The organism is Duncaniella sp. (genome assembly GCF_029056165.1).
GTDB lineage: Bacteria > Bacteroidota > Bacteroidia > Bacteroidales > Muribaculaceae > Duncaniella.
On record NZ_JAIDBW010000039.1, the window covers coordinates 1 to 57,671 of the forward strand.

Below are 57,671 nucleotides of genomic sequence, written 5' to 3' on the forward strand. Positions count from 1 at the left end.
ACTAGAATAATTATAAATTTTGATAAAAGTTTTTATTAAGAGTATAGAGCATGGAGAGGGTATAGGTAAAAAAGAAGGCAGCCCGGCTCTTGGAGCGGGCTGCCTTTTGTAATCTTCAAGTAATGAATCCGTTGTTTGGGCGGATTAGATTACTTTCTGATACCGAGTTCCTTCTGGGCGATGATGGCGCGGTAGCGGTTGATGTCCTTGCGGATCAGGTAGTCGAGAAGACGACGACGCTTACCTACCAAAGCCTTGAGAGCTCGTGCTGTCGTATAATCTTTGTGATTTGACTTGAGGTGTTCAGTCAAATGAGCGATACGGACTGAGAATAATGCAATCTGTGCTTCGGGTGAGCCAGTGTCAGTCTTGCCCTTACCGTACTTCTCAAAGATTTCTACTTTTTCATCAGAGTTCAAATGCATTGATACAGATGTTTAAAAGTGGTTAATGATGATATGAAAATGTATAGTTTGCTCAAAAGAGCGGTGCAAAGGTAGGGATTAAATTTAACAATTCCAAACTTTGGCCGCAAATTCGTGCGCTTAGTCCATGTTGAGATGATCCTTCGAGGGGTTGCGGAAGTGTATCTTATGATCGATATACTCCTGAGTTGCGATGAGAGTGGGTTTGGGCAGACGCTCGTAGAAACGGGAGATCTCGATCTGCTCGCGGTTCTCCGAGATTTCTTCGAGATTGTCGCTGAGCGATGCGAATTCCTGAAGTTTCTTTTCAAGATCGTGCTTCATCTCACCTGCGATCTGATTGGAACGCTTTGCGATGATGCAAACGGTTTCGTAAACGTTGCCGGTGTCCTCGCTCATTTTGATGAGGTCGCGGGTCTGGGTGTTGAGAGGGGCGTTGGTCTTTTTGTAGTCCATTATATCTCTGTGGTTAACGTTGTTTTTTTTGTTTTGAAAAGCTTGGCAAGCGGGATGGATCAGTCCTTGACGTAGCGTTGGGCGATCTTGAAAATATTGTCTGCTTCCTCGCGGTTGGGAGTGTCGGGATAGTTATTTATATAGGAGTAATACTCGTCGATCACTTCGCGGAAGCGGTCGGCCTTTTTCTCCTCGATACTCTCGCGCGCTTCCTGATAACGAGCTTTAAGGATGAGGAGCTCAAGATCCTCCTTGTATTTTGAATAAGGATAATCCTTGATAGCGTTTTTAGCGACAATTACGGCACTTTCGTAATTGTTGCCCATGTAAGTGCCGAGGTTGTAGTAAAGCTGCGCGTTTTCGAGCTGCTTGAGGGTGAGCTTGTCCTGAAGCTCGAATATGGCGTTCTGTGCGATTGACACCTTGTCGCTCTTAGGATAGTAGTCGAGAAACGACTGAAGCTCTTCGATCGCCTTTATCGTCCCGGACTGATCGAGCTGAGGTTCGGGCGAGTCAAGGTAGTAACCGTAACCGGTATAGAATCGGGCGAGCTCTGTATATTTACCTTTCGGGAATCGGGCATAGTAGGTCTTGAAGTATTCACCGGCTGTCTGGTAGTCCTTATTCTCGTAGTTCGAGAGGGCGAGGAGATAGAGCGAATCCTCGGCCTTTTCCGATCCTTTGAACTGAGTGATTATGTCTTCAAGGACGGTTGCGGCCTGTGTGTAACGTTTAGCCTCGAAAGCGCGTTTGGCGTAATCAAGACGATAATCCGGGTCATGGCTCTTCAGCGCACGCTGATATTCACCGCAGGATGTGAGGATGGCTGCGGCGGCGAGCATGACTAAGTACTTTCGCATTTTACTGATCACTGTTTGTTAGTGGTGGTCTATTGAGAGAATTGGTTTTCAACTTGCAAAATTAAACCTTTTTTGGTGATTATGCACAATGGCAAGCTAATAATTTCACGAAAAATAACATAAATAGGATCAAGAGAGGGAATATTTACAATTAATTCAGCTAATTTTGCAGTGAAAAATTACACAATTCGATTCATGAAAGCATTAATCAGGCATTTTTTACTTGCAGTTTCATTTTTAACCGTCCTTCTGCCGTGGTCACAGAAGCTTCACGGCGAATCACCCAAGCGTGAGATGCGCGGAGTGTGGCTGGCTACTGTCTGGGGGATCGACTGGCCGTCTGTGTCAGGCACGACTCCTGAAATCAGGAAAAAGCAGATGGCGCAACTGACGGATATTCTCGACCGGTGCGAGTCCATGAATCTTACTTCGGTTTTTTTTCAAGTGCGCGGCATGTCCGACGTAATGTATGAATCGTCGCTTGAACCGTGGTCATCGTTTGTCTCCGGGAAGAGGGGTGTGTCGCCCGGATGGGATCCGCTGAAATTTGTGGTGGAGGAGTGTCATCGGCGCGGGCTCGAATGCTATGCGTGGGTCAATCCGTTCAGATGGAGTGCGGGGACGGACTACAATAGCGAGCAGGACCGTGAGTGGAAACGCCGCGGGTGGCTGCTTACTCATGGAAAATACACGGTGTTGAATCCCGGCATCGAAGAGGTGAGACAGCATATAGTGGGAATATGCCGTGAAATCGTTACCGGCTATGATGTGGATGGACTGGTGTTTGACGATTATTTCTATCCGAACCGTATTCCGGAGGATGCTTCGGCTGCTGATCATGGACTGTGGCGTGAACAGGCACCTTGGATGGATTTCGGCGACTGGAGACGTGCCAATGTGCACAAAACCATAGCGGATGTCCACTGTATGCTGTTGGATTGCTGCCCCGAAGTCCGATTCGGAATATCGCCTGCCGGAGTGGCGGGAAAACCACACACTTCAGCTCCTAAATGGGGAATGGAATCATGTGGAGTCAAGGCAGACGACTGGCAGTACAAGGAGATCTATTCCGATCCTTTAGGCTGGCTGTTTCAAAACACGATCGATTTCATATCGCCTCAGATCTATTGGCCGACTACACATGCGACAGCTCCCTACGGACCACTGGCGCAATGGTGGAGTGAGGCTGCGAGTCTTTACGGTTGTCATTTCTATTCGAGCATGACTCTTGCTCCACTTGAAAAGACTGACACTCCGGAGCAGCGTCGGGAACTGCTCCGTCAGGTCGAGACCAACCGTCGCCATAGCCTTACAGGTGAGTTCGGATCAGTACTTTACAGTGCAAAGTTCCTTCCGAAACTTGCGTCCGAGCTTTCGTCGGGACATTTCGCCTCAAAGTCGTTGACCCCTGAATTGCGGAGAAGCTGGCACATACGCCCGGACACTCCGATTGATGCGGTTTGCAGAAACGGAGTGCTACGATGGTCTGACGACAGAAGAACGACCGGTGAAGGCAGGAGACGCTATGCCGTCTATGCTTTCCCGCGCCATCTTGAAGAGGATGAGATCATGGATGCAGGGGGCGACGGAATAAAGAGCGAGTATCTGCTACGAGTGGTCTATGACTGTCAGACGGCAGTGCCTGCGGGGTTGGCTTACGCTGTCACGACCCTTTCCGGCAACTCGCTGGAATCAGAACCGGTGTTCGTGAGATAGCTTCGGCATATAAAATACCCTCTTATAGAAATTAGATGTGGACGCTCTCTCGCAGAGTGCCCACATCTCTCTTTTTTACCGGTGGATGATGATAGGGAATACAAAGCAGATGGATCATCCACGCGCATGTTTAAACGAATCAAGAATCTTTAAAATGTCAGTTGTATTGCTTAATCGAATTTTTGGTGTGTGTCCGGTGATTAGGATAAGTTGTAAGTTTGGAGAAATGTAAGTTGTTTTTAATTAGGGCGTTGTTACGGCGTTCAGCTTGCGACGGTCTGGCGTTGGGAATCCTGCGTCACATAAAAGCGTACGACAGCGTAGATTATGCTTTGCATTGGAGTGAGCATTTTGTCAGGATTTTGTCCGAGTATGAACTCCATGCCCAATGCATTGGTGATCGAGGTCCGGTCAGACGGTTGCAGGGAGTTGATGGTGTCGATGACTCGCGGGCTGATGATAAGAGGAGTTTTCATTGCTGATTGGATTAGTTGAGAGGCGAGGGAGAATGGAGAATGAGTGGAGGAGAACGGTGCAAAGTTAATGTGAAAGATGGGCGATTTCGCGACACAGGTGTGTTAAAATATATTTCATGCCATATATTCAGCAATAAAAAAACTCCGTCAGGATTTCATGCGGGAATCCTGACGGAAGTTAACGTTATTTATGGGAATATGGTTGCTTAAAGCATTTTAACCGAGCGGGCGATGAAATCGCTGAGATCACGGCCACGGAGAAGTCCGTTGGCAAGGAGGGCGAGGTCAATTGCTTGTTTTACCACAGGCTGCTCGGCAGCGTAGGCGGCGATTATCTCTTCTTTTTCCTTGCGGTTTTTCTCAATGCCATCAGTGAGGGACTTTTCCTGCGTCTGCTGCTCGTCGGTAGGCTTATTATCCTTGATCTCCGAGCGGAGTACGGTGATCTTCTCATTGTCGGCATCTATAGCTGCGTTGATAGGCTGAAGCTTGTCGGCAAGGGCTTTTTCGGCTTCATCAAGAATCTTGACAACCACCGGCTGCGAAGTGTTGACGATAAGGTTATAGCTGTCAGGCAATTCGGCATAGAAACTCATACCGGGCTGGGTAGCAGCCATGTCTTTCATACGTCGCATGTACTCATTCTGAGTGATGAGGATGGGATTGGCGGCGGGATCAAGCGACTCGAACGATACGAGGAAGTCTGCCTTCTCCACTTTCGGCAACTGACTGCGGAAAAGAGGAGTTAGGAGCGAGATCTGATCAGGGTTGAGACCGCTGTCCTTCTGCTCTTCCTTGGGGATAAGCTTTTCAGCGACATCGCTATCGACGCGTACAAAGCGTGTCTTTTCGAGCTTGCTCTCAAGAAGCGAGATGAAGTGACCGTCAAGCTGACCGTCCATAAGGAGGACATTGTAGCCCTTCTCGTTGGCGGCATGAATATAGTTGTACTGGGCGGTTACGTCAGTGGCGTAGATATAGACCACGTCACCATCCTTGTCGGTCTGGGATGCCTCTACAAGAGTGCGGTATTCTTCGAGGGTGAAGTATTTGCCTTCGGTGTCACGAAGAAGGACGAACTTCATGGCTGAATCACAGAACTTCTCGTCAGTGAGCATGCCGTATTCAATGAAGATCTTGATGTCGTCCCACTTCGACTCGAAATCTGCACGGTTCTCCTTGAAAAGCTCGTCGAGACGCGAAGCCACTTTCTTGGTGATATAGCCGGAGATCTTCTTGACAGCAGTATCGCTCTGGAGATAAGAACGCGATACGTTGAGGGGGATATCGGGGGAATCAATCACACCCTGAAGCAGCATCATAAATTCAGGAACGACACCTTCTACTGAATCCGTGACATAGACCTGATTGCAATAGAGCTGGATGCGGTCCTTGCGGATGTCGAGGTTGCTCTTGATCTTCGGGAAGAAGAGAATACCGGTGAGAGTGAAGGGGTAATCTACGTTGAGGTGAATCCAGAATAGGGGATCTTCCTGACCGGGATAGAGTTCGTGGTAGAACTTGCGGTAATCCTCGTCGGTAAGTTCCGAGGGTTTCTTGGTCCACGTAGGTTCGGTGTCATTGACCACCTTATCCTTGTCGGTATCCACGTATTTTCCGTCTTTCCATTCCTGCTCCTTGCCTGAGATAACGGGGACGGGGAGGAAACGGCAATATTTTTTAAGAAGTGTATCAATACGGGCCTGTTCGAGGAATTCCTTATTGTCATCGTCAATATAGAGGATGATATCAGTGCCTCGTTCAGCCTTCTCGGTCGGTTCCATGGTGTATTCGGGGCTACCGTCACATTCCCAGCGGACTGCTTCAGCACCTTCCTTGTAACTGAGCGAGCGGATCTCGACTTTCTTTGCAACCATAAATGCTGAGTAGAATCCGAGTCCGAAGTGACCGATTATGGCATTGGCGGTGTCCTTGTATTTATTGACAAATTCCTCAGCACCTGAGAAGGCGATCTGATTGATGTATTTGTCAATATCCTCCGCAGTCATGCCGATACCGTGGTCACTGACGGTCAGTGTGCCGGCTTCCTTGTCGATGGTGACGCGCACGTTCATTTCGCCAAGCTCACCCTTGAATTCGCCGAAAGAGGCGAGGGTTTTCAGCTTCTGTGTTGCATCAATAGCATTCGATACGAGTTCACGGAGAAAGATTTCGTGGTCGGAATAGAGAAATTTTTTGATCACCGGGAAAATATTCTCGGTAGTTACTCCAATCTGTCCTTTTTGCATAATATATATGGTTTAAATTTTTATTAATCTATTTCTATAAACAACCCTGCAAAGAAAATGCCAGACACGTAAACTGACAAATTCTGTTAAAAATACTGCAAAAATGACAGATTTTGGGGTGGAATAGGAGTATGTCGGGATAAAACCGATTAATCAGACTTCCTAATCTCCCAAAAAGACGTATGAGAAAGGCTATGGCTTACATCCCTCCAAGGATAGGCCGAGGAGTCGGGCGGAGGATGGATGATGTGTCGCGGGGAACGTTGACGTTATGGCGGTTGAAGATATCGGTCGCATTTCGGATGAAGCCTTTGCGGTGAAGTTCCAAGGACGGATGGAGCTCTTTGCTTTCGGCAGGAAGCAGCCGGAAGTTGCTTCCCTGACCCGTGGATGGTTCGGTAAACACCAGACGGTAACTTGCATCGGCCACGTATGCCTTGCCGAAGATGTCGCGTGCGAGTTTTACGCGTGTCATCGCACCTCCGCGGGTGTCAGTGGTCCGCATGGCCGAGATGAAATTACCGAGTGAATAGACTGTGAAACATGGACGGCCTGTTGATTCATTGATCTTCAGTTCCATTGGCTGAATGACATGAGGATGTCCGCCGATGATGAGCTCCACGCCTGAGTCGGCAAGAAATTTAGCAAGGCTTTTCTGTGACGCATTCGGGAGCAGCTTGTATTCATCGCCCCAGTGCATACATGCAGCTATGATTTCAGCTCCGTTGGCTCGTGCATTGCGTATGTCGGAGGCAATACGGGTCTTGTCGATATAGTCAATCTCTATATCGGTCTTTTTGGTTATGCCGTTTGTCCCGTAGGTGTAGTTGAGGAATGCAACCTTGAATCCATTGATATCGTGTATCATCGGGAGGATGGAATCACGATGGGCTTTGTTGCGATATACCCCTATATAGGGCACTTTCTTTTGCTCCAGTGTGGCGATTGTACGGCGCACACCCTTATCGCGGCGGTCAAGTATATGGTTGTTGGCCGTGAGTATGAGGTCAAAACCGGATTCGGTCAGAGCATTGACGTAATTGTCATGAGCGCAGAACATCGGATAGCCCGAATATGGTGCGCCACCGAGAGGAGTCTCAAGGTTTACCACAGCAAAATCAGCCGATGAGATGTAGGGAGCGAGCGATGTGAAGTAGGGAGAGTAGTCGAGAGAGCCATCCGGACGTTTGGCTGCGTCGATCTGCCGTTGATGCTGCATGGCATCACCCGCAAATACTATCTCAGCACTGTCCTGTGGGATGAGCAGTGATAGAAGCGACAGAAAGACAGCAAGCATATCCACTTGATTTAATGGCTAAAAAAGAATTGCAGGGACAGCCTGACGTGAACCTGTCCCTGCAATTCGATATTTCTCATTAGTTATAGATCTCTTTCTTGGCAGCAAGAAGCGTGTTGCGCATGAGGGAGCAGATTGTCATAGGACCGACTCCACCGGGCACCGGGGTGATGAATGCACACTTTTCAGCCACATTTTCGAAATCGACATCGCCACGCAGGCGGAATCCGCTCTTGCGCGATGAGTCGGGCACACGGGTGGTTCCGACGTCGATCACGGTAGCACCGGGCTTCACCATGTCGGCTGTCACAAATCCGGGACTGCCGAGGGCGGCTATGATTATGTCAGCTTCCGCGCAGGCTTCCTTGATGTTGGTCGATGCGCTGTGGAGCACTGTCACTGTAGCGTTTCCGGGATCAGATTTCTGCATCATGAGTGATGCGACAGGCTTACCGACGATGTTGCTGCGTCCGAGAACCACGCATTTTGCACCGCGTGTCTTAACACCGTAGCGTTTGAGCAGTTCCATTATGCCGGAAGGGGTAGCTGATACGAAGCAGGGGAGGCCTATGGACATACGGCCTACGTTGACCGGGTGGAAACCGTCAACGTCCTTGCGGTAATCGATAGCCTCGATGATTTTCTGCTCGGAGATATGTTTGGGGAGGGGGAGCTGGACAATAAAGCCATCCACTTCAGGATCATTGTTAAGCTCGGCAATGGTTTCGAGGAGTTTTTCCTCCGTCACGTCATCCTCATAGCGGATAAGTGTAGATTTGAAACCGCATGCCTCGCATGCCTTGACTTTGTTGGCCACGTATGTCTCGCTGCCACCGTCGTGACCTACGAGTATAGCCACAAGGTGAGGGCGGCGTTTGCCCTGAGCCACCATTTCCTCTACTTCCGCCGCGATTTCGCGCTTGATATCGTCGGCTGTCTTTTTTCCGTCAATAAGTGTCATCTTCTCATTCCTTTCATGTTACGCATCATGGCCATAGGATTCTTTATTCCTGAAACGGCCTTCATCATCTTGCGGGCGTCGTCAAACTGTTTGATCAGGCGGTTGACCTCCTGAATGTCAGTACCCGAACCCTTGGCAATACGTTTGCGGCGACTTCCGTTGAGGATCTCAGGATGTTCGCGCTCCTCGGCTGTCATCGAGCGAATGATCGCTTCGATACCCTTGAATGCATTGTCATCAATATCTATATCCTTGATAGCCTTGCCGACACCGGGGATCATCGAAGCGAGCTCCTTCAGGTTGCCCATCTTCTGGATCTGTTGGATCTGCTGAAGGAAGTCGTTGAAATTAAACTGGTTCTTTGCTATCTTGCGCTGAAGTTCACGAGCCTGCTTTTCATCGTAGGCGTTCTGGGCTTTCTCGACGAGTGACACGATGTCGCCCATGCCGAGGATACGGTCGGCCATACGCGAAGGGTGGAAAAGGTCGAGCGCATCAAGCTTTTCGCCAGTACCGACGAACTTGATCGGTTTCGTGACGACGGTGCGGATCGAAAGGGCGGCACCGCCACGGGTATCGCCGTCAAGCTTGGTGAGGACTACGCCGTCAAAGTCAAGGCGATCATTGAATTCCTTAGCTGTATTTACGGCATCCTGACCTGTCATCGAATCGACAACGAAAAGTGTCTCCTGCGGTTTGACGGCTTTCTTGATGGCTGCAATCTCCTGCATCATCTGCTCATCTACGGCCAGACGGCCGGCGGTATCGATGATTACAAGATCATGGTGGTTAGCCTTGGCATAGCGGATGGCATTTTCAGCGATCTCGACAGGATTCTTGTTGCCATCCTCTGTATAGACGGGGACATTGATCTGCTCGGCAAGAACTTTGAGCTGATCGATCGCGGCGGGACGATAGACGTCGCAGGCCACGAGGAGCGGACGTTTTCCCTGTTCCGATTTGAGCTTCCGGGCGAGTTTGCCTGAGAATGTGGTCTTACCTGAACCTTGCAGACCTGACATGAGGATGACTGTGGGATTGCCCGACAGATTGACCTGTGCAGTCTCACCACCCATGAGGCGTGCGAGTTCGTCATGGACAATCTTGACCATGAGTTCGCCCGGCTTGATGGCATTGATCACATTCATGCCAAGGGCCTTTGCTTTTACTTCATCGGTAAACTGCTTGGCTACCTTGAAGTTGACATCGGCTTCAAGAAGTGCACGACGCACATCCTTGAGGGTTTCGGCTACATTTATTTCGGTGATTTTTCCTTCACCTTTCAGTATCTTGAAACTTCTTTCAAGTCTCTCGCTTAGATTCTCAAACACTTGGAATGGCGGGGGGATAGAGGGTTAAAAAACTTTGCTGAAAAATTATAGAAATAGTGTATGGATAGTCTTGACGGCTTTTATCTACCTGCTTTATTCGGGAAGCAGACGGTTGGTACGGGTGTCGGGGAAAAGCACCACAGGTTTGTGGGTTTTCGCCTCCTCCGGAGTCATCTGTGCATAGCACATGAGGATGACCACGTCGCCGACCTGAACCTTGCGTGCGGCAGCACCGTTGAGGCAGATGACGCCCGAACCGCGTTCGCCGGGGATGGCGTATGTGTCGAAGCGTTCGCCGTTGTTGTTATCCACTATATAGATGCGCTCACCGGGGAATATTCCGGCGGCATCGAGAAGGTCCTGATCAATGGTGATACTGCCGATGTAGTCCAGACGGGCTTCGGTGACAGTCACACGATGGATTTTGCACTTGAGAAGTTCGAGTGTCATTTCCTTTTGGAGTATTTGATGTTGTCAATCAGGCGGACATCGCCACAGAATACTGTCACACAGCCGACTGCACTCTCAGTCTGCTCCCAATCAGTGATGGGTTGCATGGTGAGCGCATCGACTATCTCGTAATATTCCACCTGCATGTGGGGGAAAGAGTTGATCTCGTCGATCACGTAGCGTTTCGTGGCCTCCACGCTGTGGTCAGCAGCCCAGTCGAGACTGCTTTCAAGAGTGCGGTGTATGGCGGGCGCGATAGCACGCTGCTCAGGAGTCAGGCGCACGTTACGCGAACTCATTGCCAGACCGTCGTCCTCGCGCTTGATGGGACAATCGACTATTTCAAGGTCAAATCCTTCAAGCTCGGCCATGCGGCGTATCACGGCTATCTGCTGGAAATCCTTTTCGCCGAAATAGGCGCGGGTAGGGCGGGTGAAATCGAAGAGTTTGCTGACAATCTGTGCCACACCATTGAAATGTCCCGGACGCATTACACCTTCCATTACTTCGGCTACAGGACCGAGGTCAAACTGTCGGGTGTCGGGTTCGGGATAGATCTCCTCGACGGAGGGTATGAAGGCATAATCGACACCGGCTTCACGGAGCATGGCGGTGTCGGCCTCCTCGGTGCGGGGATATGTGGCCAGATCGGTCGGATTGTTGAACTGTGTGGGGTTGACAAACACGCTGACAACCACTGTGTCATTCTCGCTGCGGGCACGCTGTATGAGCGAGAGATGTCCGGCATGGAGAGCTCCCATCGTAGGGACCAGACCTATGCTTCCATTCTTGCGGGCTGTGTCGAGCTTGGCTTTTAATTCAGCTACAGTGCGAATTATTTCCATTTCTTTAACTGATATGTCTGAAATTTCAGAGTGCAAAATTAATCATTATTTGAAAAACAAGCAAATAAAAAATATCAGACAGTGCGGATGAAAGATTGCGAAATATTCCGATACGGAGTGAGATTTTGCTCAATTAAAAGATGAAAATTATAAAAAAAGTAAAAGAATCGGAGGTTGAGGACGATAATTCGGGGAAATTTTCGTAAATTTGATGTAAGAAACACATATATTTATTAGAAGAAGCAGGAGACATATAAAATGCAACAGGAATTTGCCTCAAGATTGCTTGAAGGAGCGGTGACGGAATTGTCTCGGCTACCCGGCGTAGGTCGAAAGACAGCATTGAGGCTTGCTTTACATATACTTCGAATGGATGAGAACGTCGGGGTGTCACTCGGACAATCGATCATAAATATGCGCCGGGGCATCCGTTATTGTTCCGTCTGTCACAACATATCCGAAACAGAGATCTGCCCGATCTGTGCCGATTCGCGTCGTGATCGTTCCGTAGTCTGTGTGGTTGAGAGTGTCAAGGATGTTATGAGTTTTGAAAACACCGGTCAGTTCGGTGGTGTCTATCATGTGCTTGGAGGTGTGATTTCGCCTATGGACGGTATAGGTCCGGATCAGCTTGCCATTGATTCATTGGTTGAAAGGGTGGCTGAAGGTGAAGTTAAGGAAGTGATCCTTGCTTTGAGTGCTACGATGGAGGGTGATACTACGAATTTTTATCTTTTCCGTCGGTTGGCGGAATATTCTGACGTCCGTATTACACAACTTGCACGAGGGGTGTCGGTCGGAAACGAGATTGAATTCACGGATGAAGTCACTCTCGGTCGGTCGTTGCTTAACCGTACGCTCTTCGCTGATTCCATCCGCAGATAATACCGTTATAAATAAAAACCGTGGGTACAGAATTGATAAGAAAAACTGTCCCCACGGTTTTTATTTATAGCCTTACTCAGATAAATTTCTGATAGATATATGCATCGGAGTAGCATCCACCGGATTTAAGCCAAGATTTAAGCCGTCCGGCGATTTTATAGCCTGCTTTTTCAAACAGATTTCTCGACGGGTGATTGTCAGCTCCGATGGTGCAGTAAAGCTGATGAAGCGAATATGTTGTCCGGCAGTAGGAAGCTGTCAGTTCGAGAGCCATATATCCGTAACCGTGACGCTGAAAATCGGAAGCGATAAGGATTCCGACACCGCAGCGGGCGTTGGATGCATCGAACTCATAGAGATCGATGGTCCCGATGGTCTCATTGGTTTTGTTGAGGGTAACCATCAAGCGCAACTGTCTGGCCGCATAGATATCGGCATCGTAATTGTTGACGTAGTCCCACAACTGTTTGCGGGAGTAGGGAGCAAGAGAAACTCCCACACTCCATAAGGCAGGGTCGTTTTCCCAGCGGTATAACGTGTCAACGTCAATCGGTTCGAGAGCGCGCAGCGATATAGTGCCGTCGGTCAGCATATCAGCTTACAGATCAGTCATAATTTCTTGTTAGCCTACGAGACCTTCCTCGTTGAGGAAACGCTCTACGTCAAGAGCCGCCTTGCAACCCATGCCGGCTGCTGTGATGGCCTGACGATAGATAGGATCGGCAACGTCACCTGCGGCAAACACTCCGGGAACATTGGTCTGAGTGCCTGAACCCTTGACTTTGATATAGCCGGATGCGTCGAGATCAATGTACTGGCTGAATACACCTGTATTGGGAGTGTGGCCGATAGCGAGGAAGAATCCGTCGAGTGCGAGGTCATAGTGCTGCTCGTTGGAAGTGCCTACGTTCTCCACGAGGTGTGCGCCTTCGAGATACTCATCACCGTAAAGACCGGTAGTGTTGGTGTTGAAGAGCACCTTTATATTGCTCTTGTTGAGCACGCGTGACTGCATGACTTTCGATGCACGCAGATGGGGTTTACGGACAATCAGGAACACATCCGAAGCAAGGTTGCTGAGGTAGAGAGCTTCCTCGCATGCGGTGTCTCCGCCACCGACAACTGCTACGCGCTTCTTGCGGTAGAAGAAACCGTCGCATGTCGCACAAGCTGATACACCGAGACCGGAATACTTCTGTTCGTCGGGGAGGCCGAGGTAACGGGCGGATGCGCCTGTTGAGATGATCACACTGTCAGCCTCGATATCGAGACCTGTGTTTGTCTTTGCCTTGAAAGGACGTACCGAGAAATCAACCTCAGTTACAAGGCCGGTACGAATATCGGCTCCGAACTTGATGGCCTGTGAACGGATATCCTCCATGAGCTGAGGACCGGTTGTGCCATTGGGCTGACCGGGGAAGTTTTCTATTTCGGTAGTAGTTGTGAGCTGGCCTCCGGGCTGCATTCCTTCGATTACGAGAGGTGCGATATTTGCACGGGAGGTGTAGATGGCAGCAGTATAACCTGCAGGACCTGAGCCTATGATAAGGCAACGTGTTTTGATTTCAGCCATAATTTTAACCTTGATATTTGAATTGATGAATTAATAATTCTTGATTAAGTAGAGAAATAACGCTTGATCACCCCGTTGGGATGTGGGAATTTGGATAGATTAACATTCAATGGTCGCAGATAAGACCATTGAATGTGTCAGCGCAAATCAACAACGGGGATGCCGGGATATTTGTTCGGATTGAAGCGGAAATCCGAAACCGGGAGCTGCCCTCCGGCCTTTACTGATGTAACCTGAATTGTGACCGTGCGGCGATTACCCATTGTCAGATCGATCTTGGTAGGGTAGAGGGTAGTGGCGTTAAGAGTGAGTACCACGCTCTTTATGTCGTTCTTAGGATCAACAGAGGTCAGGCGGACAACTTTTTCCGAAGCCGGCGATTTTACAAGTGTGGCTTTGTATAGCTTTCGGAATGAGTTGATTATAGCAAATGGATTGACCTGCTGGAGTTCCTCAGGCGTAGGTTCGGTAATATTTACCTCACCTGTCTGTGTGGAATATGTCCACTGGGTCTTGCCGTCATACCATGAAGAGATCTGCGGTGATGTTATGGTGAAACGGTCGCCAGCTATGGTCAGTGTCCCGCTTTGTTTATGTCCTTCAGTCGTGATTGTATATGCGGCCTGTATAGATTTCTCGCCCTTGAATTTTGCAGATGCGCGGTCAAGTATGGATATGGCCGTTTCCGCACCTGACACTGCTGAACAGCATCCGGTGATAACGGCGATTAAAAGCAAAATCCTCTTTAACATTATTTTAATCATTTTGAGTTGGTGTTGAATTATTTCAACAGATGGAATCAGGCATTCTCAAGAATGCGTTCGAGAGTGAGAGAATCAACGAGGACCTGACGGGGTTTGCCACCTTGCGATGGACCGACTATGCCGGCAGCTTCCATCTGATCCATAATTTTTCCGGCGCGGTTATATCCGATGGAATAGCGACGTTGCAGCGATGAGGTCGATGCAGTATCCGTAGTGACTACCAGACGTGCACACTCGTCAAAGAGCGGGTCGCGGTCACCTACAGTGGCAAGCTTGCCTCCATCGCCGCTTTCGGCTATATATTCAGGCAGTTCGTAGGGACACGAGTAGCCGGCCTGCGCGCTGATGCTGTCACAGATGGCTGTTACCTCAGGAGTGTCGATGAACGCACACTGTACGCGGTCGAGCTTTCCGTTATTGCTGAAAAGCATGTCGCCGCGACCTATAAGCTGGTTTGCACCGGGGCGGTCAATGATGGTACGTGAATCCACCATCTGGAATACGCGGAATGCGATGCGGCCGGGGAAGTTGGCTTTGATCACACCGGTGATTACATTGGTTGACGGACGCTGTGTTGCGAGGATCATGTGTATGCCCACTGCGCGCGCTTTCTGTGCGATACGTGCGATAGGTGTTTCGACCTCCTTACCGGCAGTCATGATTAGATCGGCAAACTCATCCACGATAACCACGATGTAGGGGAGGAAGCGATGTCCCTTGGCGGGATTGAGCTGGCGATGGATAAACTTGTCGTTGTACTCCTTTATGTTGCGCATTGCTGCTTCTTTCAGGAGTGCATAACGGTTGTCCATCTCGACACACAGTGAATTGAGCGTAGCCACGACCTTCATCGGATCAGTGATTATGGCATCCTCCTCATCGGGAAGTTTGGCAAGATAATGGCGTTCCAGACGTGCGTAAAGGCTGAATTCCACCATTTTCGGGTCAATAAGTACAAACTTCAGCTCTGCAGGGTGCTTCTTATAAAGAAGTGAGGTGATGATGGTGTTGAGACCTACGGATTTACCCATACCTGTAGCACCTGCCACAAGGAGGTGAGGCATTTTGCAGAGGTCAGCCATGAAAACCTCGTTGCTGATGGTGCGACCCATGGCCATAGGGAGTTCCATGTGGCTGTTTGCGTATGTCGGAGATTCGATAACCGACCGCATGGACACCACTTGCGGATCTTTGTTGGGGACTTCGATGCCGATAGTGCCGCGACCGGGGATCGGAGCGATGATACGGATGCCGAGTGCCGCAAGGCTGAGAGCGATATCGTCTTCGAGGCGTTTGATCTTTGCGATACGGACACCTTCGGCTGGGATGATCTCATAGAGTGTCACGGTCGGACCTACGGTAGCATCGATCTTGGAGATGGGTATGCCGTAGTGGTTGAGTGTGTCGGTGATTCGCTGCTTGTTCTCTTCCATCTCCTGAGCATCTACGCTTATGCCGCTGTTGTTGGCCGGACGGAGGAAATCAATGGTGGGGAATTTATAATTCGACAGTTCGGCTCTCGGATCGAAGGGAGCCATCTCCAAAACTTCTGCAGCGGTTACCGGACGGGTCTCCGTGACCTTGTGTGTTGGAATTTCGACAGGTTCAGAAGCGAAGAGAGGCTTGTCATCCACTTCTTCCTCCTGAACATTATCCTCCTGAAGATCTTCATCGGCAAAGAGGGGAGCTATTTCGGTTTCGTCCTCTTCCTGATCATCATTGTCAAAAACGGGATCAGGGATTTCGTCTTCATCATCGCTCTCATCCTCATTGTCCTCATCCATGCTTACGACGGGAGTATCCATAACGACTGTTTCCGATTCATCAACGACAGCGACGGGAGCTTCGTAGTCGGCGACTTCCGCAACCGCAATCTCAGTGTTGATATCAGAATCCTCCTCCGGATCAGAGTTGAAAAGACTTTCTGTGACGGTACTCTTTGATGCCGCTGCTGATTTCGGAGCAACGGATGCTGCAGGAGCGGTGGCAGTAACTTTGGGGGCTTGGGCGGTAAGTTTAGAAAGACGCTCACGCTCTGCAGCCGCTTTTTCAGCCGCGATGCGTTCGGCCTCAGCTCTTCTCGCTGCTTCCTCCTCGGCTCTGATTGCGGCCTCACGCGCTTCGCGTTCGAGACGTTCGGCTTCCTCTGCCGCGCGGATACGTTCACGCTCGGCACGACGTTCGGCCTGACGGGCACGATATGCGTTGATGCCGGCTGCAGCATAACCAAATATGCGTTTCAACTGTGCGAGGTACAATATGACCACGAGACCGCCCATTATGATGCTCACTCCGAGAGCTCCCCAGAATCCTGTGAATATCATCAGTTTCTCGTTGAGAAGGTAGCCGTGGCGACCACCCCAGTAGATCGGCGATGCGATCTCGTATGTCACGAAACCACAGATGATCGATAGGGCTACCGCTGAAAGAAGGCATCGCAATGTCAATGACCAGAAATGAGGACGATATATTTTAAGCATACCGATACCGCATACGGCCAGATAATAGATCAGGATGAATGAACCGATACCAAGCCAGTTATATATAAGGGTATGGGCAAGCCATGCACCGAACGGTCCGCCGGCATTTTTTATCATCTCCGGATCGTAGTCGGCGTTGAGCAACGCGCTTTGATCAGTTCCGATATGTGCGAAATATGACATGGCCACAATGAGCGAATAGCCTGCGGCGATTACGAATATTATTCCGAGGAACATGACAGTGCGCGAATCGCCGATGAGTGTCAAGGCGCGCTCCAATGCCGATGGTGACTTGTGACGGGTCTCTGTTTTGGGTGCGGTCGTTGATGCGGCAGGGGCTGGTTGGGAAGAAGCCTGAGCGGGGATCGGACCGCTTACGGGAATGGGATTGGGGATAGGGGGATTACCGTAGATGGGGTTATTGACCGGTATGCCTGCGCTTGGTTGATCTTGAAGAGGCATACCTGTATTAGTATTGGGATAGTATTGGGGATTACCGATCGGCGCAGCCGATTGTCCGGCTACGTTGGCCGTCGCCGGATTCTGAACCGGCTGATTGTCCGGAGTATTCAGCATTGCTTCCGGATCAAATGCGGTGTCAGTATATGATGATTCGTCGATGGGTGAATAGGGTGATGACATAAGCTATGAAAAAAGTGTGCTTTTTCAACTTTAAGAAATGAAAAACAAAATTACAATTTTTATTCCATAAATTCAACCCCCGATTTTAAAAATAAAATTAAAAGATAATAGACAGAACGGACCGCACACCCGATTGACGGGATGTACGGTCCGTTGGACTGTTCAGAAGAAGTAGTAAGGCGTGTTAACGCTTCACAAACTTATAGGTCTGCATTGACTGTCCGTCCTCGACAACGAGCACGTAGATGCCCTGCTGGAGATCATCGACGATATCCGCGCGATCGACTCCGACAGCGGTGCGGATGATACGGCCACTGAAGGCATCGACAACGGTGTAACGTGCGGTTGCCGATCCTGCGATTATGTCTTCGATTTCCGAAAGACGGAGGTAGTTGTAATGTTCCTCAACCTCGTCGGCAGAAAGAGCCTTCGGATAGATGGCGAGTTCATCTATCGCGCCTGCGAAAATGCGGTTGCCAGACTCGTCATCGCCACCGATGAACATGAGTTCTGTAGCGGAGAAGTTGAGAGCACCTGTGGCTACGTTGTTTTCTGTTGCACTTTCCTTTCCGTCAATGTAGAGCTTCATAGTCTTGTCGGCATAGTTGCGCACGCATACGATATGGTGCCATTCGCCGTCGAAGATACTGCTGGCGTCATCAAGCTTACAGTCGGTTTTCTTGATGTCATCGTCAATCGAGAAGCAGAGGTAACCGTTCTTGCGTTCGAGGCCGATCCAGTTACCCGTACCACCTTCGACATTGGTCTTGTTGTGGGTACCGATGCAGAGGAGATAGCCGTCATCGTCGATTGAGCGTGCCCAAAGTTCGATAGAGAAGTCTTTCTCGCCCATATTGATGGCATCATAGATCGGTTGGGTGAGGAAGTAGGTATCGTCAAACTCGATAGCACCTCCCTTGAGGCCGTCGATAGAGATTGTAGTGCCCTTCTGTGCGGTCGCTTCGCCATAGACCATATTAGGCGTTGTCTCACCCATTTCATCCATCGGGAAGTAAGCGATCATCTCAGAGCCCTGCGATTCGAAATGTTCCTTGACCTTGCTTGCGCTCATCACGCCACGGTAGATCGAGAATTCATCAAGCATGCCGGTGTAGAAGTTATCATAGCCCCAGCCGTCACCACCGTTTACATTTCCGATCACGAGAGGTTCGTCAGAGAGTATTGTATTAGTGAGATCTTCCTTGGTGGCAAGAAGCTCTCCATCCACGTAAAGGCTGAGTTGCTTTTCGATAGCGTCGCGTACGGCTACGACATGATGCCATTTGCCGTCAAAGTACTTTTCTGCACCTTGAGCCTCTACTTGAGACTTCTCGATGTTGTCATCGACAGCGAATCGGAGCTCTTTAACACCCTTGTTGTCCTTGTACTCTATGCCATACCAGTTGCCCGAACCATTAGCGGGAGCAATTACGCCCTTGTTCATGATATAGCAGTTGTTGTCGGCAGCTGTAGAGTTCATCCAGAATTCAACAGAGAAAGAGGCATCACCGAAATTAATCAGGTCATAGTTCTCCTGAATGTAGCAGTTCTTACCGTCAAGCTGCAGAGCCTTACCCTGCTTGCCATCGACAGCCGTACCAAGAACTCCCTTGAGGGCGGTGGCGTTTCCACCCTTGAGGTTGGGGGTAGATTCTCCGACTTTTTCAAACGGATAATAAGCAGCAAGCTGAATGGAGGTGTTCTTGCGTACCTTAATGGTTGCATTGAATGACGCGTTGGTGTCGTCGTTCGCTCCTGTCGTTGTCACGATAATGTTATATTCGCCTTCGGCTACAGGCTTGCCGGTAATAGTGCCGGTGAGTGTAGCGGGATCGAAGTTGAACACCATGCCTTCGGGGAGACCGTCACATTCAGCACCTGTCGCACGGAGAACGGTGAAGGCGATAGGCTGGATTTCGTCGCCGAGATAGATAATCTGACTGAGCGCGCCTGAGTTGATCGAGATAGCACCGTTGGTGTTGAACAATTCCTCAAGATTGTAGCTGAGGTGAGGGGGCTGGTTATAGGCCACGTTTTGCCAAGCGATAGCTACACGATACTGACGGTCCTGCATGAGGGTCGGTACTTTGTATTCGGTAGGAATCGTGGTCGTGAAGATTAGCAGGTCAGACTCCGTGGAGCTGTCGTGGAGGATCACTTCCTCGCGCCAGTCGCCGAAGAGGTCAGCTTGAAGGTTGGGAGTGGCCTTGGTCGTGTTACAAGAGGCAGCATTTGAGAAAGAACTGAACTGTTGGATAGTGTTGATCTTCGTGAGACCTTCATTGGGTTTTGTGATGGTGGTTCCGTCGAGGAGCTCGTCAAGAAGGTCACCGTCCCAGTAGATACGGAAGTTGATCGAGGGGCGTTTAGCTCCGGTCAACTGCACACCATTGTTGAATACCTTGCCGGTTGATGACCAATATTCATAGCCGGAATACTTAGAGGAGACGTTGGCTGCGAGTCCGCGACCGATATCATTTCCTGACTGAGCTTCAAAAAATATGATCTCGCCGGTTTTTGCATCGCGCAACTCGGTGTCATACTTGTAGGAAGAGCTTTTCTCTTCATGAGGCATGAACACCTGCAGACCTTCGCGGTCAGGAAGCATGGCTGCAAGGTGAAGGGCATCACCGTGTCCAGCTCCCGTGCGGTAAAGGAGTGAGCCGTCATGGTCAATCGAAGCGGCACCATAGACGATCTCATCGAAGCCGTCGCCATCGACGTCACCGATTGTCAGTGAGTGAGCACCTTCGCCGTAGGCACCTTGTCCCTTGGTGGTGGAAGCATGAAGCCAGCGTTCTTTCAGTTCTTTTCCATCGAAATCAACAGCCCAGAGATAGGAGTGGGTGTAATAACCGCGACAGAAAATGGCACTCGGAGTCTTACCGTCGAGATAGGCGACACCTGCGAGATAACGTTCCGAACGGCCACCGTATGAGTCACCCCAGCCGGTGGTAGATTTGTCGAAGGGGTGGGCGTTGCGTGAAGGGTTGTAGGCTATGGTATGGATCGCTTCTCCTGTTTTGCCGGAGAAAACAGTGAGGTATTCCGAACCTTTTATGATATGACCCTGCGAATTGCGATAGTCATCAGTCACCTTGTCATCACCCATCAGCACCGGGTTACCCTTGGCATCAATTGTGCCCGGTGCAGTCTTGCATATCATTTCGGCACAACCGTCGCCATCAAAGTCATAGACCATGAATTGCGTGTAGTGGTTACCGGAACGTATATTATGGCCGAGATCTATGCGCCAGAGCTGAGTGCCGTCAAGCTTGTAGCAGTCGATGATGGTGTTACCGGTGTAGCGGTAGAAAGAGTTGTCCGCTGCATTTGTCGGATGCCATTTCACGATGAGTTCCCAGTTGCCGTCGCCATCGACGTCGGCCACGGATACGTCATCAGGTGTATAAGTGTAGTTGCGATCTTCATTAGTACCGCCTGCGGGCGATGTGCCGCCTTCAGGACGATTAAGATGGATTTTGAGATAAGGTGTTTCCCATACGGATGCTTCTGCGGACGTTTCGGTCACTTTATCATCAATGATAGCTTTTACGGTGTACTTTGAAGCAGTAGTTCCTGCCGCATCCGTGAAGTTCGTTTTGGTTTTCAGTGGAGTTTCGTTGACTTTTACACCGTCACGGTAGAGGTCAAAGGTGGTTCCTTTGGCATCGGTGACAAGCGAACGCCATGACACGAAAACCCCTCCGTTAGTCTTGACTGCCACAACTCCGCGGTCAAGTTTTTCAGCCTGCACTGTGTGGGAATACTGGGCTGACATTGTCAATGATCCCAGTAAAGCCATGCATGAAATGAAGGTTTTTTTCATGTAATTTAAAGTAAATGATTGAATAATAATTAGTCGGAATGTAATGCTCCGATTGGTCGGAAGGGCATAAAGCCTTTGCCCGTATTGATTGCCGGAGCTATGCGTTGAGGTAAGATATACTATGCAAAAGTAGTGAAATTTAATTAAATAAGCAAATCGTGGGAAGTGAACGAACCTAATTATGCCATGAACGTTAATATTATGTACCCGGATTGAAGAAAAATATAGACAATCCATACGAAAGTGAAAACGATCTCAATTCATTACTAAGAAAGACATACACAACGTAAGTTTAACAACATTTATTCAAAGATACAATGAAAAAGATAGGTATATTCTACGGTTCGACTACCGGTACGACCCTCGAAGTAGCTCAGGAGATAGCGCGTCAGCTCGGTGTAAATCCTGAGGATGTCCATGACGTGGCCATTACTGCACCATCAGCTGTCGCTGACTACGATGTGCTCGTGATCGGTGCAAGCACATGGAATGCAGGTGACCTTCAGGAAGATATGGCGACATTCCTTGATGGACTGCAGGCTATTGACCTTGAAGGCATAGAGGTTGCTATATTCGGTTGCGGTGATGAATCGATGTCCGATACATTCTGTAATTCGGTAGGGGAGATCTATCATCGACTCCACGACACACGTGCGACATTCATCGCTCCATTCAATAATGACGGATATAAGTACAAACATACCGACAGTGACGTGCATGGTATGATCGTCGGGCTTTGCATTGACAATGTGAATCATCCGGAAGGGACACCTGCACGCGTAAAAGCATGGTGTGATGCCATAAAAGAAGAACTTGTGTAAAGAAAAGTGTTATAAAATGTGAAAACTATTTGCTCGTATGCGTTTTTATTCCTAAATTTGCACCTCGAATTATAGAATATCAAAAAGTAAACATATACGGCAATGAAAAGAACATTTCAACCTTCTAACAGAAAGAGAGTTAACAAGCACGGATTCCGTGCCCGCATGTCCACCCCCGATGGTCGTAAAGTCCTCGCACGTCGCCGCGCTAAAGGCCGTGCACGTCTGACAGTTTCCGACTCAATCGCCGGTAAGTAATCTGCTCTTTCAGCACAACTGATAAAAAGCCCGATGGGAGAAATCCCACCGGGCTTGGTTGGTTTAGGATGACTGGAAAAGCCTTGATAATATCCCCGGAGGGATTAAGATGGTGATTATTAGGAATTAACTGCCTATAATGCTCATTCAATAAAAAACTTCGGATGCTAATAAACAGCATCCGAAGTTTTTTATTGATGAATAAGTCGTTTTGGAAATATTCGAGCTTTCGCGTGAATTTCACACACTGTAAAATCCTGTAGGAATTTTAGAAATAGTAGCCGAGTGAGATAGTCCAGTAGCGGTTCTTGCCTTCAATACCGGCTTTCTCTGCGTCCGAGAAGGTAGTGATAGCCTTTGTGAGACCGAGACCGTAGCGAGCGTTGAGATCGACATGGCTGAAAAGCTGAACGCCAAAACCAAAGTTGAGTGCCCAGTCAACAGATTTATTTTTGAAAGCATTTTCGATATGACGACGGCTGGTGAGGAAAGATACGCTCGGACCTACGCCTACATAGGGGACAACGAACTTGCTGATCACCGGGAGACCGAATTTATACTTGATGTTGAGGGGAATTTCGATATAGTCTCGGTTGTCCTTAGCAGATGCGTTATTTTCCATGAATTTTGAGTTACGGCGGACATACATTGCTGAAAGGTCAGCAGAAATACCGATGACAGGTACAGTGAACTCCCCTGTGAAACCGGCGGTCCAACCGGTCTGATTGTCTGAGTTGACAACATCTTTATTGAAATGGAGATCATTGACGGTGAGTCCGACTCTGGGACCGAACTTGAACTGTGCCTGAGCAGGCATTGCTGACGCTCCAAGGATCATTACGAGCGTAATCAGGAGTGCTTTTACTGATTTCATGATAAGTAAAATAGTTGAAATTTTAATGTAATTGTGATAATAGTCTATTTAGTCATTGAAGCCCGGCAAGATGTGACACACTCATGCCACGACTTGCCGGGTTAAAGGTTGTATTTTCATTAAGCCATAAGTAGGAGGGGTGATCAGGCCTCAAATTCAATGAGCGGAGCATCGGTTGCAACTTGGGCATCTGTGCTGACCAACACGCGTTTCACCACTCCGTCATTTTCAGCCTCGACATCGTTTTCCATCTTCATTGCTTCATAAACAAGGACTACATCGCCCTTCTTTACTTTCTGACCGGGTTGAACCTTGATTTCAACAATGCGTCCGCACATAGGTGCACTTATGACCGGCCCTGTGATTGGCTCGACTTCAGCCACTGTTGTTTCAGTGATTTCCTCGACGGCAGGGGCTTTCTCGGCTTCCTCCTTTTTATATTCCTCGTCACGACGGCGACGGAGGAATCCTTTGGCAACCGCCGGGAGGAGTTCAAGAAGCAGATATTCCTCATTGTTGGAGGCAAGTTTCCTGCCTCCAAGCTCGGCTACCTCAGGATTTTCAGGCTTGGAATATTTGCTGACGTCATAGGGGCGTTCCTCCGGACTGCCCGTGATCTTCTCGCGGAATGCGGGATCGATAGCGACCGGAGTCCGGCCATATTCGCCTTTGACGAGCGAGATGAACTGATTGGATTTATTTGTGTAGTCCGGCTTGCCGTTTTTGCGGTCAAGTGCTACGAGCACAGCCTGATTACCGACAATCTGACTGGTCGGAGTGACGAGGGGGATCAGACCGGCGTCCCTGCGAACCATCGGGATCAGGCGCATCGCATCCTCAAGCAGATCTTCGCTCTTCAATTCGCGGAGCTGTGCCACCATATTAGAGTACATACCTCCGGGAACTTCGGCAGTCTTTACGAGTTCGTTGGGTTTCGGAAAACCGAAATAAGCCTCTATTTTATGACAAGCGTCGAGCAGGGCATTCTCGTCGCCGACTTTGGCAAATTCGATAGCACTATCGAAGAGAGCGAGCACATCCGGTGGAAGCTGATCCTTCAACGGATCGAACGGACGCTGCATGTCGTCACGGTGAAGGTCATACTGCGCAAGTGCTTTTCGGGCGTCAAGAAGTTCGTTGCGGATGCGACCGACGGCCTCCATGTTGACCTCGACCTCTACGCCCATGCGCTGACAGAAGAACCATATCAGTTCGATCGCGGGAGCGGCCGAGCCACCGCCAAACCACCAGATGTTGGTGTCGAGAATGTCAACACCATTAATGATGGCCATAAGTGACGATGCGAGACCGTAGCCGGGGGTACAGTGTGTATGGAAATCCACAGGCACTTTCACCGCCTGTTTGAGAGCGGAGATGATTGAGGCTGCACGGGCGGGATTGACAAGTCCTGCCATGTCCTTAAGCGTGATGATTTTTGCTCCGAGGGCCTCCATCTGCCGGGCTTTCTCCACAAAATATTCATCAGTGAAAATCTTCTCCTGCTTCTGCGAGCCGCCGAACATTGATTTCAGTTTGCCGAAAAATCCACCGCTGTTTTCATCCGTCTCTTCGGGCTTGGGATCGACAGTGTAGCAGACAGCACCGTCAGCTATGCCGCCAAGCTGATTGATGAGACGGATTGATTCCTTTACGTTGTCAATGTCATTGAGCGCATCGAAAATTCTCATTACGTTCAGGCCATTGTCAATCGCCTCTTTATAAAAGCCCTCAAGGACTGAATCGGGATAGGGGACATAGCCGAAAAGATTACGTCCGCGTGAAAGAGCTGAAAGCAATGCCTTCGGGTGTTCGCTCTTTGAGTCCATAGCCTTTGAGAAAATGCGCAGGCGTTCCCAAGGAGATTCGTCGAGATAACGCATCACAGAGTCAGGCACAGCTCCACCCCAGACTTCCATGATGTGGAAATTGGCATCTTCATAGAAGGGGAGAAGCTTGTTGATGGTCTCTTTATTCATGCGGGTTGCAAATAGTGATTGCTGCCCGTCGCGCAATGTCAAGTCGCGGATTTTAAGCTTTGGTCTTACCATAGTAATTTTGACTTTTAACGTGAGAGTGTCCGATGTGTCAGCCGAAAGTGATTCCGGTTACGGACAAGATCGGAATTGGTGATTATTTTGTGCGCAAAATTAGAGTTTCTTTTTTAATTAAGGAAAAAATTCTTTATTTATTTTGCGCAGAAAATTACAGTGAAAGTTCCCGCCGGATCAGTCTGGCCGGAGGAGAACCTGTCTTTGTTTTCGGTCGGTCAGACTCCTGTGGTTATACCAGTCAGATTCCTATTTTAAGAATGGATTGGAATTTCTCTCGTGGCCTATGGTGGTCTCGCCTCCATGACCCGACAATACGACGGTGGAATCAGGTAGCGTCAGGAGTTTGCGGCGGATCGAATCGATGAGCGTGGCGTAGTCGCCTTTCGGTAAGTCTGTCCTGCCGATTGAGCCGGGGAAAAGAGCATCACCGGTAATTACAAAGTTGGATTCAGGGCAGTAGAGCGCGATACTTCCGGGTGAATGACCGGGTACACTCAGGACTTCCATGTGTTCCTTGCCGAGAAAGATAGTATCACCATCATGAAGCTCGACGTCGATCTCACCGGGACGGAGTGACTCGTGGAGACCGAAACGTGATGCCTGCTCCGGGAGAGTCAGGGCAAGGAACTCATCAGATTTGTTAGCTTTGATCTCAAGACCATATTTTTCCTTTACATGCGCGTTACCGAAAATATGATCAAGATGGGAATGGGTGTTGATGAGCTGCGTTACTTTAAGCCTTTGCCGTTCGATAAAGCTGTCAAGAGCCTGTCGCTCCCTCTCATCGATCATGCCGGGATCAATAACGGCGGCTTCAGAAGATTCGGGGTCCCACACGACGTATGTGTTTACTCCGAACATATTGAATACAAATCTACTTACTTTCATATCTTAACGTAAATTAAATCCTTGGTCTTGAAATATTCCTCGCTGAAATAGTCGCTGAGCGGGACATCTATCAGCGGACGCTTGACGCGGCCAAGTTCGCTCGCAAGCTCTCCGCCTTTCAAACAAATCAGACCATTGGGAAGTTTGTTGCGGCTTTGACCTGCAACGTTGCGCGCACAGATTTTCACAAGTTCGTCAAGCTGCATTACCGCGCGCGATACAATATAGTCTGCCTTGAGTTTGCATTCGCCCATATCACCATGCTGGAAGCTTACGTTGTCGAGGCCGAGTTCCTCAGCTATAGCCGCGGCTACTTTTATCTTTTTACCGATACGGTCGATGAGGTGAAAACGGCATTCGGGCCAGAAGATGGCAAGGGGGATACCGGGAAAACCTCCGCCTGTGCCGAGATCGATCATTTGCGTACCGTCAATTGGGGTGATGAATTTTGCAATGGCAAGGGAGTGAAGTATATGATGGGAGTAAAGATTGTCGATGTCTTTACGTGATATGACGTTGATTTTCTCATTCCATTCGGGGTAAAGCTGTCCGAGTGCCGTGAAGCGTTCGATTTGCAGAGGCGAAAGGTTGGGAAAATATTTCAATAGTTCTTCCATGATTTTACAGGGGATGTTATAAAATGATGTAAAGTAATTTAACAATTGTGGATAGTAAAGCGTTTATCAGACGTAGGTGTGCATGCGTCTTGTTGCTCATCTGCAAAATTATAGGTAATTTATGAGATTTTGGCTAAATTTGCTGAAAAATAACACGAACCCATGTTAAAGATAGGAAAATACAATTCTCTGCAGGTGGCCCGGAATGTTGATTTCGGGGCTTACCTTACAGATGGCGAGGGAAATGAAGTGCTTCTCCCCGCACGTTACATCACAGTTCCGCTCCAGCCCGGCAATGAACTTGAAGTGTTTGTCTATAAAGATTCTGAAGATCGTCCGGTGGCCACGACGGAACGTCCGTTTGCCATTGTAGGTGAATTTGCCTATCTGCAGGTGACTCAGGTCAACAATATAGGTGCTTTCCTTGATTGGGGGCTTGTGGGCAAGGAATTGCTTGTCCCATACAGCGAGCAGAAATTGAAGCTGACAAGAGGGATGGTGGTGCTCGTCTATGTTTATCTCGATGATGCGACCAAGAGGGTTGTGGCCTCGGCAAAGATTGATAAGTTTCTCGGAAATAAATACCCGTCTTACAAAATCGGGGATAAGATCGAGGCTCTTGTGTATAAGCATACCGAACTTGGCTACAAGGCGGTTGTCGATAACCTCTTCCACGGTATGTTCTATGAGAATACTCTCTATAAACCGCTTGAGATCGGGAAGACGATCCATGCATACGTCAAGCAGGTGAGGGATGATGGAAAAATCGATCTTGTTCTGAGCGGTAGTCATGACGGCCGCGTCGATGAACTGATGAAGCGCATTGCCGGCCGTCTGAAACAGCAGCCGGAATATTTCCTCCCAATTTCCGACTCGGCATCACCTGAGACTATACGTGCCACTTTCCAATGTTCGAAGAAGGATTTCAAGAAGGCCATCGGCCATCTGTATCGTGAACGCAAGATTGTCATTACTGACGGTGGCATTCGTCTGATAGAAAATGGTGCGGAATAACCCGTCCCGTCAGTTCTGGTATTTGGCAAGATAGATTAATAAAATCGACTCCGGCATCCGATGTGTGATGATTGAATATCACAATCGGATGCCGGAGCTGATTTTATTATGTCAGAGGTACCGATAATTCCAGTCAATGGGAATTACTTGGAGATTTCATCAAATTCAATGGAGGCCAGTTCCCAGAGAGACATAGCATTTTCAAGCTGCTTCGTCGTGGAGGCATGGCGGTCATAGATATCGGCGGGAGGATTGCCCGCAGCAATGGTTGCTTCGATATCCGCTATCTCTTGTTCAAGACGTGAGATTTCGGCTTCGGCCTCCTCGACTTTTTTACGCGCCTTGCGGACAAGTTTTTCATGCTCGCGCTGTTCGGCATAGCTGAGTTTGCGGGTAGGTTGCTGGGCTGCGGGTGATCCGGAGTTGGTATCGGCGGTTTTGCTTGACTGCCCTGCATTTTTTTGTGTGGCCGTAGTGGATGTTTCCTTCTCCGCGTTGACGGGGCGGATAGTGTTGCGCTCAAGTTCGGTAAGCGAGGCGAGTTTCTTTTTTTCAAGGAACTCATAGATGCCACCGAGACATTCCTTGACCTGCCCGCCTCCGAATTCATAGACTTTCTCTACAAGGCCGTCGAGGAACTCACGGTCATGGCTGACAACGATCACCGTTCCGTTGAAGTCTTTGATGGCTTGCTTTAGAATATCCTTGGTTTTCATGTCGAGGTGGTTGGTTGGCTCGTCAAGGATAAGAAGATTGACCGGTTCAAGCAGAAGACGGATCATGGCGAGACGTGTGCGCTCGCCACCCGAAAGCACCTTTACTTTCTTATCGGAAGCTTCGCCTCCGAACATGAATGCTCCGAGTATGTCGCGAATCTTGGTGCGGATGTCGCCGACGGCCACACGGTCAATAGTGTCGAACACGGTCAGATCTTCGTCAAGAAGGGTAGCCTGATTCTGGGCAAAATAACCGATCTTGACATTATGGCCGATTTTAAGAGATCCTGAGAATGGGATCTCACCCATTATACACTTTACAAGGGTCGATTTACCTTCGCCGTTTTTTCCGACGAAAGCTACTTTTTCTCCGCGCTTGATGGTGAAGGTTGCATGATCGAACACCTGATGGTCACCGTAGGCTTTGCCTACATTGTCGGCAATGACAGGGTAGTCGCCCGAACGGGGGGCTGGGGGAAATTTAAGGTTGAGATGAGAAGTATCCACTTCATCGACCTCTATGCGTTCGATCTTGGCAAGCTGTTTGATTCGGCTTTGTACCTGAACGCTCTTCGTCGCCTTATAACGGAAACGCTCGATGAAATCCTCCGTTTCCTGTATCATTTTCTGCTGATTCTGGTAGGCGCGCATCTGCTGTTCGAGACGCTCCTGACGGAGGACGAGATATTTCGAATAGTTGACGGAATAATCGTAGATCTTTCCAAGCGAGATTTCGATGGTGCGGTTCGTCACATTATCGATGAACGCACGGTCGTGACTCACGAGGACCACGGCGTTGGCTTTAGTGATGAGGAAATTTTCAAGCCACTGGATCGACTCGATGTCGAGGTGATTGGTAGGTTCGTCCAGCAGGAGTACGTCAGGGCGTCGAAGAAGGATTTTAGCCAGCTCGATACGCATACGCCAGCCGCCTGAAAATTCCGAGGTAGGACGGTTGAAATCCGATCTAAGGAAACCGAGTCCGATCAGGGTCTTTTCCATTTCGGCTTCGAAATTGTCGCTCTGCTCCATGGCGAGTCTGTCGGTAAGGGAGGTCATGGATTCGATCAGTTCCTGATACGAGTCCGACTCGTAGTCCGTGCGGGTGAGCAATTGATTATTTATGTCGTCGAGCCGGGCTTTCATTTCATCGACATGGCTGAACGCACTCCTTACTTCATCGATCACGGTGGCCGTATCGCTGACTGTGATGTGCTGCGGCAGGTAGCCTACGGTGGTGTCGCGCGGCATGGCCACATTGCCGGAAGTAGGGGGCTGGAGTCCGGCAATGATCTTCAGCATCGTTGATTTTCCGGCGCCGTTCTTGCCGACAAGCGCAATCTTGTCTTTCGGATTAATAATGTATGATATGTTGTCGAAAAGGCATTTTGCACTGAACTCGACTTTGAGACTATTGATGGATATGCTCATCTTTGGCTGATTTGATTCAAATAAAAAAGCAGTCTGCAAAATTACTCAGAATCTTGCAGACTGCCAAAATGTGGTGTGACAGTCATTGGACTTGACAGCCGACCGGCACATGTGGCCGGGATAGGGGAGATGGGTCGGTGATCACCTATCTCATAAACGGGTGTCCGTGATTTGGGTCAGGAATGAATGACTCGTAGGTGCAATCATCATAATAGACCACTATTCCTGTGACACGTTTGCCGTTTCCGGCTTTCAAAGTGAATGAATTGGAATCCTGCTTATCTTTTTTATCGTTCTCGATTTCTTGAACGGGATTGTTAGTTGGGGGAGTGTCAAAATTGTCGGTTGGATTCTGTTGTTCAGATGATGTTGCGAAAGTGAATGTGTTTGCAGTTACGGATGTCTGATTTTTTTCTGCTGTTTCTGCTTGTAAATTTTCATTGAAGTCCACGGAGAAGTCAAGTCCTTGATCCTCCGGTTGTTCACTGACGTAAATATCGTTTTTTTGCTCATTTTGAGCCTCTGAGATTTCAATATTTGCGGAGTTTACCATACTTCCCTCGCCAAACATCAGCCATACGATGTTAAGGTCGGGGTAGGCGGAGTGTATCTTAGATATAATCTCATCGCTAACCTTTTTATTACGTCCAGCCAGCAACTGACTTCCGGTCGGACGAGGTATAGCACATTCATCGGCAAACTGCGTGACGCTGATTTGACGTGAATCAAGATAGTGTTTGAGTCTTGAAACAAGGTCCATAATGCAAACTTTTGGAAAGTTTCTATTTGTAATTGGATTGCAAATGTAATGATTTAATTTGTAAAATACAAATTTACGTTTGTAAAATAATAAATTTACGATCGAAACCAGCTATAGGTTGCATGAATTTGCAATTACAAAGATAAACTCGGCTGATTTTTGATTTGCAAACACGATATTAAAGTTATAATTGAGAATTAAACGCATAAAATGCCGAGAAATAAGCTTGTTATACTCGTTTGGTGTGAAAATAAGCAATAAACGGGTTGTTTTAACCGAATCGTCTTGATGCAGTTATATCTATTATTTAGATTAATTTCATATATACGCTGATAATCAATAGATTATTTTAATTGTTAATGAAATTTAACCTTAATAATAGGGCCTAAAATTTGAAATTGTAATTTCAACTTGTTTATGGTGGGGAATGAGAATTTCTATTGGAGATGTAATTAAATTTGCACTGATGATATCGATTTATGTAAATAACAAAAGCAAATAGTTGAATTTGCATTATGTAATTACGATTGTTATTGGTGATGATGTAAATGCAAATTGTAAATCTGTGGAGCTCAAATTTGCTATTTACTTTCTGAAACAAGTCTGTCAAACTATGAAGTTGCATTTGTAAAATGTGATTCTAAACATTTGTTTTAGGCGTAAAATCACTTTGTAACTCCTGAAATCCTCATGATATTCGCTGTTATAACAATCCTAAATTCAAAATTTCTCTTTCATAATAGGCTTATTTTCATTGAAAATCGATCTTTTAACGCAGGTTTTAAACTGATAAAGGTTCGTTAACGCTATGGCGGGAAAAATCCCGAAATTGTAATAAAATTGTATCATTTCCCAGTGCTCACCGTCCTATCCATTGTAACAAAACTGTATTAATATTTAGCTTCGTTACAGTTGATTATACATTTTTTCCGTTATAAAAAAATCGTCCTTCCGATTCAGAACCGGAAGGACGATTTTGTATAGTCTCTAAATTATTATTGATTCTTAGCTATATGATGGGTGTGTGCGTGCTACATGATTCCGCGTTCACGCAGGCGGCATTGCCATGCCCATGCAGAGCGCATTGTATCCTCAAGTGTTGATGTGGCTTTCCAGCCGAGCACTTCATTCGCGTAGGTAGGATTGGCCCATACCTTTTCAATGTCACCTGCACGGCGTCCTACGATCTTATGCGGGACTTTCACACCGGTTGCCTCCTCGAAGGTATTGATGAGTTCAAGGACTGACACGCCGTTGCCTGTTCCAAGGTTGAATATTTCGATCTTGGCTTCGCTCTTATCCTCAAGCATACGTTTCACCGCCAGTACATGAGCCTTTGCGAGATCGACCACATTAATATAGTCGCGTATGCAAGATCCGTCAGGAGTGTCGTAATCATCGCCGAATACGCTAAGCTCTTTACGGATGCCTATAGCTGTCTGTGTGAGATATGGAATCAAATTCTGAGGCACACCGTTGGGGAGCTCGCCGATCTCTGCGGAGGGATGTGCACCGACCGGATTAAAGTAACGGAGGATTACGCTCTTGAAAGGTGCGCCGGCATTGATGACGTCTGTGATGATTTCCTCGGAGATCTGCTTGGTGTTGCCGTAAGGGGAAGTTGCCTTTTTGATGGGCGACTGTTCGGTCACAGGATTCTCGTCAGGCTCTCCATAGACAGTGCATGATGATGAGAACACGATACCTTTGACATCATTTGGTGCCATGAGGTCAAGAAGGTTCATGAGGGTGTTGAGGTTGTTGCGGTAATAGAGGATCGGTTTCTGCATACTCTCCCCTACAGCCTTGGATGCAGCGAAATTTATTATGCCCTTTATGCCGGGGTAGTCGGCAAAAAGTTTGCGGAGTGTCTCGATATCGGTGCAGTCACCCTCTACGAAGTCAGGACGAATACCTGTGATGCGCTCAATGCCGTCGAGCACATCGCGGTTTGAATTTGAGAGATTGTCGATGATGACAACCGGATATCCGGCCTGTTGGAGTTCGACTACGGTGTGTGAGCCGATATAGCCCGTACCACCTGTAACTAAAATTCTGTTCATATATGAATACTGTTGATTATTTCTTGTATGAATACTGTTGATTATTTCTTGTCTATTGTACGTGTCAATTCCATCATTGCCTGACGTCCGCCTTATCCTACATGTGAATCATGTTGCGGTTTATACGAGCCGATGTGACGACGTTTCTTTTCCTCGAAAATGTCGGATATGGCAAAGAAAATACCGCTTTCCTCCACGTCACCGAATTCATCGTTTATGGCCGTACCAAACATTTTCATGGTCGGTGAAAGACTCATGTATGAATTGACCAGCGGCGGGATATTGAAGCCGTATTCACGTATTGCATGATTGAGGATCTTGTAGTCCTCCTTGAAATCATCCTCGGTGAAAATCCTGCTCATGGCCTCCGAGTCGATGCTCGTCGCACAGGGGCTGATCGGACGTACGAGCTCTTCCGTGTCCGGGAAATGCTTGTGAAGGAAGTAAAGGATCATGTCGCGGCATTCACGGTGATAATTGGGGTACATGGTCATTTTTCCGAACAGATACTTTATTTCGGGATAGACCACGGTGAGCGCGCCCAGTCCGTCCCAGAGATTGTCGAGCGCGAAGATTGCTTTCGCTCCTGCGCGTGAAGACTGGTATTCGAGTCGGACAAACGAGCGTCCGAGCTCTATGGTACAGGGAAGGTATTGCTCGATGAAACTCTTTGAGAAGTTGAACATGTGGCTCGTGGCTATCCGAGGACGACCGTTCTCATCAAGGCGGATGTCCTTGCCTATGATGAAACGATATCCTCCGAGGATCAGTTGTGATTCCGGATCCCACACGATCAACTGTCGGCATGGCGGATCCATAAGGTCAAACTCATCGATGTCACAGCTCTTGCCGGTGCCTCCACCGGCCGCACGGAATGCCAGTTCGCGCAGCCTGCCTATCTCGCGCATTGTGTTCGGACATTCGCGCCCATCCACAACATAAATTTCGTTCTGGCCTTTGTTTGTGACGCGTAGAAATCTGTCGTGCGTGAGTTCGGCTGCAATAAGTGAGCTGTCGATCGGGTCGATAATCTTTTCGGTCATGGGTTAGATCTTAAATAGATTGTCGTGAAAAGTGCGGGAGAGGATCATGGAGAGGACTAACGTTTAATAAGTTTGATTTTACGGGCGATCCTCAGCGTGCGAGACGATAGACTTCATCGCGGAGTGACGCTGCTTCAGATGCAGCCTCTTTTCCTCCGTGCAGGTTCTCCCAAGGAATGGGTTTACCTATGCTGATATCGAATGTTTTCCCCGCGCTTTCAAATACTTCACGGGGAAGCCGTATCATCTCGATGTTGAATTTCAGCCCAAGTTTGGTTCTTAATCGTGCAAATTTATAAAAAAACGATGAATTCTCACCACCAAAATGCACGGGAATTATATCCCGGCGTGAAGCGATGGCCTTATTTATCACCATTTTGTTCCATTTCAGGTCCGCAATCACACCGTCGTCACCTTTGCGTGAGACAAGACCGGCCGGAAACATCACTATAGGGGCATCGCTGTCAAAAGCGTCATCAAGGCTCTTGGCGGCATCGCGTGACTGCTTTCCGTGCTTGTTGACACCAAGGAAAATTGACCGCAGAGGCTCGACGAAAGTCAACAGATCGTTAACCACAAACTTTATGTCTTTCCGTCCGCCATACTGTCCGGAGACCATGTCGGCAAGGATCATGCCGTCGAGGCCACCGAGAGGATGATTGGAGACAATAATGACGCGGGTCTTGTCGGCCGGGAGTGAGCCATGCACATTATAGCTCACATTGAGGTCATCGATCACGCCACGGCAGAAATCCACCCCGGTTCTGTCAGCATTATGACTGAGGAGTTGATTGAGGCCGTCCTGACAGATTGTCTTTTCAAGCGTGTGTATAATGAAGCGTGGGATAAACCGATGATAGCCGGGGGCACGTTCGCGAAGCACCGAGTCTATGTCGATCTGCATAGGGCGATTCTTACTCTCCATCATTCTCCCTTATTTTGTCAAATGCTTGCCACAATGGATCGGATGGGAGTGGTGCAGTTACGTCGATCAACTGTCCGGACACCGGATGAGTGAAACGTATGCGACGTGCCATGAGTGATATTGAACCGTCAGGATTACTGCGCTTGTCACCGTATTTCAGATCACCCTTGATCGGACAACCTATTGCTGAAAGCTGAACGCGGATCTGATGCTTGCGTCCGGTTTCAAGCTTTACTTCTATGAGGTTGTAACGGTCCGACCGTCCGAGTAGCCGGTAGGAGAGAGCAGCTTTCTTTGATCCTTTTTTTTCAGTCAGTGAGGCATAGCTTTTGTTATTGCGTTCGGTAGTGGTTATGAAATGGACCAATCTTCCTTCGGGTGGTTCGGGAGTGTTTCGGCTCAGTGCCCAATAAGTCTTTTCGACCTCTCCGTTTCTGAACATGTCGTTGAGGCGAGTCAGTGCTTTTGAAGTCTTGGCAAAGACCACGAGGCCGCTTACCGGTCGGTCAAGACGATGGACCACACCGCAGAACACATTGCCCGGCTTGTTGTATTTTTCTTTAAGCCATGTCTTGACAGTCTCCACGAGGGGCTCGTCTCCGGTCTTGTCGCCTTGGACAATCTCACCCGGAGCTTTGTTCACGATGATTATATGGTTGTCCTCATAGACTACTTGCATAATTTCAGATCTTTTATGGGTTTTCCAACGGAGAGAAATAGGGCTTGTTATTGCAAAACTACAAAGAATAATTCAAACATACAAATGGAAGGTTCCTAATGAAAGCCTTAAATTATTCCGAATGTCCGTTTCTGAAAAAGTTTGACTTGTTTAGGAGACAATTTTTTCAGAAATAGATAAGGCCTTTATTCTTTATTGATGAAGATTTAATGATCTTGATGATAGAGCAAGGAATCGAACTTTTTGTGTCTTAATGACGCAGGATAACCGGAGTTTGATTATCTTTGCCAAAAAATAAAAGAACGGAATCATGCTTGAATATATAAAAGGTATAGCCACGGAGATCACTCCGACCTACGCAGTCATTGAGGCAAACTCAATAGGTTATCTCATTAATATTTCTATTGCCACATTTGAGGAAATCCAGCGTTCGGCGGGAGAATTGAAGGTGTTGCTTCATGAAGTGATCCGCGAGGATGCACATGTGCTTTACGGATTTGTTCGCCCGGAAGAGCGAGAGATGTTTCGTCTGCTCATCGGTGTGTCGGGAGTAGGCCCGGGCACGGCTATTCTTATACTATCATCAATCCCTGTTGTGGATTTGCAGGCCGTGATAGTTTCGGGAGATCATTCACGTTTGAAAAATGTGAAAGGCATCGGCGTAAAAACCGCACAAAGGATAATAGTTGATCTGAAAGATAAAATAAAACCTACCGATGCAACGTTATCTTTACAGCCCGATGCATCAAGCACCTACAGCGAAGTCTATGAGGAATCACTCGCTGCGCTTACGGCTCTCGGATTTGTACGCCAGCAGTCGCAGAAAGTGCTGAAGAGGATCTTCGATGCCGATCCTGCCATCAAGGTTGAGGTCGCTATCAAGAAGGCGTTGAGCATGATGTAAGGTCTCGTCCCGAAAATGCGCGGGGCTGTCATCGGGCAGTGTATTGAAAGGGGAGGGCCTCCGGGCTGATCCCAGACAATAATTCATCATAGATCTTTAGCCTTGACAGCCATAAAAAGACGGCGCAGAATAATCATTTCAGCATTGGTATTCGCCGGTGTGCTCAGCATAACGGCGGCCTCTGCCTTTTTTGCCTTCCCGCAATCGATCAATCCCGAATTTACGCCCCCTGCACCTGTTATACCTGCGCCTGCACCGGGGAGTGGAAGTGATTCAGTAGTCAATCTGTTTCCGGTGAGCCGGCCTATCCCTCAGAGTTATGAGGATCTGATGCAGCAGGAACTGGCCGCCGACTTGTCTAATCCGTCCAACATCACTACGGTCGCCGAGTTTGATCCGCAACTCGGCTATTACGTCATACGCACAAAACTGGGTGACTATGACATAACGACACCGTTTTATCTCACCCCTGCACAGTATGACCGATGGCAGACGCGCAAACAGATGCAGGAATATTTCAATCAGCGCAACTCCGAAGCAATCACGAAGCCTGATAAAGAACCATTCAACATTCTTGACATGAACTTCGCGCTCGGACCGCTCGAAAAGATTTTCGGGCCGGGCGGAGTGCAGCTCAAGACACAGGGTTCGGTCAACATATCCACCGGTGTCAAGACCAATAAGACAGATAATCCGGCTCTGTCGCTCAACTCGCGCAGAAAGACCTATTTTGATTTTGATCAGAAGATACAGGCCACGGTTGCGGCATCGGTAGGTGACCGCATGAAATTCAACATGACCTACAACACGGATGCGACCTTTGATTTCGATACGAAGAATCTCAAACTTGCTTACGAGGGTAAGGAGGATGACATAGTGAAATCAATTGAAGCCGGCAATGTGTCCATGACAACCGGATCGTCACTCATCCGGGGAAGTACCGCGCTATTCGGTATGAAGACAAAACTGCAGTTCGGCAAACTGACCGCGACAGCTCTCGTGTCGCAGCAGAATTCCCAATCGACATCCGTAAGTTCGAAGGGTGGCGCGCAGACTACTGAATTTACTGTGAAGGCCGACAACTATGATGCAAACCGTCATTTCTTCCTCGGACATTATTTCCGTGACAACTATGATTCGTTTGCATCGAAGTTGCCGTTCGTGTCGTCCGGTATAAAGATCACACGCATTGAGGTGTGGATCACCAACCGCAACTCGCGCTTCGACCAGAGCCGCAACTTCGTCGCCTTTATGGACCTTGGCGAGAGCAGTCATACGGCTAATTCATACTGGCAGACTGATCCGGCCTATCCACAGCCGTCCAACCTGTCAAACAATCTTCTCTCTGTCATCAAGGAAGACTACCCCGGAGCGCGAAATATCAACACCGTAACTCAGGCACTCAGTCCGCTCAACGCTTACGGAATAGAGGGCGGAATCGACTACGAAAAAGTAGAATCCGCCCGACTTCTGTCGTCGTCGGAATACACGCTGAACAGTACTCTCGGCTACATCTCGCTTAAAAGCGCGCTTGCTGCCGATGAGGTGCTCGGTGTGGCATACGAATATACATACAACGGTAAGGTCTATCAGGTAGGAGAGTTCTCGGCTGACATCACTACGACTGACCAGTCGCTCTATCTGAAAATGCTTAAATCGACCACTGTCGCTCCCCGCCTCCCGATGTGGGATCTCATGATGAAGAATGTCTATTCGCTCGGAGCGACAATGATTCAGAAGCAGAATTTCCGCCTCAACATCAAATATCTCAGCGACACGACCGGAACGGAGATCAACTATCTGCCCATTCCGTCCATCTCAAACGTCCCGCTGCTTCAGGTGATGAATCTTGACCGTATTGACTCCAACGAGGCGTCGAACCCCGACGGATTCTTTGACTTCATCGAGGGTTACACTGTCCTTTCTTCCCAAGGCAAGATTATATTCCCTGTAGTCGAACCGTTCGGCACGAATCTGGAGAAGAAAATAGGTAATCCTTCGTTGGCCGAACCTTATCTCTATCAGCAGCTCTATGATTCGACGCAGATTGTGGCCCGACAGTTTGCCGACAGGAATAAATTTGTGCTCACCGGACGCTATCAGGCATCGGCCGGAGGATCGCAGATACGTCTCAATGCTTTCAATGTCCCCCGTGGATCGGTTGTAGTTACAGCCGGCGGAGTAGTGCTTACCGAGAATAGTGACTATACCGTCGATTATGCCATGGGTGTGGTCACCATTACCAATCAGAGCATCATTGACTCCGGACAGAGTATCAACGTCTCGCTTGAAGATCAGTCACAGTTCTCCATGCAACGCAAGACCCTCCTCGGACTTGACCTGAACTATCAGTTCAACAAGGACTTCAATGTAGGAGCTACCATCATGCACTTTTCCGAAAAGGCAATGACCGAAAAGGTGGAGATCGGCAATGAGGTGGTCAATAATACAATCTGGGGACTGAACATGCAGTACAACACCCGCTTCATGTGGCTGACCAACCTCCTCAACAAAATTCCTACGGTCAATGCCGTTCAACCATCGACAATGAGTCTGCAGGCTGAATTTGCCAACCTCATTCCCCATAAGCAAAAGAGTGGAAGTAACCGTGGATCGTCCTATATAGACGATTTCGAGTCTGCGCAGTATGGTATAGACCTGCGCTCGCCATATTCATGGTTCCTCGCATCTACACCCTACGATCCGTCGGGCGACGCGCTTTTCCCCGAAGCCGCATTGTCCAACGATGTGGCCTACGGCAAGAACCGCGCGCTTCTCAACTGGTACTTCATCGACCGCATGTTCACAGCCCGCAATTCATCCCTTTGTCCGGGTTACATAAAGAGCGACACCAAGCAGCTCAATAATCCTTACGTGCGCGAGATCTATACATACGAAGTATTCCCCGGCCGTCAGCAGACCTATGGGGAGTCCAATACTATACAGACCCTCAACCTCTCATTCTATCCCACGGAGCGCGGACCTTACAATCTTGACGCTACTGACATCGACGATCAGGGCAATCTCCTTAACCCCGAACGTCGTTGGGGCGGTATCATGCGAAAGATGGACAACACCAATTTCGATGCGTCGAATATCGAATATGTACAGTTCTGGATGCTTTCGCCATTCCTTGATCCCGAAAATGACAATCTTTCGGGCGGTGACCTCTATCTGAACTTCGGCGAGCTTTCGGAGGATATCCTCAAGGACGGTCTCAAGAGCTATGAAAACGGTATCCCTGTAGATGGCAACGATGAATATCTCCAAAGCACCGTCTGGGGCAAAGTGTCGTCACAGAACTCACTGACCTACGCGTTTGACAACAATACCAGCTCGCGTCTGCCGCAGGACGTGGGTCTCGACGGACTCATAAACGAAGCCGAGTTTGGATTCTCGTCATATTCCGATTATCTCGACAGACTCCGCTCTAAACTGTCTCCCTCGGCTATCGAACGAATGCAGGCTGATGCTTTCTCGCCGTTCAACGACCCTGCGGGTGATAACTATCACTTCTTCCGTGGATATGACTACGACGAGCAGCGTCTCGGTGTGCTCGAACGCTACAAACGTTACAATGGTGTTGAGGGCAACTCGCTATCACCGCAGGACGCGCCCGATCCGCTCTATCAGTCATCACGCGCGCTGCCCGATGTCGAGGACATCAATCAGGACAATACGCTCAACGAATATGAACGCTATTTCCAGTACAAGATATCAATCCGCCCGGAGGATCTTGTGGTAGGCAAGAACTATATTACCGACAAGCAGGTGTCACTCGTCCCCAACAGCGACGGCACTCCGCAGGAGATGGTGTGGTATCAGTTCAAGATACCCTTGAGCGACTATCAGAAAGTGGTTGGTAATATCACCGACTTCTCCACCATACGTTTCGCCCGCATGTTCATGACAGGTTTCAAGGCTGTCACACACTTGCGCTTCGCCACATTTGAACTTGTGCGCGGTGACTGGCGACCCTATCAGTTCAACCTCAACACCCGTGGCGATGCTCCGGCCGAAGGTCAGCTTGATGTGTCGGTGGTCAACATAGAGGAAAATTCTGACCGCGAACCTATCAACTACGTTCTGCCTCCCGGCGTGACGCGCATCACTGATCCGAGCCAGCAGCAGATCGTGCAGCTCAACGAGCAATCGATGTCGCTCAAAGTTACAGGTCTCCAGCCGGGCGACGGCCGCGGTGTCTATCGCAACACCCAGCTCGACCTGCGCAACTATAAGCGGATGCAGATGTGGGTCCACGCTGAAAAACTGATCGACGATCTCACTAACCTCCGGTCAGGTGAAGTCTCAGTCTTCATCCGTCTCGGTTCTGATGTCCGCAGCAACTTCTATGAGTATGAGATACCGCTCGAACTGACACCGTTCGGCACCTACGCGCAGGATGGTTCCGACCGTCAGATCGTGTGGCCGCGCAGTAACTATATGGACTTTGATCTCCAGAGCCTCGTCAATCTTAAAAAGGAACGTAACCGTGCCAAGAACGAGCATCAGCCCGGAGTGGGCTTCGGTACACTTTTCACCGGCCGCGATCCTGATAACGAGCGCAACCGCATGGCAGTGATGGGTAACCCGTCGCTCAGCGATGTGCGCGTGATGCTCGTCGGTGTCCGCAACAATGCATCGACTGTCAAGGATGCGATCGTGTGGCTCAACGAACTTAAAGTTACCGATTTCGAGAGTGAGGGTGGTTGGGCTGCCAAAGCCAATCTCAATGTCGGTGTTTCAGACATCGCAACGCTCAATGTCGGTGCACACATCGAGACCGCCGGATTCGGTTCGGTGGATCAGTCGCTCAACTCACGCCGTATGGACGATTACGAGCAGTACAACGTCGCCATGCAAGTTGATGCCGGACGTTTCCTCCCTGAAAAGGTCAAGCTACGTGCCCCGATCTACTATTCTGTGTCGAAGGAGCGCATCACACCCAAATACAATCCTCTTGATCAGGATGTGAAGCTCAAGGACGCGCTTGACGCATGCACCACCGAGGCGCAGAAGGATTCCATACGTGCATTCGCCGTGGAAAATACCACCGTCAAAAGCTTCTCCATCTCAGGTCTGAAATTCGATGTGAAGTCCAAGAATCCCATGCCTTGGGATCCCGCTAACTTCACCTTCAATTTCTCTTTCAACAAGCAGGCCAAGACCGATCCGACCACAGAGTATGAAAACACCAACGACTACCGCGGATCGTTCCAGTACTCCTACACGCCATACGTCAAAGGTCTGCGTCCTTTCTCCTTCATCAAAAGTAAGTCCAAACATGCGCGCTTCCTGAAGGAGTGGGAGCTGAACTATCTCCCCACCAACATCTCTTTCCTCACGACGATGTCGCGCTACTATTACGAACTTCAGACCCGATCGGAGACCGATGTCGATTTCCAGCTCCCTGTGTCGGTCAGCAAGAATTTCATCTGGGATCGTCAGCTTGCTCTCAACTGGAATCTCACCAAGTCACTCTCCGTCAATTTCAACAGCAACACCTCCGCACGAATTGACGAGCCTCTCGGCGCTGTCAACCGCAAGCTGTTCCCTGACCGCTACAAGGAGTGGAAGGACACCGTCATGCAGAGCATCTTCCGTCTCGGCACTCCGTGGAGCTACAATCAGAGTTTCGTCGTTAGCTACCGTGCGCCGTTCAGCCGTATCCCGGTGCTCGACTGGCTCACCGGCAACGCTTCCTACAACGCTACATACCGCTGGGATCGCGGTGCGGAGATCGACGGGGTGAAGATGGGTAACTCCATTGCGAATCAGGCTTCGTGGAACGTCGATGGCCGCGTGAATTTCGAGACGCTTTACAACAAGTGGGGCTACACAAAGAAGGTCAACCAGCGTTTTCAGGCACGCCGCACACAGACCGCTCCCAAGAAAGCCAAGAAGTTCGAGCGGACATACGCACTGCTTCCCGACACCACTCTCAATATCCGCCACAATCTCCGTAACACCAAGGTGAAAGTTACAGCCGTGACGACCGACGGCAAGCCATTCCGCGTTACCCACAAGGTGGTCGATGCTAACAACATCACCATCCTCACACGTGGCAAGGACAACATACGTTTCACTGTCGAGGAGATCCTGAAGGAGGACAAGTCGATATGGCGTGAGATAGGGGAGTACGGCACACGTTTCCTCATGTCGCCACGTGCGGCATCGCTGCGCTTCCGCTCCACCCACTCGCTTTCGCTCCCGCTTTTCCGCCCCGACATAGGCAACGTCTTCGGCCAGTCGCGCAGCTACGGTCCGATGTCGCCCGGTCTTGACTTCGCATTCGGTTTCGCCGGTGAGAACTATGTCGATAAGGCTATGCGCCGCGGATGGCTCATCACTGACGACGGGCAGACATCGCCGGCTATCTTCTCGCGCACCAACGAACTTAACATGGAGCTGACGCTCGAACCAATCCGCGGCCTTAAAGTGGTTCTTACCACCAACCGCACCGACAACCGCACGCGCTCCACCCAGTTCATGTATGACAACATGCCCACATCGCTTGCCGGATCATACACCAAGACCCACGTGGCCTTCCGCACCGCGCTCAAGCATTTCAAGGCCGACAACGGTTACGAATCGTCGGCTTTCAACGACTTCCTCGCCAACATCCCGGTCATCACCGAGCGTGTCCGCGGCGAATACAGCGGGCTTGACTACCCGATGGGCGGTTTCATGGACGGCAACATAAATGCCGGTAATCCCTTCAATCCTGAAGTGGGTGATGTCAGCCCGACAAGTTCCGACATACTTATCCCCGCCTTCCTCGCGGCCTATACGGGCACTAATCCGCGCAAGCAGTATCTGACACCTTTCCCGTCGTTTGCCGACGCGCTCCCCAACTGGCGCGTAACCTACGACGGCCTGATCTACATCGGCAACCTGCGCAATATCTTCAAGTCATTCACGCTCAGCCACGCCTACCAGTGCACGTATTCCGTCGGGTCATACTCGTCGTATCTCAACTGGATGAGTGCCGATGGCGGTGACCTCGGCTTCACCATCGACGAGCTGACGGGTAATCCTATCCCGACTTCGCCTTACAACATCTCCTCCGTGGCCATCACCGAGAAGTTCGCACCGCTGATCGGCGCGGCCGTGACGCTGAAAAATGACCTCACGCTTTCGGCTGAGTACCGCGACGCGCGCACACTGACGCTCAATACCTCCGCCGGACAGGTTGTCGAGGCTAATCAGCGCGGCATGACTTTCGGGCTCGGCTACAAGATTGTAGGTTTCAACACCGTGCTGAAGATGAAAGGATCGGGTCGCGGTATATCAAACGACTTGACGCTCAACGCCGACTTCAACTTCTCGGAGACACAGGCCCTGATCCGACGCATAGAGACTGCCTACACTCAGGCAACGTCGGGCACACAGACTCTGACCCTCAACTTCACAGCTTCCTACGTGATGTCGCGCCGTCTGACGCTCGGAGCGTTCTTTGACCATCAGGTCAACACCCCGATTGTCTCCTCGACAGCCTATCCCACCACCAACAGCTCTTTCGGTTTCAACATCAACCTATCACTCGCCCGCTGATCTCCCCTTCATTCCACGAGTATATAATACACGAGTATATAATATATGTGTAAGCTAAAATATTCGTTCAGCCACCGCTTGCCTGTCGGCCACCGCGGATTGCGCGCGATCATTCCCGCCATGATGCTCGGTCTCATCGTGGGCTGCTCGTCAGGAAACCATTATCAGTCTCTTGCAGAGGCCGACGACCTTCTGTCGGGCTACGTCTATTTTATCCTCGTTATGGGCATAATCTCTTCACAATATCTATCCTTTTAAATTCCCTGCTTCAGCCTAGCCATAATACTTATCATACGATATCGTTCCTTGCATGATTACACAAAAAACTCCGGAGACTGGTTGTCAGTCACTCCGGAGTTTTTGTGTAATAGTCCTTATATCTTTACAGATCGACCTTCAATTAATCTACTTTATAGATGGCTACTTCAGCAGGATTGAAGTTAGCGATGAAGTCGGCGTGCTTGTTCACTTCTGCCTGAGCGATATTAGCATAGACCTCAGCTGAACGCTTGAAGCTATCGTTGCGGTTAGCGTCGAGAAGCAGGAGATAGCTCATGACGATGCAGCCAGCCATTTCTACGAGACGGCGGGCCATGAAGTCACCGTAAGCAGAGTCATCGACAGCGGTTACGGTCTCGACAGCCTTGGCGTAACGCTCGGTCATGGCCTCAAGACGGCTCTTGAGAGCCTGAAGTTCAGGCTTAACCTCCTCAGCATTGTATTCGTTGATAAGGTTGAGATAAGTGCCGGTAGTGACGTGGCGGATAGCGGCTACGACCTGAAGCTGGGTAGTGCCTTCATAGATGGAGGTGATACGTGCGTCGCGGTAGAGACGTTCGCAGGCATAATCCTTCATGAAGCCTGAACCACCGTGGATCTGGATACAGTCGTAGGCGTTCTGGTTACAGTATTCGCTACCCATGCCCTTTGCGAGAGGAGTGAGAGCGTCGGCTAGACGGCTGTAGTGCTTTGATTCCTTACGCTCGTCGGGTGTGAGGGTACGTTCCTTTGCGAGATCGTCGTAGATCTTGTAGATATCTACGTAACGTGCGCAAGCGTAGAGAAGTGAACGCGAAGCGTCGAGCTTGGCTTTCATTACTGAAAGCATCTCATATACTGCGGGGAATTCGATGATTGCCTTACCGAACTGCTTACGATCCTTAGCGTAGGCAAGAGCCTCGCGGTAAGCGAGCTCGCTGACACCTACACTCTGGGCGGCGATACCGAGACGGGCTCCGTTCATGAGAGCCATCACGTATTTGATAAGACCCATGCGGCGTGATCCGCAGAGGACAGCTTTGGCATTTTTATAGGTAAGCTCGCAGGTCGGAGACCCCTTGATACCCATTTTATTTTCGATACGGCGTACATCCACGCCACCGTCACGCTTGTCATAGATGAACATTGACAGACCGCGGCCATCCTTCGTACCGGCTTCAGAGCGGGCAAGCACGAGGTGGATGTCGCTGTCACCGTTGGTGATAAAACGCTTCACGCCGTTGAGTCTCCATGTTCCGTCGGGCTGTTCGGTCGCCTTGAGCATCACGCTCTGGAGGTCAGAACCTGCGTCAGGCTCTGTGAGGTCCATTGACATGGTTTCGCCCTGACATACGCGGGTGATGAATTTTTCCTTCTGAGCTTCGTCAGCAAACTCATAGATGGTTTCCGCACAGTCCTGAAGTCCCCAAAGGTTTTCGAAACCGGTATCGGCACGGCTGACGATATCAGCAGCCATGATGTAGGGAGTGATGGGGAAGTTGAGTCCGCCGAAACGACGGGGCATAGCCATACCCATCAGACCGGCCTTACGGCAAGCCTCAAGATTTTCTTTGGTTTTGTCGGCATAAACAACTCGGCCATTCTCCACGTGAGGACCCTGATGGTCAACGTCCTCTGCATTGGGCGCGATGATATCACCGCAGATTTCGCCTACGATTTCAAGGACTTTGTCATAGCTGTCCTGAGCGTCGGCATAGTCGAGAGGAGCATAGTCATACTTCTCGGCATCGCTATAGTTGCGTTCTTTCAAGGCCACGATCTTCTCCATCAACGGATGGGTCAGGTGGTGCTTGAGATCTGGATTATCAGTATAAAAGTTTGCCATTTTTACCTTACTTAGAGTTTTTCTTGTAATACTTGATCAGTTTGGGCACCACTTCTTCAAGATTGCCGGTGATTACATAGTCGGCGATAGTGTTGATAGGAGCTGCGGGATCGTTGTTGATTGAGATGATGATGGAGCTATCCTGCATACCTGCGATATGCTGGATCTGACCGGAGATACCGCAAGCGATATAGAGTTTCGGACGGACAGTCACACCGGTCTGACCGATCTGACGCGCGTGTTCGGTGAAACCGGCATCGACAGCTGCACGTGACGCACCTACTTCCGCACCAAGTGTATCGGCGAGCTCGTGGAGAAGCTGGAAGTTCTCTTTTGAACCGACACCATAGCCACCGGCCACGATGATAGGAGCATTCTTTATATTGATTTTCGATTTTTCGATGTGACGATCAAGGATCTCGACAACGAAATCTTCGTCAGAAACATATTTCTTGGCATCCAGCTCAACGACTTCACCCTTGTGATTGGGATCAAAGATCTCTTTCTTCATCACGCCTTCGCGGACGGTTGCCATCTGCGGACGGCATTCCGGATTCACGATAGTAGCGACGATGTTACCACCGAATGCGGGACGGATCTGGAGGAGGAGATCCTTGTATTCCTTACTCGTCTTAGGATCGGTATGGTCACCGATTTCAAGTGCAGTACAGTCGGCTGTCAGACCGCTATGCAGGCAGGAGCTTACGCGAGGACCGAGGTCACGACCGATACAGGTTGCACCCATGAGACATGCCTGAGGTTTGATCTCGCGGAAAAGGTTGATGAGAACTGCTGAATGAGGATTGGATGTATAGGGGTAGAGTCGCTTGTCTGAAACTTTGTAGAGACGATCGACACCGTAGGGGAACACCTGCTCCTCAACACCCGTAAGATCATCTCCTACGACGATAGCTTCAAGTTTCACTCCGAGACGTGAGGCAAGCACACGGCCCTTGGTCAGAAGTTCGAGGCTTACGTCGGCCACACGGCCATCCTCAAATTCGAGATATACGATTAAATTGTTCTGGTCCATAGTGCTGCTTATCCGATAGTGTGGTTAGTGATGAGTTCCTTAACGAGATCTTCGATCTCAGCGTCGTTGTCGGTGAGCACACGGCAATCCTTGGCTGTGAAGACAACATTTTCGATAGCTTTGACCTTGGTGGGTGAGCCGGGGAGACCGATCTGAGCGGGATCAGCATCGACGTATGCCGCGCTCCATTCCTGAAGATTGAGATAAGGACGTTTTTCGAGGAGGGCTTTACGTTCGTCACTGAGTTTGGCTGCTTCGCTGGGTGAAGCGGCATATTTGTATTTCTGAACACGCATTGCGTTACGGGGACGGCAATCAGCTGCAGAGCCGTTGACTGTCACGACGCAGGGCAGGGGTGCTTTGACGGTTTCCACACCGTTTTCAAGACGACGTTTCACTGTTACATAACCGTCGGAAAGGTCGAGGATTTCTTCTGCGTAAGTGATCTGCGGAATACCCAGTTTTTCAGCGATCTGCGGTCCTACCTGAGCTGTATCGCCGTCGATGGCCTGACGGCCGCCGAGGATAATGTCGTAATTGCCGAATTTCTTCACGGCCTGAGCCAGTGAGTAGGAAGTGGCAAGTGTGTCAGCACCGCCGAGTACACGGTCAGTGAGCACGATTCCGCCGTCAGCACCGCGGTAAATGGCTTCGCGGATGATTTCAGCAGCACGGGGCAGACCCATTGTAAGAAGTGTGACTGTTGATCCGGGATGGCTGTCCTTGAGACGGAGAGCTTGTTCGAGGGCGTTGAGGTCCTCCGGATTGAAGATGGCCGGCAGCGCAGCGCGGTTGATGGTGCCGTCCTCCTTCATTGCATCCTTACCCACGTTGCGGGTGTCGGGCACCTGCTTTGCGAGCACGATGATGTTGAGACTCATAATTGGTTAGTTAAATACTTTGGGTTATTAGATTGGTAATTTTTTCTGATATTATGGAAACCTGTTGAGATGCCGGATCTGATTTTATTAATCCGGCATCTCGGCAGGTCTTATCGGAATAGTTTTTTTAGTCGATAAGGATTATTTGACTTTTTCCTCAACCCATTTGCGGGCGTTGATGAAAGCGTCGATCCAAGGTGTCACTTCATCCGTGCGGCGTGATGCGGGATAGTATCCGCACTGCCACGGGAAGATGGCACGTTCAAGGTGAGGCATCATGGCAAGATGACGGCCGTCTGCCGAGCAGATACCGGCTACCGCAGCGCGTGATCCGTTGGGGTTGCCGGGATATGCGCTATAGTTGTATTTTGCCACTACATTGTAGTCGCTCATTGACATCGGCAGATTGAATTTGCCTTCGCCGTGTGCCACCCAGATGCCGAGTTTGCTTCCGGAGAGCGAACCGAACATAACTGATTTATTCTCAGGGATAGTGACTCCGAGAAACTGTGACTCAAACTTATGGCTGTCGTTGTGGAGCATCTTGGTTTTCTTGGGATGTTCCGGATTGATGAGGTTGAGCTCGATCATGAGCTGACAGCCGTTGCAGATACCGAGTGAGAGCGTGTCCTCACGCGCATAGAAGTTCTTGAGGGCGCGCATGGCGTTTTCGTTCCATAGGAAGCCTGAAGCCCAGCCCTTTGCCGAGCCAAGTACGTCGGAGTTGGAGAAACCGCCGCAGAACACGATCATGTTGACATCCTCAAGATTTTCGCGTCCGCTCATGAGGTCAGTCATGTGGACATCCTTCACGTCAAATCCTGCGAGATAGAGTGAATATGCCATTTCACGATCACCGTTGACACCCTTCTCACGGATGATAGCAGCTTTTACACGGTCACCGTGACCGTCACGACGCAGAGCTATGCCACGCGAATCGAGTTTGCCGTTGTAGTTGGCAGGGAAGCGGTAACGGATAGGCTGTTTCTTGTAATTTTCGAAACGGCTGCGCGCACACTTCTCACCGCTCTGGATAGCATCCATGAGATAGCTTGTATGGAACCACACGTCGCGCAGATGGTCTATGCCGAGCAGACGCTGAGTGCCGTTATGGCTGATGATGAGGGTGCGTTCTGCTGTCGGAGCACCGATATGGCAGAAACGTACACCAGCTTTGGTAAGTATTTCATCAACCGATGCGATCTTGGAAGCTTCGACCTGAGCTACCACGGCAGGATTCTCGGCAAAGAGGATCTTGATGAGATCAGTTTCTCCAAGTTCACCGAAGCCAGTGGTGTCGAGTTCGACACCGCCGTCAGTATTTGCAAAGGTCATTTCAAGAAGGGTGGTGATGAGACCGCCGGCCGATACATCGTGAGCGGCCATAAGTTTGCCGCGTTTCACGAGATTCTGTACGGTTTCGAATGTATTCACGAATGCTTCCGGATCAGTGACCGTAGGAGCTTCAGAGCCAAGCTTGCCCTGAGTCTGCGCGAGAGCAGAACCGCCGAGCTTGAGGCTGTCGGATGAGAAGTCTATATAGTATAGGATAGAACCACGCTTACCGAGCACAGGGCTGAGTACCTTGCGGACATCGCTGACCTCGCCGGCAGCAGAGATGATGACTGTGCCGGGAGCGAACACCTTGTCGTCTCCATACTTCTGGGTCATTGAAAGAGAGTCCTTACCGGTCGGGATATTGACACCGAGCCTACATGCGAAATCCGAGCAGGCTTCAACCGCACGGTAGAGTGCGGCATCCTCACCGGGATTCTTGCACGGCCACATCCAGTTGGCACTAAGCGAGAGCCCCTTTATGCCATCTGAAAGAGGCGCGGTGACAATGTTTGTGAGAGCTTCAGCAACGGCGACAACCGAACCTTTAGCAGAATCGATAAGTGCGACCTGCGGTGCATGACCGATAGAGGTTGCGATACCTTTTGTTCCGCTATAGTCAAGTGCCACGACACCGCAGTCACTGAGCGGAAGCTGAATCTCGCCCTGACACTGCTGACGGGCAATCTTACCGGTCACTGAGCGATCGACCTTGTTGGTAAGCCAGTCTTTACATGCAACGGCCTCAAGACTAAGGACAGATGCGGCGTAGCGTTCCACATCATCCTCGTTGTATTCACCGTCGGTATAGGTTGTCTCTACTGTGTTATCTACAAGAGTTGTCTTGGGCGATGAACCGAACATGTCAGACATGGCAAGATCGATAGGTTTCACGCCATCTTTCTGCTCGAACACGAAGCGGTGGTCACCGGTAGTCTCTCCGACGACATACATCGGAGCGCGTTCACGGTCGGCGATGGTACGTACGAAGTCAATGTCTTCTTTCTTGAGCACCATACCCATACGTTCCTGACTCTCATTTCCGATAATCTCTTTGGATGAGAGGGTGTGGTCACCGACAGGAAGAGCATCAATCTCGATCTTTCCACCAGTCTCTTCTACGAGTTCGGAAAGAGCGTTGAGATGTCCGCCGGCACCGTGATCGTGGATTGACACAATAGGATTGTTGTCGTTCTCTGCAAGCGCACGGATGACGTTTGACACGCGTTTCTGCATTTCGGGGTTGGCACGCTGTACGGCGTTAAGCTCGATACCCGAAGCATACTGGCCGGTCTCAACTGACGAGACTGCGCCACCGCCCATACCGATGCGGTAGTTGTCGCCACCCATCACCACGACTGCCTCTCCGGCTTCGGGATGACCTTTGATAGCATCCTTCGCTGCTGCATAACCGACACCGCCGGCAAGCATGATCACCTTGTCATAGGCATACATCTTACCGTTCTCATCGTGCTCGAATGTGAGGAGCGAACCGCAGATGAGAGGCTGTCCGAACTTGTTACCGAAGTCCGACGCACCGTTGGATGCCTTGATCAGAATCTCAGCCGGTGTCTGATAGAGCCATGCGCGGGGATTCATCATGAGTTCCCAAGGATAGTTACCGAGGCGGGGATATGATGTCATATAGACAGCAGTACCTGCGAGGGGCAGACTGGCGCGTCCACCGCCAAGACGGTCACGAATCTCACCACCGCTACCGGTAGCCGCTCCGTTGAACGGTTCGACTGTAGTCGGGAAGTTATGGGTCTCCGCCTTGAGTGAGAGCACGGTCGGGAGGTCACGGACTTCAAAATAGTCCGAACGTTCGGGGTGAGTGGGGTAGAACTGAGCTACCGTCGGACCTTCGACAAAAGCAACGTTGTCCTTGTAGGCCGAAACGAGTTTATTAGGATTGACCTGAGAGGTCTTTTTGATGAGCTTGAATAATGAAAGAGGTTTCTCCTCGCCGTCGATTACGAATGAGCCGTTGAAAATTTTGTGGCGGCAATGTTCGCTGTTGACCTGAGAGAAACCAAATACTTCACTGTCGGTAAGAGGACGGCCGAGACGCTCTGCAAGTTCACGGAGATACTGTTCTTCCTCTGCAGAGAGGGCGAGGCCTTCACGCTTGTTATATTCACTGATATCGGCAATGTGTTCGATTGGAGCTGCTGTGGCCGAAGTCGTAAATACTTTTGAGTTCAGACCGTCGTAAAGACGCGAAAGCATCTTGTCGAAGACAGGCTCATCGCTCGTCACGCGGTGAAATTCCTCGATGCGGGTGATTTCTTCAAGACCCATATTCTGGGTGATCTCAACCGCATTGGTGCTCCAAGGAGTGATCATTTCTTTACGGGGACCCACGAAGCGTCCTTTTACAGATGTGGAGGCGAGAGGGGTTGCACCGTCGAAGAGCCACTGGAGTTTCTCAGTTTCTTCGTCCGAAAACCGATGGCTGGTTTCTACGGCATAAATAAGGTTTGCACCTTTTTTGAAAAATACGACCATAGGTGAAAATATGCAATGAATGGGGTAAAATTTCTTGTTTCAAATGTGGACGCGATACGGTATTCCACGCAACAAAGTTACGATAAATCTCCCATATCACCAAGAATTGAGTGGTATTTAGAGAAATTGTCGTAACTTTGTGACATCATAAAAATCTCTAATCACGTTCAATTGTTATATAAGGGATGAGTTCCTGTGACGGAACTAAGCAATATAAATAATAATACATCTGATAATATGGAAGATAAAAAAATAGGAGTGCTCTTCGATCTCGATGGGGTGCTCGTGGATAGCGAGGGAGAATATTCTGACTTCTGGGGCCCTATGGGCCGTCGTTTCAATGTTCCCAGTCCTACTTTCGCTGCCGATATAAAGGGAACGACCCTTGGTGAAATTCTTCTTGCTTTTCCGGAGGAGGCAAGGGAAGGAATTGTCAACGAACTTCATGACTATGAAAAGGCCATGAAATATCCGTGGATTCCCGGAGCTGAAAAGTTTATCGAGTCTCTTCTGGCGCAGGATATACCCTTTGCCATCGTGACCAGTAGTGATGATGTGAAGATGAGCTATCTTTTTGCGGCACATCCGGAGTTGCGCGACAAGCTTACAGCTCTGGTAACCGGCTCGATGGTCCACAACAGCAAGCCTGATCCGGAGGGTTATCTGACAGGTGCAAAACTTATCGGTGTGCCCATCGAGGACTGTTATGTCTTTGAGGATTCAATGCAGGGTCTTGAAGCCGGTAGAAGATCAGGTGCTACAGTCATCGGACTATCGACAACCAACTCACGCGAAAAAATCTCCGACAAAGCCGATATGGTAATCGACAGCTTCGAGGGATTTGACACTGACAAGATGCGTAAAGTCACCAGAGGGTAGGAGTCCATATCCGTCCCGGAGGCTGTAAATAATAAAAAAGTTATAAGGCCACCGCATAGCGATGGCCTTATAACTTTTTCTGAAATACTAAAATTCGTATTACTTTACAGCTTTGAAGCTCATGTCGAGACCCTTAACCGAGTGGGTAAGCGCACCGACGGAGATGAAATCTACGCCACATTCACCGTAATCACGGAGAGTATCGAGTGTGATGCCTCCCGACGATTCAATCTCGACCGCACCGTTGATCAGCTTTACGGCCTCGCGTGTGCGTTCAGGAGTGAAATTGTCGAGCATTATTCGATCAACCCCCACTTCGAGAGCTTGCCGGATCTCATCCTCATTGCGCACTTCGAGTTCGATCTTTAAGTCTTTGCCCTTTTCTGCACAGTATTTTCTCGCGGCTTCAACTGCCTGACGGATGCCACCGGCGAAATCAACATGATTGTCCTTTATGAGAATCATGTCGAACAGACCGATACGGTGGTTGCAGCCTCCACCGATTCTTACGGCTTCCTTCTCAAGCATACGCATACCCGGTGTCGTTTTACGGGTGTCGAGAACCTTGGTTTTGAGGCCATCGAGACGTTGCTGATACTTTGCGGTCTGTGTGGCAATACCGCTCATACGCTGCATGATGTTGAGCATCACGCGTTCGGTCTGAAGAAGTGATCTCACACTTCCCTCTACCTCGAAAGCCACGTCGCCGGGTTTCACGTGTGCGCCGTCATTGATATAGACGGTCATCTTCAGCTCCGGATCAAACTTTTCAAAGACTTTTCGTGCGATTTCCACTCCGGCAAGGATGCCTTCCTCTTTTATAATGAGTCGCTGCACACCGCGCTCATCGGCAGGAATGGTGCTGAGTGTGGTATGGTCACCGTCGCCGACATCCTCGGCGAATGCCAGTGTGAGAAGATCGTCGATAAGTTCGTCTTTAGTTTTCATATCCTTTTCTTGTTATAAATATTGATTGTTCATGAAAATAGTGATTATAGCGGTCGGTAAGACTTCGACTGACTATGTGGCCCGCGGGGTCGATGAATTTCTCAAACGTTCAAACCGCTACATAGGAGTGGAACTGTCGGTCATACCCGACATCAAGGCTTCAAAAGCTCTCACGGAGGAGTCTCAGAAGCAGCAGGAAGGCAAAGCCATCCTTGCGTCATTGCAGCCGGGCGATGTCGTCATGCTTCTTGACGAGAGGGGAAAGGAGCTGACATCGCGTGAGTTTTCTGTCATGATCGAACGCCGTATGGTGCAGGGGATCAAAAGGCTTGTCTTTATTATCGGAGGTCCTTACGGTTTCTCCAAAGAGGTCTATGACCGTGCCGATGGCAAGCTCTCTCTTTCACGCATGACTTTTACCCATGAGATGGTGCGTCTCTTCTTCACGGAACAGATTTACCGGGCCATGACCATAATGCGTGGTGAGCCGTATCATCATGACTGAAAATCCTGCGTAGGCAGATTTTTGCTCATGCATCTTGCATCTCAGGCCACTTTATAAAGCAGCCATACGAATGCAAGAGCAAAAGCCGTGTAGATGAGCGCGCTGCGGAGAAACAGACTCCATCTCTTGGTCTTGCGCCCCGACATATATGTATAGAGGCCTCCACCGAGTACGCCGAAGCCTATGCAATATGCTATCCAAAAACCGACACTTCCCATAATTGTTTATTTGATAGGTGCATGATTATTGACGGGGTGCTTTCGCTCCCTTTACTCCACCTTTCACACCTCCGGAGAGGGAGAAGATGTTTTGGTCATAGCTTACGGTCTTGAGGCCTTGTTCACGTTTGCGTTTGAGCGCGAGCTGAACGAGTTTGTCCATAAGTTTGTCAAACGACAGTCCGGTTGCTTCCCAGAGATAGAATGAGAGTGATCCGGGAATAGTGTTGATCTCATTGACGAAAATTTCCTTTGAATCGTCATCTATGATGAAATCTATACGGCTCACACCATGGCAACCCAACACGCGGAACGTCTCACCGGCAAGATACTGGATTTGCTTGGTCATATCCTCCGGCAGATCGGCGGGAATGCGTTTCTGTGAGGCCTGCATACCCTTCGCACCCTTTGTGCCGCCCATGTACTTGTCTTCGTATGAAAGGATCTCGGCACTCTTGATGGGTTCTTCAAGGACTGATGACTGATATTCATCGCAGTCACCGAGTACGGAACAGTTGATTTCTTTAAGATTATCGACCATGTGCTCCACGATGATGCGTGAAGAGTATTTCTGTGCGATATCGACTTTGTCTATGAGCTGCTGGCGGTCGGCAGCACGACCGATGCCGACACTTGATCCAAGATTGGCGGGTTTGACGATTACAGGATAGCCGATTTTGCTCTCGATCTTTTCGATCAGCTCATCACGTTTGCTGAACCATTCCTTGTCGGTGAACCATACATAGTCGATGACGGGAATCCCTGACTCGCGGAGTATCATTTTCATTGTTATTTTGTCCATGCCGTTGGCACTCGCAAGAGTATTGCAGCCGGCGTAGGGGATACCGATGGTCTCAAGCACACCTTCGAAAATTCCATCCTCCACGTTAGATCCATGAAGCACAGGGATCACAACGTCGAGGGTTGTCACAGGACCTTTGTTGCCGAAAAGTCCACCGGATTTTGCACGGTAGAGGTTGTAGTCGCCATAGACAGGACGGAGATATATCTCTTCGCAACGTGCGAGCAGTGCGGGTATGTCGCGGTAGTTCGCTACATCAAAGAGGGCATCCCCCGTGTAGAATTTTCCTTGCTTGGATATATATATAGGTGTTACGTCATACTTTTCACGGTTGATGGCGTGCATTGCCTGCGAGGCGGAAATGACCGAGATTTCATGCTCGGTGGAGCGGCCGCCGAAGAATACTCCGATGTTGGTTTTCATTGTTGAATCTCTTATGTTGTGGGGATTGTTTATTTCGTGATTGATTTAAGCAGCTATGTTATCACATTATTTGAATGTGTCGGGCAGATCGTTTTCATAGAGAATCGTATCGCCCGGCTGGAGCATAGTTGCAAGGAGTTGCTGCGCTTCATTGAAAGAATCGACTTTATGCAGACGGGCCACACGGTTATCGGCATTTTCTATTCCTGCTACGATCGCATCGCGGTTATATGCGCCGACAATGATCGCAATGTCGGCTGATGATGCTATGTGTCGGCCGAAAACCTCGTTGAGCTCTTCCTGACGTTCGCCAAGCTCGATCATGCCGGGGGTGACGATGATACGACGTCCACCAGTCATCATTTTCAGGACGTCGAGAGCCATTTTAGAACCTGTAGGGTTGGAATTGAAGGCGTCATCGATGATGGTGACACCGCCGGCCGTGCGCTTCATGTTCAGGCGGTGTTCCACTTGTTCGATATTGGCTACGGCATAACGGATCTTATCGACGGGTACGTTCAGACGAAGCGCAGTTATAATGGCGGCGAGAAGATTCGACACATTGCATTCGCCAACGAGCCGGGTGCTGAAGGGAAGCTGCTCACCGTCGGGAGTCACGACAGTGAAGTCCGTTCCGGCAGGTGTGTAGTGGATATCGGTTGCGGTGTATTGCGCCGCATCGGTCGAGCTTACTGCATAACGGATACATTCGACATTATCCACCGGACGGTTTGCAACGAAGGGGAAATCATCGTTGATGATAGCCAGACCATCGGCAGGGAGTGAATCGATAAGTTCGAACTTCGTGCGCTGCACATTCTCTATGGTTTTGAACGATTCGAGATGCTGTTCGCCCACGGCGGTCACTATTCCGATAGACGGATGAACGAGATCGCAGATCTCCTTGATGTCGTTTGGTTGCTTTGCGCCCATTTCCACAATGAATACCTCATTGTAAGGTTTCAGGTATTCGCGCACGGTGCGTATGACACCCATCGTTGTGTTGAAACTTCCGGGAGTCATCATAACGTCATATTTCTCTGAAAGTATGCGGTTGAGATAGTGCTTTGTGCTTGTCTTACCGTAGCTGCCGGTGACTCCGATAATCTTCAGATCGGGCATTGATTTCAATATGCGTTCGGCATCGGCATAATACTTTTGATTGATGTGTGCTTCGACCGGTTTCAGAAGCCAGTTCGCAACAAGAGTGAAGAGCGGGGAGAAGCAGAATGCAAGCAGGGTTACCACGGCTGCCTGATCAAGCTGACGGTCGTTGAAAACACAGAAAAGGATCGTTGCAGCCACAAGGATGACTGCAAGGAAAAGCATGACCGCGAATATGCGTTTCGCACGGTTGGTCATGACGAGAGGCTTCTTATATTTCTTTCCGGCAAGATTGAAAATATTGACTATGGAGATAAGTGTCACGAGGCAGAGCGACACCATAGGGACGGAAAGAGTAGAAAGCGAAGCAAGAGCTACAGCTCCGGTGACAAGGCGCATTGTCGAGGTCGTGTCCTGCGAGGCCGATAGCCAGCGGCGATAACGTTCGTTGCGGTAGGAATTCTGTTGCAACATCATCAGTTGTCTTCTGAATTCATAAATCACACAAATGGCTGCGAGGACTATCGCTATAATATTGCACGCTAACATTGCTGTAAGATTTGCTGTTTGGATAATAATGTTTGTTATTTATAAAGCGGAGGCTCAGTCGCTGCTAAGGAAACTGCGGAGCACAGCCGCGAACTGACCCTGATTGTCAAGGAATGAGTAATGGCCGCATCCGGGAAAAGATACAAGTCCGGCATCGGGAATCAGACGTTCCATCTTCTTTGCATCCGTCAGAGGAGTGGCCGTGTCATTCTCACCCCATATCAGAAGAGTAGGGGCTTTGATAGAAGCAAGCCTGTCGGTGAGATCTTCGTTCACTACTTTTGAAAGAATACGTCTCATCATAGGCGTAGCGTTCGCATAGTCGCTTGATCCGGCCTTGGCTCTTCGGGCGTCGAGACGGTGTTCGGCCTCATCCCTGCCGAGGAAGAGATACATAAGCCGTTTTATTAGCTTGAAAGTATATACTTTCCTGTAATATGTGAACGAGCGTTTCGGTTTGATTCCGGCTGCATCTACAAGTATGAGTTTATCTACGGGATTCCGCGAGGCATACAGGATGCCGACGCGGCCACCGAAAGAGTGTC

General features: G+C 49.5%; 44 protein-coding genes (1 of these 44 running past the window's edge). 10 read left to right on the forward strand and 34 right to left on the reverse strand.

Annotation, left to right across the window (positions count from 1 at the left end; translation table 11 throughout):
• Positions 1 to 149: 149 nt before the first annotated feature.
• The 3 genes from rpsO to bamD form a co-directional block, all read right to left on the reverse strand.
• On the reverse strand, positions 150 to 425 hold the full coding sequence (gene rpsO, locus K2G41_RS09355; protein WP_123614454.1) for a 30S ribosomal protein S15: 276 nt from the start codon (positions 423 to 425) through the stop codon (positions 150 to 152).
• A 120-nt stretch (positions 426 to 545) separates the two neighbouring features.
• Positions 546 to 881, reverse strand: coding sequence for a DNA-directed RNA polymerase subunit omega (locus tag K2G41_RS09360; RefSeq protein WP_300117594.1), 336 nt, complete (start codon positions 879 to 881; stop codon positions 546 to 548).
• A 59-nt stretch (positions 882 to 940) separates the two neighbouring features.
• Positions 941 to 1,741: an outer membrane protein assembly factor BamD gene (gene bamD, locus K2G41_RS09365; protein WP_300117595.1), complete on the reverse strand. Its 801-nt coding sequence runs from the start codon at positions 1,739 to 1,741 to the stop codon at positions 941 to 943.
• A gap of 195 nt (positions 1,742 to 1,936) precedes the next feature.
• Here bamD and K2G41_RS09370 point away from each other — a divergent pair, with 195 nt between their 5' ends.
• Positions 1,937 to 3,457 carry a family 10 glycosylhydrolase gene (locus K2G41_RS09370; RefSeq protein WP_300117596.1) on the forward strand — a complete coding sequence of 507 codons (1,521 nt, stop codon included), beginning with the start codon at positions 1,937 to 1,939 and terminating at the stop codon, positions 3,455 to 3,457.
• 263 nt (positions 3,458 to 3,720) lie between these two features.
• Here K2G41_RS09370 and K2G41_RS09375 read toward each other — a convergent pair whose 3' ends face one another.
• The 7 genes from K2G41_RS09375 to panC form a co-directional block, all read right to left on the reverse strand.
• Positions 3,721 to 3,933, reverse strand: coding sequence for a hypothetical protein (locus K2G41_RS09375; RefSeq protein ID WP_300117597.1), 213 nt, complete (start codon positions 3,931 to 3,933; stop codon positions 3,721 to 3,723).
• 206 nt (positions 3,934 to 4,139) lie between these two features.
• Entirely contained in the window at positions 4,140 to 6,182 is a 2,043-nt protein-coding gene (gene htpG, locus K2G41_RS09380) for a molecular chaperone HtpG (RefSeq protein ID WP_300117598.1), read from the reverse strand.
• Between the two features lie 199 nt (positions 6,183 to 6,381).
• The gene (locus K2G41_RS09385; protein ID WP_300117599.1) at positions 6,382 to 7,479 is read right to left on the reverse strand and encodes a CapA family protein; all 1,098 of its coding nucleotides are present in this window, start codon (positions 7,477 to 7,479) and stop codon (positions 6,382 to 6,384) included.
• A 79-nt stretch (positions 7,480 to 7,558) separates the two neighbouring features.
• Entirely contained in the window at positions 7,559 to 8,440 is an 882-nt protein-coding gene (folD, locus tag K2G41_RS09390) for a bifunctional methylenetetrahydrofolate dehydrogenase/methenyltetrahydrofolate cyclohydrolase FolD (protein WP_300117600.1), read from the reverse strand.
• Positions 8,437 to 9,771: a signal recognition particle protein gene (gene ffh, locus K2G41_RS09395; protein ID WP_300117601.1), complete on the reverse strand. Its 1,335-nt coding sequence runs from the start codon at positions 9,769 to 9,771 to the stop codon at positions 8,437 to 8,439. The genes folD and ffh overlap by 4 nt, the downstream gene beginning before the upstream one ends.
• A 93-nt stretch (positions 9,772 to 9,864) precedes the next feature.
• On the reverse strand, positions 9,865 to 10,221 hold the full coding sequence (gene panD / locus K2G41_RS09400) for an aspartate 1-decarboxylase (protein WP_300117602.1): 357 nt from the start codon (positions 10,219 to 10,221) through the stop codon (positions 9,865 to 9,867).
• Positions 10,218 to 11,066 carry a pantoate--beta-alanine ligase gene (panC, locus tag K2G41_RS09405; RefSeq protein WP_300117603.1) on the reverse strand — a complete coding sequence of 283 codons (849 nt, stop codon included), beginning with the start codon at positions 11,064 to 11,066 and terminating at the stop codon, positions 10,218 to 10,220. The genes panD and panC overlap by 4 nt, the downstream gene beginning before the upstream one ends.
• 258 nt (positions 11,067 to 11,324) lie before the next feature.
• Here panC and recR point away from each other — a divergent pair, with 258 nt between their 5' ends.
• Positions 11,325 to 11,951 (forward strand): recombination mediator RecR, encoded by a 627-nt coding sequence (recR, locus tag K2G41_RS09410; protein ID WP_300117604.1) that lies wholly within the window; start codon positions 11,325 to 11,327, stop codon positions 11,949 to 11,951.
• A gap of 76 nt (positions 11,952 to 12,027) precedes the next feature.
• Here the strand turns inward: recR and K2G41_RS09415 are convergent, their stop codons facing one another.
• From K2G41_RS09415 to K2G41_RS09435, 5 genes are all read right to left on the reverse strand, one after another.
• Complete coding sequence (locus K2G41_RS09415) at positions 12,028 to 12,543, reverse strand: GNAT family N-acetyltransferase (RefSeq protein ID WP_300117605.1); 516 nt, start codon at positions 12,541 to 12,543, stop codon at positions 12,028 to 12,030.
• A gap of 30 nt (positions 12,544 to 12,573) precedes the next feature.
• On the reverse strand, positions 12,574 to 13,524 hold the full coding sequence (trxB, locus tag K2G41_RS09420) for a thioredoxin-disulfide reductase (protein WP_300117606.1): 951 nt from the start codon (positions 13,522 to 13,524) through the stop codon (positions 12,574 to 12,576).
• Between the two features lie 137 nt (positions 13,525 to 13,661).
• A complete protein-coding gene (locus K2G41_RS09425; protein WP_300117607.1) occupies positions 13,662 to 14,276 on the reverse strand; it encodes a LolA-like putative outer membrane lipoprotein chaperone in 615 nt (204 codons plus the stop codon).
• 47 nt (positions 14,277 to 14,323) lie between these two features.
• A complete protein-coding gene (locus K2G41_RS09430; RefSeq protein ID WP_300117608.1) occupies positions 14,324 to 17,410 on the reverse strand; it encodes a DNA translocase FtsK 4TM domain-containing protein in 3,087 nt (1,028 codons plus the stop codon).
• A gap of 184 nt (positions 17,411 to 17,594) precedes the next feature.
• Positions 17,595 to 21,239 (reverse strand): LamG-like jellyroll fold domain-containing protein, encoded by a 3,645-nt coding sequence (locus K2G41_RS09435; RefSeq protein ID WP_300117609.1) that lies wholly within the window; start codon positions 21,237 to 21,239, stop codon positions 17,595 to 17,597.
• Positions 21,240 to 21,556: 317 nt separating this feature from the next.
• On the opposite strand from K2G41_RS09435, the gene K2G41_RS09440 reads away from it, so the two are divergent.
• Positions 21,557 to 22,060: a flavodoxin gene (locus K2G41_RS09440; protein WP_300117610.1), complete on the forward strand. Its 504-nt coding sequence runs from the start codon at positions 21,557 to 21,559 to the stop codon at positions 22,058 to 22,060.
• A 102-nt stretch (positions 22,061 to 22,162) separates the two neighbouring features.
• Positions 22,163 to 22,318, forward strand: coding sequence for a 50S ribosomal protein L34 (gene rpmH, locus K2G41_RS09445; protein ID WP_107031019.1), 156 nt, complete (start codon positions 22,163 to 22,165; stop codon positions 22,316 to 22,318).
• A 268-nt stretch (positions 22,319 to 22,586) separates the two neighbouring features.
• On the opposite strand, the gene K2G41_RS09450 is transcribed toward rpmH, so the two are convergent.
• From K2G41_RS09450 to rsmG, 4 genes are all read right to left on the reverse strand, one after another.
• Positions 22,587 to 23,192, reverse strand: coding sequence for a porin family protein (locus tag K2G41_RS09450; protein WP_300117611.1), 606 nt, complete (start codon positions 23,190 to 23,192; stop codon positions 22,587 to 22,589).
• A gap of 143 nt (positions 23,193 to 23,335) precedes the next feature.
• The gene (locus K2G41_RS09455) at positions 23,336 to 25,240 is read right to left on the reverse strand and encodes a biotin/lipoyl-containing protein (protein ID WP_300117612.1); all 1,905 of its coding nucleotides are present in this window, start codon (positions 25,238 to 25,240) and stop codon (positions 23,336 to 23,338) included.
• A 249-nt stretch (positions 25,241 to 25,489) separates the two neighbouring features.
• A complete protein-coding gene (locus K2G41_RS09460) occupies positions 25,490 to 26,131 on the reverse strand; it encodes an MBL fold metallo-hydrolase (RefSeq protein ID WP_300117613.1) in 642 nt (213 codons plus the stop codon).
• Positions 26,128 to 26,748: a 16S rRNA (guanine(527)-N(7))-methyltransferase RsmG gene (gene rsmG / locus K2G41_RS09465; RefSeq protein WP_300117614.1), complete on the reverse strand. Its 621-nt coding sequence runs from the start codon at positions 26,746 to 26,748 to the stop codon at positions 26,128 to 26,130. The genes K2G41_RS09460 and rsmG overlap by 4 nt, the downstream gene beginning before the upstream one ends.
• 162 nt (positions 26,749 to 26,910) lie before the next feature.
• On the opposite strand from rsmG, the gene K2G41_RS09470 reads away from it, so the two are divergent.
• On the forward strand, positions 26,911 to 27,762 hold the full coding sequence (locus K2G41_RS09470; protein WP_300117615.1) for a S1-like domain-containing RNA-binding protein: 852 nt from the start codon (positions 26,911 to 26,913) through the stop codon (positions 27,760 to 27,762).
• Positions 27,763 to 27,905: 143 nt separating this feature from the next.
• On the opposite strand, the gene K2G41_RS09475 is transcribed toward K2G41_RS09470, so the two are convergent.
• From K2G41_RS09475 to K2G41_RS09500, 6 genes are all read right to left on the reverse strand, one after another.
• Positions 27,906 to 29,909, reverse strand: a complete 2,004-nt coding sequence (locus K2G41_RS09475; protein WP_300117616.1) for an ABC-F family ATP-binding cassette domain-containing protein — start codon at positions 29,907 to 29,909, stop codon at positions 27,906 to 27,908.
• Between the two features lie 145 nt (positions 29,910 to 30,054).
• Complete coding sequence (locus K2G41_RS09480; RefSeq protein WP_300117617.1) at positions 30,055 to 30,669, reverse strand: helix-turn-helix transcriptional regulator; 615 nt, start codon at positions 30,667 to 30,669, stop codon at positions 30,055 to 30,057.
• Positions 30,670 to 31,700: 1,031 nt separating this feature from the next.
• Positions 31,701 to 32,732 carry a UDP-glucose 4-epimerase GalE gene (gene galE / locus K2G41_RS09485; protein ID WP_300117618.1) on the reverse strand — a complete coding sequence of 344 codons (1,032 nt, stop codon included), beginning with the start codon at positions 32,730 to 32,732 and terminating at the stop codon, positions 31,701 to 31,703.
• A gap of 92 nt (positions 32,733 to 32,824) precedes the next feature.
• The gene (locus tag K2G41_RS09490) at positions 32,825 to 33,775 is read right to left on the reverse strand and encodes a GNAT family N-acetyltransferase (RefSeq protein WP_300117619.1); all 951 of its coding nucleotides are present in this window, start codon (positions 33,773 to 33,775) and stop codon (positions 32,825 to 32,827) included.
• 91 nt (positions 33,776 to 33,866) lie between these two features.
• On the reverse strand, positions 33,867 to 34,679 hold the full coding sequence (locus K2G41_RS09495) for a 1-acyl-sn-glycerol-3-phosphate acyltransferase (RefSeq protein ID WP_300117620.1): 813 nt from the start codon (positions 34,677 to 34,679) through the stop codon (positions 33,867 to 33,869).
• A gap of 10 nt (positions 34,680 to 34,689) precedes the next feature.
• Positions 34,690 to 35,379, reverse strand: coding sequence for an RluA family pseudouridine synthase (locus tag K2G41_RS09500; protein WP_300117621.1), 690 nt, complete (start codon positions 35,377 to 35,379; stop codon positions 34,690 to 34,692).
• A 310-nt stretch (positions 35,380 to 35,689) separates the two neighbouring features.
• Here K2G41_RS09500 and ruvA point away from each other — a divergent pair, with 310 nt between their 5' ends.
• The 3 genes from ruvA to K2G41_RS09515 all read left to right on the forward strand — a co-directional run bounded on the left by ruvA (position 35,690) and on the right by K2G41_RS09515 (position 44,095).
• Positions 35,690 to 36,283 (forward strand): Holliday junction branch migration protein RuvA, encoded by a 594-nt coding sequence (gene ruvA, locus K2G41_RS09505; RefSeq protein WP_300117622.1) that lies wholly within the window; start codon positions 35,690 to 35,692, stop codon positions 36,281 to 36,283.
• Between the two features lie 102 nt (positions 36,284 to 36,385).
• The gene (sprA, locus tag K2G41_RS09510) at positions 36,386 to 43,837 is read left to right on the forward strand and encodes a cell surface protein SprA (RefSeq protein ID WP_300117623.1); all 7,452 of its coding nucleotides are present in this window, start codon (positions 36,386 to 36,388) and stop codon (positions 43,835 to 43,837) included.
• A 45-nt stretch (positions 43,838 to 43,882) separates the two neighbouring features.
• Entirely contained in the window at positions 43,883 to 44,095 is a 213-nt protein-coding gene (locus K2G41_RS09515) for a hypothetical protein (protein ID WP_300117624.1), read from the forward strand.
• Positions 44,096 to 44,237: 142 nt separating this feature from the next.
• Here the strand turns inward: K2G41_RS09515 and K2G41_RS09520 are convergent, their stop codons facing one another.
• The 4 genes from K2G41_RS09520 to purL form a co-directional block, all read right to left on the reverse strand.
• Positions 44,238 to 45,941: an acyl-CoA dehydrogenase family protein gene (locus tag K2G41_RS09520; protein WP_300117625.1), complete on the reverse strand. Its 1,704-nt coding sequence runs from the start codon at positions 45,939 to 45,941 to the stop codon at positions 44,238 to 44,240.
• Between the two features lie 7 nt (positions 45,942 to 45,948).
• Positions 45,949 to 46,974 carry an electron transfer flavoprotein subunit alpha/FixB family protein gene (locus K2G41_RS09525; RefSeq protein ID WP_300117626.1) on the reverse strand — a complete coding sequence of 342 codons (1,026 nt, stop codon included), beginning with the start codon at positions 46,972 to 46,974 and terminating at the stop codon, positions 45,949 to 45,951.
• A gap of 8 nt (positions 46,975 to 46,982) precedes the next feature.
• The gene (locus tag K2G41_RS09530) at positions 46,983 to 47,855 is read right to left on the reverse strand and encodes an electron transfer flavoprotein subunit beta/FixA family protein (RefSeq protein WP_300117627.1); all 873 of its coding nucleotides are present in this window, start codon (positions 47,853 to 47,855) and stop codon (positions 46,983 to 46,985) included.
• Between the two features lie 141 nt (positions 47,856 to 47,996).
• Positions 47,997 to 51,698, reverse strand: a complete 3,702-nt coding sequence (purL, locus tag K2G41_RS09535) for a phosphoribosylformylglycinamidine synthase (RefSeq protein WP_300117628.1) — start codon at positions 51,696 to 51,698, stop codon at positions 47,997 to 47,999.
• 237 nt (positions 51,699 to 51,935) lie between these two features.
• Between purL and K2G41_RS09540 the strand changes: the two genes are divergently transcribed.
• Positions 51,936 to 52,577 carry an HAD-IA family hydrolase gene (locus K2G41_RS09540; protein WP_300117629.1) on the forward strand — a complete coding sequence of 214 codons (642 nt, stop codon included), beginning with the start codon at positions 51,936 to 51,938 and terminating at the stop codon, positions 52,575 to 52,577.
• A gap of 99 nt (positions 52,578 to 52,676) precedes the next feature.
• Here the strand turns inward: K2G41_RS09540 and nadC are convergent, their stop codons facing one another.
• The gene (gene nadC / locus K2G41_RS09545) at positions 52,677 to 53,525 is read right to left on the reverse strand and encodes a carboxylating nicotinate-nucleotide diphosphorylase (protein WP_300117630.1); all 849 of its coding nucleotides are present in this window, start codon (positions 53,523 to 53,525) and stop codon (positions 52,677 to 52,679) included.
• A 31-nt stretch (positions 53,526 to 53,556) separates the two neighbouring features.
• Between nadC and rlmH the strand changes: the two genes are divergently transcribed.
• Entirely contained in the window at positions 53,557 to 54,030 is a 474-nt protein-coding gene (gene rlmH / locus K2G41_RS09550; protein WP_300117631.1) for a 23S rRNA (pseudouridine(1915)-N(3))-methyltransferase RlmH, read from the forward strand.
• Between the two features lie 41 nt (positions 54,031 to 54,071).
• On the opposite strand, the gene K2G41_RS09555 is transcribed toward rlmH, so the two are convergent.
• The 4 genes from K2G41_RS09555 to K2G41_RS09570 form a co-directional block, all read right to left on the reverse strand.
• A complete protein-coding gene (locus tag K2G41_RS09555) occupies positions 54,072 to 54,248 on the reverse strand; it encodes a hypothetical protein (RefSeq protein WP_300117632.1) in 177 nt (58 codons plus the stop codon).
• Positions 54,249 to 54,273: 25 nt separating this feature from the next.
• Positions 54,274 to 55,473: a D-alanine--D-alanine ligase family protein gene (locus tag K2G41_RS09560; RefSeq protein ID WP_300117633.1), complete on the reverse strand. Its 1,200-nt coding sequence runs from the start codon at positions 55,471 to 55,473 to the stop codon at positions 54,274 to 54,276.
• A gap of 66 nt (positions 55,474 to 55,539) precedes the next feature.
• Positions 55,540 to 57,126 (reverse strand): UDP-N-acetylmuramoyl-tripeptide--D-alanyl-D-alanine ligase, encoded by a 1,587-nt coding sequence (murF, locus tag K2G41_RS09565; RefSeq protein ID WP_300117634.1) that lies wholly within the window; start codon positions 57,124 to 57,126, stop codon positions 55,540 to 55,542.
• Positions 57,127 to 57,180: 54 nt separating this feature from the next.
• On the reverse strand, positions 57,181 to 57,671 hold the 3' portion of the coding sequence (locus K2G41_RS09570) for an alpha/beta hydrolase (protein ID WP_300117635.1). The gene runs 280 nt beyond the window's last position; 491 of the gene's 771 nt are visible here — the last part of the coding sequence; the start codon falls outside the window, past its right edge — the gene reads right to left on this strand; it ends in the stop codon at positions 57,181 to 57,183.

What these genes read in the sequence shown, in the direction of transcription:
- K2G41_RS09375 (WP_300117597.1), bottom strand. Translation starts at nt 3,933, where the DNA reads ATGAAAACTCCTCTTATCATCAGCCCGCGAGTCATCGACACCATCAAC.
- K2G41_RS09430 (WP_300117608.1), bottom strand. Translation starts at nt 17,410, where the DNA reads ATGTCATCACCCTATTCACCCATCGACGAATCATCATATACTGACACC.
- K2G41_RS09470 (WP_300117615.1), top strand. Translation starts at nt 26,911, where the DNA reads ATGTTAAAGATAGGAAAATACAATTCTCTGCAGGTGGCCCGGAATGTT.
- recR (WP_300117604.1), top strand. Translation starts at nt 11,325, where the DNA reads ATGCAACAGGAATTTGCCTCAAGATTGCTTGAAGGAGCGGTGACGGAA.
- rsmG (WP_300117614.1), bottom strand. Translation starts at nt 26,748, where the DNA reads ATGGAAGAACTATTGAAATATTTTCCCAACCTTTCGCCTCTGCAAATC.
- galE (WP_300117618.1), bottom strand. Translation starts at nt 32,732, where the DNA reads ATGAACAGAATTTTAGTTACAGGTGGTACGGGCTATATCGGCTCACAC.
- K2G41_RS09385 (WP_300117599.1), bottom strand. Translation starts at nt 7,479, where the DNA reads ATGCTTGCTGTCTTTCTGTCGCTTCTATCACTGCTCATCCCACAGGAC.
- K2G41_RS09460 (WP_300117613.1), bottom strand. Translation starts at nt 26,131, where the DNA reads ATGAAAGTAAGTAGATTTGTATTCAATATGTTCGGAGTAAACACATAC.
- rpmH (WP_107031019.1), top strand. Translation starts at nt 22,163, where the DNA reads ATGAAAAGAACATTTCAACCTTCTAACAGAAAGAGAGTTAACAAGCAC.
- K2G41_RS09360 (WP_300117594.1), bottom strand. Translation starts at nt 881, where the DNA reads ATGGACTACAAAAAGACCAACGCCCCTCTCAACACCCAGACCCGCGAC.
- K2G41_RS09530 (WP_300117627.1), bottom strand. Translation starts at nt 47,855, where the DNA reads ATGAGTCTCAACATCATCGTGCTCGCAAAGCAGGTGCCCGACACCCGC.
- nadC (WP_300117630.1), bottom strand. Translation starts at nt 53,525, where the DNA reads ATGAAAACTAAAGACGAACTTATCGACGATCTTCTCACACTGGCATTC.
- trxB (WP_300117606.1), bottom strand. Translation starts at nt 13,524, where the DNA reads ATGGCTGAAATCAAAACACGTTGCCTTATCATAGGCTCAGGTCCTGCA.
- folD (WP_300117600.1), bottom strand. Translation starts at nt 8,440, where the DNA reads ATGACACTTATTGACGGAAAAAAGACAGCCGACGATATCAAGCGCGAA.
- panC (WP_300117603.1), bottom strand. Translation starts at nt 11,066, where the DNA reads ATGGAAATAATTCGCACTGTAGCTGAATTAAAAGCCAAGCTCGACACA.
- K2G41_RS09525 (WP_300117626.1), bottom strand. Translation starts at nt 46,974, where the DNA reads ATGGACCAGAACAATTTAATCGTATATCTCGAATTTGAGGATGGCCGT.
- htpG (WP_300117598.1), bottom strand. Translation starts at nt 6,182, where the DNA reads ATGCAAAAAGGACAGATTGGAGTAACTACCGAGAATATTTTCCCGGTG.
- K2G41_RS09455 (WP_300117612.1), bottom strand. Translation starts at nt 25,240, where the DNA reads ATGGTAAGACCAAAGCTTAAAATCCGCGACTTGACATTGCGCGACGGG.
- K2G41_RS09415 (WP_300117605.1), bottom strand. Translation starts at nt 12,543, where the DNA reads ATGCTGACCGACGGCACTATATCGCTGCGCGCTCTCGAACCGATTGAC.
- K2G41_RS09480 (WP_300117617.1), bottom strand. Translation starts at nt 30,669, where the DNA reads ATGGACCTTGTTTCAAGACTCAAACACTATCTTGATTCACGTCAAATC.
- K2G41_RS09450 (WP_300117611.1), bottom strand. Translation starts at nt 23,192, where the DNA reads ATGAAATCAGTAAAAGCACTCCTGATTACGCTCGTAATGATCCTTGGA.
- K2G41_RS09475 (WP_300117616.1), bottom strand. Translation starts at nt 29,909, where the DNA reads ATGAGCATATCCATCAATAGTCTCAAAGTCGAGTTCAGTGCAAAATGC.
- K2G41_RS09490 (WP_300117619.1), bottom strand. Translation starts at nt 33,775, where the DNA reads ATGACCGAAAAGATTATCGACCCGATCGACAGCTCACTTATTGCAGCC.
- K2G41_RS09500 (WP_300117621.1), bottom strand. Translation starts at nt 35,379, where the DNA reads ATGCAAGTAGTCTATGAGGACAACCATATAATCATCGTGAACAAAGCT.
- rlmH (WP_300117631.1), top strand. Translation starts at nt 53,557, where the DNA reads ATGAAAATAGTGATTATAGCGGTCGGTAAGACTTCGACTGACTATGTG.
- rpsO (WP_123614454.1), bottom strand. Translation starts at nt 425, where the DNA reads ATGCATTTGAACTCTGATGAAAAAGTAGAAATCTTTGAGAAGTACGGT.
- K2G41_RS09520 (WP_300117625.1), bottom strand. Translation starts at nt 45,941, where the DNA reads ATGGCAAACTTTTATACTGATAATCCAGATCTCAAGCACCACCTGACC.
- K2G41_RS09555 (WP_300117632.1), bottom strand. Translation starts at nt 54,248, where the DNA reads ATGGGAAGTGTCGGTTTTTGGATAGCATATTGCATAGGCTTCGGCGTA.
- murF (WP_300117634.1), bottom strand. Translation starts at nt 57,126, where the DNA reads ATGTTAGCGTGCAATATTATAGCGATAGTCCTCGCAGCCATTTGTGTG.
- K2G41_RS09370 (WP_300117596.1), top strand. Translation starts at nt 1,937, where the DNA reads ATGAAAGCATTAATCAGGCATTTTTTACTTGCAGTTTCATTTTTAACC.
- K2G41_RS09440 (WP_300117610.1), top strand. Translation starts at nt 21,557, where the DNA reads ATGAAAAAGATAGGTATATTCTACGGTTCGACTACCGGTACGACCCTC.
- bamD (WP_300117595.1), bottom strand. Translation starts at nt 1,741, where the DNA reads ATGCGAAAGTACTTAGTCATGCTCGCCGCCGCAGCCATCCTCACATCC.
- K2G41_RS09515 (WP_300117624.1), top strand. Translation starts at nt 43,883, where the DNA reads ATGTGTAAGCTAAAATATTCGTTCAGCCACCGCTTGCCTGTCGGCCAC.
- panD (WP_300117602.1), bottom strand. Translation starts at nt 10,221, where the DNA reads ATGACACTCGAACTTCTCAAGTGCAAAATCCATCGTGTGACTGTCACC.
- K2G41_RS09425 (WP_300117607.1), bottom strand. Translation starts at nt 14,276, where the DNA reads ATGTTAAAGAGGATTTTGCTTTTAATCGCCGTTATCACCGGATGCTGT.
- ruvA (WP_300117622.1), top strand. Translation starts at nt 35,690, where the DNA reads ATGCTTGAATATATAAAAGGTATAGCCACGGAGATCACTCCGACCTAC.
- K2G41_RS09495 (WP_300117620.1), bottom strand. Translation starts at nt 34,679, where the DNA reads ATGCAGATCGACATAGACTCGGTGCTTCGCGAACGTGCCCCCGGCTAT.
- K2G41_RS09435 (WP_300117609.1), bottom strand. Translation starts at nt 21,239, where the DNA reads ATGAAAAAAACCTTCATTTCATGCATGGCTTTACTGGGATCATTGACA.
- K2G41_RS09540 (WP_300117629.1), top strand. Translation starts at nt 51,936, where the DNA reads ATGGAAGATAAAAAAATAGGAGTGCTCTTCGATCTCGATGGGGTGCTC.
- purL (WP_300117628.1), bottom strand. Translation starts at nt 51,698, where the DNA reads ATGGTCGTATTTTTCAAAAAAGGTGCAAACCTTATTTATGCCGTAGAA.
- K2G41_RS09560 (WP_300117633.1), bottom strand. Translation starts at nt 55,473, where the DNA reads ATGAAAACCAACATCGGAGTATTCTTCGGCGGCCGCTCCACCGAGCAT.